The sequence below is a fragment of the Marinobacter sp. genome (genome assembly GCF_046484525.1).
Lineage (GTDB): Bacteria > Pseudomonadota > Gammaproteobacteria > Pseudomonadales > Oleiphilaceae > Marinobacter.
Genome location: NZ_JAWOIS010000086.1, coordinates 1 through 56,027, shown reverse-complemented (window position 1 = coordinate 56,027; position 56,027 = coordinate 1). Strand labels below are relative to the sequence as shown.

At 57.7% G+C, this 56,027-nt stretch carries 60 protein-coding genes and 1 pseudogene (1 of these 61 running past the window's edge); 8 read left to right on the top strand and 53 right to left on the bottom strand.

The window, feature by feature from the left end; genetic code table 11:
• On the top strand, positions 1-1,626 hold the 3' portion of the coding sequence (locus R6W86_RS17050; RefSeq protein ID WP_410330546.1) for a glycosyltransferase. The gene continues 393 nt to the left of window position 1, outside the view; only the last 1,626 of its 2,019 coding nucleotides appear in the window; its start codon lies off the left edge, out of view; it ends in the stop codon at positions 1,624-1,626.
• A gap of 23 nt (positions 1,627-1,649) precedes the next feature.
• Here R6W86_RS17050 and R6W86_RS17045 read toward each other — a convergent pair whose 3' ends face one another.
• Genes R6W86_RS17045 through R6W86_RS17030 form a run of 4 tightly spaced genes read right to left on the bottom strand, consistent with a single transcriptional unit; the run spans position 1,650 to position 5,544 of the window.
• Positions 1,650-2,639, bottom strand: coding sequence for a hypothetical protein (locus R6W86_RS17045; protein ID WP_410330545.1), 990 nt, complete (start codon positions 2,637-2,639; stop codon positions 1,650-1,652).
• Positions 2,636-3,709, bottom strand: a complete 1,074-nt coding sequence (locus R6W86_RS17040; protein WP_410330544.1) for a CDP-glycerol glycerophosphotransferase family protein — start codon at positions 3,707-3,709, stop codon at positions 2,636-2,638. Before R6W86_RS17040 ends, R6W86_RS17045 begins: the two co-directional genes overlap by 4 nt.
• A complete protein-coding gene (locus R6W86_RS17035; protein ID WP_410330543.1) occupies positions 3,710-4,831 on the bottom strand; it encodes a glycosyltransferase family 4 protein in 1,122 nt (373 codons plus the stop codon). It lies immediately after the preceding gene.
• Complete coding sequence (locus tag R6W86_RS17030; protein WP_410330542.1) at positions 4,828-5,544, bottom strand: 3-deoxy-D-manno-octulosonic acid kinase; 717 nt, start codon at positions 5,542-5,544, stop codon at positions 4,828-4,830. Before R6W86_RS17030 ends, R6W86_RS17035 begins: the two co-directional genes overlap by 4 nt.
• A 156-nt stretch (positions 5,545-5,700) precedes the next feature.
• Between R6W86_RS17030 and R6W86_RS17025 the strand changes: the two genes are divergently transcribed.
• Positions 5,701-6,780, top strand: a complete 1,080-nt coding sequence (locus tag R6W86_RS17025) for a glycosyltransferase family 9 protein (RefSeq protein WP_410330541.1) — start codon at positions 5,701-5,703, stop codon at positions 6,778-6,780.
• Positions 6,781-6,850: 70 nt separating this feature from the next.
• Here the strand turns inward: R6W86_RS17025 and R6W86_RS17020 are convergent, their stop codons facing one another.
• From R6W86_RS17020 to glnE, 3 genes are all read right to left on the bottom strand, one after another.
• The gene (locus R6W86_RS17020; protein WP_410330540.1) at positions 6,851-7,255 is read right to left on the bottom strand and encodes a DUF6165 family protein; all 405 of its coding nucleotides are present in this window, start codon (positions 7,253-7,255) and stop codon (positions 6,851-6,853) included.
• Positions 7,256-7,344: 89 nt separating this feature from the next.
• Positions 7,345-8,271, bottom strand: a complete 927-nt coding sequence (locus R6W86_RS17015) for a branched-chain amino acid transaminase (RefSeq protein ID WP_410330539.1) — start codon at positions 8,269-8,271, stop codon at positions 7,345-7,347.
• A gap of 79 nt (positions 8,272-8,350) precedes the next feature.
• The gene (glnE, locus tag R6W86_RS17010) at positions 8,351-11,254 is read right to left on the bottom strand and encodes a bifunctional [glutamate--ammonia ligase]-adenylyl-L-tyrosine phosphorylase/[glutamate--ammonia-ligase] adenylyltransferase (RefSeq protein WP_410330538.1); all 2,904 of its coding nucleotides are present in this window, start codon (positions 11,252-11,254) and stop codon (positions 8,351-8,353) included.
• A gap of 165 nt (positions 11,255-11,419) precedes the next feature.
• Between glnE and mgtE the strand changes: the two genes are divergently transcribed.
• A complete protein-coding gene (gene mgtE / locus R6W86_RS17005; protein WP_410330537.1) occupies positions 11,420-12,775 on the top strand; it encodes a magnesium transporter in 1,356 nt (451 codons plus the stop codon).
• On the opposite strand, the gene R6W86_RS17000 is transcribed toward mgtE, so the two are convergent.
• From R6W86_RS17000 to typA, 5 genes are all read right to left on the bottom strand, one after another.
• Entirely contained in the window at positions 12,768-13,628 is an 861-nt protein-coding gene (locus R6W86_RS17000; RefSeq protein WP_410330536.1) for a CYTH domain-containing protein, read from the bottom strand. The genes mgtE and R6W86_RS17000 overlap by 8 nt on opposite strands.
• 98 nt (positions 13,629-13,726) lie before the next feature.
• Positions 13,727-14,704 (bottom strand): porin, encoded by a 978-nt coding sequence (locus tag R6W86_RS16995; RefSeq protein ID WP_410330535.1) that lies wholly within the window; start codon positions 14,702-14,704, stop codon positions 13,727-13,729.
• 508 nt (positions 14,705-15,212) lie between these two features.
• A complete protein-coding gene (gene dtd / locus R6W86_RS16990; protein ID WP_410330534.1) occupies positions 15,213-15,668 on the bottom strand; it encodes a D-aminoacyl-tRNA deacylase in 456 nt (151 codons plus the stop codon).
• A gap of 83 nt (positions 15,669-15,751) precedes the next feature.
• Positions 15,752-16,714: a prolyl aminopeptidase gene (pip, locus tag R6W86_RS16985; protein ID WP_410330533.1), complete on the bottom strand. Its 963-nt coding sequence runs from the start codon at positions 16,712-16,714 to the stop codon at positions 15,752-15,754.
• 179 nt (positions 16,715-16,893) lie between these two features.
• The gene (typA, locus tag R6W86_RS16980) at positions 16,894-18,705 is read right to left on the bottom strand and encodes a translational GTPase TypA (RefSeq protein WP_410330532.1); all 1,812 of its coding nucleotides are present in this window, start codon (positions 18,703-18,705) and stop codon (positions 16,894-16,896) included.
• 416 nt (positions 18,706-19,121) lie between these two features.
• Between typA and glnA the strand changes: the two genes are divergently transcribed.
• The 4 genes from glnA to glnG all read left to right on the top strand — a co-directional run bounded on the left by glnA (position 19,122) and on the right by glnG (position 24,004).
• The gene (gene glnA, locus R6W86_RS16975) at positions 19,122-20,525 is read left to right on the top strand and encodes a glutamate--ammonia ligase (RefSeq protein ID WP_410330531.1); all 1,404 of its coding nucleotides are present in this window, start codon (positions 19,122-19,124) and stop codon (positions 20,523-20,525) included.
• Positions 20,526-20,702: 177 nt separating this feature from the next.
• Positions 20,703-21,227 carry a DUF4124 domain-containing protein gene (locus R6W86_RS16970; protein ID WP_410330530.1) on the top strand — a complete coding sequence of 175 codons (525 nt, stop codon included), beginning with the start codon at positions 20,703-20,705 and terminating at the stop codon, positions 21,225-21,227.
• A gap of 252 nt (positions 21,228-21,479) precedes the next feature.
• Positions 21,480-22,574 (top strand): nitrogen regulation protein NR(II), encoded by a 1,095-nt coding sequence (gene glnL, locus R6W86_RS16965; protein WP_410330529.1) that lies wholly within the window; start codon positions 21,480-21,482, stop codon positions 22,572-22,574.
• Positions 22,571-24,004, top strand: a complete 1,434-nt coding sequence (gene glnG / locus R6W86_RS16960) for a nitrogen regulation protein NR(I) (RefSeq protein ID WP_410330528.1) — start codon at positions 22,571-22,573, stop codon at positions 24,002-24,004. Before glnL ends, glnG begins: the two co-directional genes overlap by 4 nt.
• Before the next feature lie 150 nt (positions 24,005-24,154).
• On the opposite strand, the gene R6W86_RS16955 is transcribed toward glnG, so the two are convergent.
• From R6W86_RS16955 to R6W86_RS16865, 19 genes are all read right to left on the bottom strand, one after another.
• Complete coding sequence (locus R6W86_RS16955) at positions 24,155-27,136, bottom strand: DUF6701 domain-containing protein (RefSeq protein ID WP_410330527.1); 2,982 nt, start codon at positions 27,134-27,136, stop codon at positions 24,155-24,157.
• Positions 27,133-27,564, bottom strand: coding sequence for a hypothetical protein (locus tag R6W86_RS16950; RefSeq protein WP_410330526.1), 432 nt, complete (start codon positions 27,562-27,564; stop codon positions 27,133-27,135). Before R6W86_RS16950 ends, R6W86_RS16955 begins: the two co-directional genes overlap by 4 nt.
• The gene (locus R6W86_RS16945; RefSeq protein ID WP_410330525.1) at positions 27,554-28,336 is read right to left on the bottom strand and encodes a type II secretion system protein J; all 783 of its coding nucleotides are present in this window, start codon (positions 28,334-28,336) and stop codon (positions 27,554-27,556) included. Before R6W86_RS16945 ends, R6W86_RS16950 begins: the two co-directional genes overlap by 11 nt.
• The gene (locus R6W86_RS16940) at positions 28,336-28,833 is read right to left on the bottom strand and encodes a type II secretion system protein (RefSeq protein ID WP_410330524.1); all 498 of its coding nucleotides are present in this window, start codon (positions 28,831-28,833) and stop codon (positions 28,336-28,338) included. The genes R6W86_RS16945 and R6W86_RS16940 overlap by 1 nt, the downstream gene beginning before the upstream one ends.
• A complete protein-coding gene (locus R6W86_RS16935; protein WP_410330523.1) occupies positions 28,830-29,309 on the bottom strand; it encodes a type IV pilin protein in 480 nt (159 codons plus the stop codon). Before R6W86_RS16935 ends, R6W86_RS16940 begins: the two co-directional genes overlap by 4 nt.
• A gap of 95 nt (positions 29,310-29,404) precedes the next feature.
• Entirely contained in the window at positions 29,405-29,869 is a 465-nt protein-coding gene (locus R6W86_RS16930) for a type II secretion system protein (RefSeq protein WP_410330522.1), read from the bottom strand.
• Positions 29,870-29,913: 44 nt separating this feature from the next.
• Entirely contained in the window at positions 29,914-30,471 is a 558-nt protein-coding gene (locus R6W86_RS16925; RefSeq protein ID WP_410330521.1) for a prepilin-type N-terminal cleavage/methylation domain-containing protein, read from the bottom strand.
• Positions 30,472-30,491: 20 nt separating this feature from the next.
• Entirely contained in the window at positions 30,492-31,016 is a 525-nt protein-coding gene (locus R6W86_RS16920; RefSeq protein WP_410330520.1) for a hypothetical protein, read from the bottom strand.
• Position 31,017: 1 nt separating this feature from the next.
• Complete coding sequence (locus tag R6W86_RS16915; RefSeq protein ID WP_410330519.1) at positions 31,018-32,247, bottom strand: type II secretion system F family protein; 1,230 nt, start codon at positions 32,245-32,247, stop codon at positions 31,018-31,020.
• Positions 32,247-34,016, bottom strand: coding sequence for a GspE/PulE family protein (locus R6W86_RS16910; protein ID WP_410330518.1), 1,770 nt, complete (start codon positions 34,014-34,016; stop codon positions 32,247-32,249). The genes R6W86_RS16915 and R6W86_RS16910 overlap by 1 nt, the downstream gene beginning before the upstream one ends.
• On the bottom strand, positions 34,017-35,141 hold the full coding sequence (locus tag R6W86_RS16905; protein WP_410330517.1) for a tetratricopeptide repeat protein: 1,125 nt from the start codon (positions 35,139-35,141) through the stop codon (positions 34,017-34,019).
• Positions 35,138-35,977 (bottom strand): ExeA family protein, encoded by an 840-nt coding sequence (locus R6W86_RS16900; protein WP_410330516.1) that lies wholly within the window; start codon positions 35,975-35,977, stop codon positions 35,138-35,140. The genes R6W86_RS16905 and R6W86_RS16900 overlap by 4 nt, the downstream gene beginning before the upstream one ends.
• A 1-nt stretch (position 35,978) precedes the next feature.
• Positions 35,979-37,700, bottom strand: coding sequence for a pilus (MSHA type) biogenesis protein MshL (gene mshL / locus R6W86_RS16895; protein WP_410330515.1), 1,722 nt, complete (start codon positions 37,698-37,700; stop codon positions 35,979-35,981).
• Positions 37,697-38,020: a hypothetical protein gene (locus tag R6W86_RS16890; RefSeq protein ID WP_410330514.1), complete on the bottom strand. Its 324-nt coding sequence runs from the start codon at positions 38,018-38,020 to the stop codon at positions 37,697-37,699. The genes mshL and R6W86_RS16890 overlap by 4 nt, the downstream gene beginning before the upstream one ends.
• 1 nt (position 38,021) lies before the next feature.
• Positions 38,022-38,717 (bottom strand): MSHA biogenesis protein MshJ, encoded by a 696-nt coding sequence (locus R6W86_RS16885; protein ID WP_410330513.1) that lies wholly within the window; start codon positions 38,715-38,717, stop codon positions 38,022-38,024.
• A complete protein-coding gene (locus R6W86_RS16880) occupies positions 38,714-39,322 on the bottom strand; it encodes a PilN domain-containing protein (protein ID WP_410330512.1) in 609 nt (202 codons plus the stop codon). The genes R6W86_RS16885 and R6W86_RS16880 overlap by 4 nt, the downstream gene beginning before the upstream one ends.
• Entirely contained in the window at positions 39,319-40,191 is an 873-nt protein-coding gene (locus R6W86_RS16875; protein ID WP_410330511.1) for a biogenesis protein MshI, read from the bottom strand. The genes R6W86_RS16880 and R6W86_RS16875 overlap by 4 nt, the downstream gene beginning before the upstream one ends.
• 282 nt (positions 40,192-40,473) lie before the next feature.
• The gene (gene ssb, locus R6W86_RS16870) at positions 40,474-41,001 is read right to left on the bottom strand and encodes a single-stranded DNA-binding protein (protein ID WP_410330510.1); all 528 of its coding nucleotides are present in this window, start codon (positions 40,999-41,001) and stop codon (positions 40,474-40,476) included.
• Positions 41,002-41,061: 60 nt separating this feature from the next.
• Positions 41,062-42,429 carry an MFS transporter gene (locus R6W86_RS16865; protein ID WP_410330509.1) on the bottom strand — a complete coding sequence of 456 codons (1,368 nt, stop codon included), beginning with the start codon at positions 42,427-42,429 and terminating at the stop codon, positions 41,062-41,064.
• A gap of 185 nt (positions 42,430-42,614) precedes the next feature.
• Here R6W86_RS16865 and uvrA point away from each other — a divergent pair, with 185 nt between their 5' ends.
• Positions 42,615-45,440 (top strand): excinuclease ABC subunit UvrA, encoded by a 2,826-nt coding sequence (gene uvrA / locus R6W86_RS16860; RefSeq protein WP_410330508.1) that lies wholly within the window; start codon positions 42,615-42,617, stop codon positions 45,438-45,440.
• A 181-nt stretch (positions 45,441-45,621) separates the two neighbouring features.
• Here the strand turns inward: uvrA and rplQ are convergent, their stop codons facing one another.
• The 22 genes and pseudogenes from rplQ to R6W86_RS16750 all read right to left on the bottom strand — a co-directional run.
• Positions 45,622-46,020, bottom strand: coding sequence for a 50S ribosomal protein L17 (rplQ, locus tag R6W86_RS16855; RefSeq protein ID WP_092005465.1), 399 nt, complete (start codon positions 46,018-46,020; stop codon positions 45,622-45,624).
• Between the two features lie 33 nt (positions 46,021-46,053).
• Positions 46,054-47,058 carry a DNA-directed RNA polymerase subunit alpha gene (locus tag R6W86_RS16850; protein WP_410330507.1) on the bottom strand — a complete coding sequence of 335 codons (1,005 nt, stop codon included), beginning with the start codon at positions 47,056-47,058 and terminating at the stop codon, positions 46,054-46,056.
• A gap of 35 nt (positions 47,059-47,093) precedes the next feature.
• Positions 47,094-47,714, bottom strand: coding sequence for a 30S ribosomal protein S4 (gene rpsD, locus R6W86_RS16845; protein ID WP_092005459.1), 621 nt, complete (start codon positions 47,712-47,714; stop codon positions 47,094-47,096).
• A gap of 18 nt (positions 47,715-47,732) precedes the next feature.
• Positions 47,733-48,122 (bottom strand): 30S ribosomal protein S11, encoded by a 390-nt coding sequence (gene rpsK, locus R6W86_RS16840; protein WP_007153992.1) that lies wholly within the window; start codon positions 48,120-48,122, stop codon positions 47,733-47,735.
• Between the two features lie 13 nt (positions 48,123-48,135).
• Positions 48,136-48,492 (bottom strand): 30S ribosomal protein S13, encoded by a 357-nt coding sequence (gene rpsM / locus R6W86_RS16835; protein WP_410330506.1) that lies wholly within the window; start codon positions 48,490-48,492, stop codon positions 48,136-48,138.
• Between the two features lie 142 nt (positions 48,493-48,634).
• Positions 48,635-48,748, bottom strand: coding sequence for a 50S ribosomal protein L36 (gene rpmJ, locus R6W86_RS16830; protein ID WP_004580765.1), 114 nt, complete (start codon positions 48,746-48,748; stop codon positions 48,635-48,637).
• A gap of 30 nt (positions 48,749-48,778) precedes the next feature.
• Positions 48,779-50,101 (bottom strand): preprotein translocase subunit SecY, encoded by a 1,323-nt coding sequence (gene secY / locus R6W86_RS16825; RefSeq protein ID WP_410330505.1) that lies wholly within the window; start codon positions 50,099-50,101, stop codon positions 48,779-48,781.
• 17 nt (positions 50,102-50,118) lie between these two features.
• On the bottom strand, positions 50,119-50,553 hold the full coding sequence (gene rplO, locus R6W86_RS16820) for a 50S ribosomal protein L15 (RefSeq protein ID WP_410330504.1): 435 nt from the start codon (positions 50,551-50,553) through the stop codon (positions 50,119-50,121).
• Between the two features lies 1 nt (position 50,554).
• Entirely contained in the window at positions 50,555-50,743 is a 189-nt protein-coding gene (gene rpmD / locus R6W86_RS16815; RefSeq protein ID WP_410330503.1) for a 50S ribosomal protein L30, read from the bottom strand.
• 4 nt (positions 50,744-50,747) lie between these two features.
• On the bottom strand, positions 50,748-51,248 hold the full coding sequence (gene rpsE, locus R6W86_RS16810) for a 30S ribosomal protein S5 (RefSeq protein ID WP_023010932.1): 501 nt from the start codon (positions 51,246-51,248) through the stop codon (positions 50,748-50,750).
• A gap of 12 nt (positions 51,249-51,260) precedes the next feature.
• Positions 51,261-51,608, bottom strand: coding sequence for a 50S ribosomal protein L18 (rplR, locus tag R6W86_RS16805; protein WP_410330502.1), 348 nt, complete (start codon positions 51,606-51,608; stop codon positions 51,261-51,263).
• Positions 51,609-51,617: 9 nt separating this feature from the next.
• Entirely contained in the window at positions 51,618-52,151 is a 534-nt protein-coding gene (gene rplF / locus R6W86_RS16800; protein ID WP_410330501.1) for a 50S ribosomal protein L6, read from the bottom strand.
• Between the two features lie 9 nt (positions 52,152-52,160).
• Entirely contained in the window at positions 52,161-52,553 is a 393-nt protein-coding gene (rpsH, locus tag R6W86_RS16795) for a 30S ribosomal protein S8 (protein ID WP_410330500.1), read from the bottom strand.
• 88 nt (positions 52,554-52,641) lie between these two features.
• Positions 52,642-52,947 carry a 30S ribosomal protein S14 gene (rpsN, locus tag R6W86_RS16790; protein ID WP_410330499.1) on the bottom strand — a complete coding sequence of 102 codons (306 nt, stop codon included), beginning with the start codon at positions 52,945-52,947 and terminating at the stop codon, positions 52,642-52,644.
• Positions 52,948-52,959: 12 nt separating this feature from the next.
• Entirely contained in the window at positions 52,960-53,499 is a 540-nt protein-coding gene (gene rplE / locus R6W86_RS16785; protein ID WP_410330498.1) for a 50S ribosomal protein L5, read from the bottom strand.
• A 15-nt stretch (positions 53,500-53,514) separates the two neighbouring features.
• Positions 53,515-53,835: a 50S ribosomal protein L24 gene (rplX, locus tag R6W86_RS16780; protein WP_410330497.1), complete on the bottom strand. Its 321-nt coding sequence runs from the start codon at positions 53,833-53,835 to the stop codon at positions 53,515-53,517.
• A 17-nt stretch (positions 53,836-53,852) separates the two neighbouring features.
• Positions 53,853-54,221, bottom strand: a complete 369-nt coding sequence (gene rplN / locus R6W86_RS16775) for a 50S ribosomal protein L14 (RefSeq protein WP_008940679.1) — start codon at positions 54,219-54,221, stop codon at positions 53,853-53,855.
• A 58-nt stretch (positions 54,222-54,279) separates the two neighbouring features.
• On the bottom strand, positions 54,280-54,546 hold the full coding sequence (rpsQ, locus tag R6W86_RS16770) for a 30S ribosomal protein S17 (RefSeq protein ID WP_007154006.1): 267 nt from the start codon (positions 54,544-54,546) through the stop codon (positions 54,280-54,282).
• Position 54,547: 1 nt separating this feature from the next.
• Positions 54,548-54,739, bottom strand: a complete 192-nt coding sequence (rpmC, locus tag R6W86_RS16765; RefSeq protein WP_007154007.1) for a 50S ribosomal protein L29 — start codon at positions 54,737-54,739, stop codon at positions 54,548-54,550.
• A complete protein-coding gene (rplP, locus tag R6W86_RS16760) occupies positions 54,739-55,152 on the bottom strand; it encodes a 50S ribosomal protein L16 (protein ID WP_027830882.1) in 414 nt (137 codons plus the stop codon). The genes rpmC and rplP overlap by 1 nt, the downstream gene beginning before the upstream one ends.
• Positions 55,153-55,164: 12 nt before the next feature.
• On the bottom strand, positions 55,165-55,848 hold the full coding sequence (gene rpsC / locus R6W86_RS16755) for a 30S ribosomal protein S3 (RefSeq protein WP_410330496.1): 684 nt from the start codon (positions 55,846-55,848) through the stop codon (positions 55,165-55,167).
• A gap of 11 nt (positions 55,849-55,859) precedes the next feature.
• A pseudogene (locus tag R6W86_RS16750) lies at positions 55,860-55,949 on the bottom strand (uL22 family ribosomal protein); the annotation flags it as partial.
• Between the last annotated feature and the right edge of the window lie 78 nt (positions 55,950-56,027).

Here is a 56,027-nt window from a genome sequence, read left to right as displayed (position 1 = left end):
CTTGCCCTGGCGGACCGCAATGGCGCCATCGAAAAACTGTTGAGCATCCGTTTCGGCGCGGGCATCAATCCGATCAGCTTCGGCAATCTTGCATTGCTGGGCGGCATGCTTACCCTGACGGGCGGCTTCTTCTTCGCCCGCAGCAAGCGCCTTGTGCCGGCCACCCTGCTCTTTGTGCTGGGCCTGAGCGCCGTGGTCATCTCGATGCTCTCGGAAACCCGCAGCAACCTGGTCGCCCTGCCCTTCCTCTCGCTACTTCTGCTGCCGCTGGTCGGCAAAAAATGGCGCATTGGCGGCGCTGTGATTATTGCGGTGCTGGTAGTCGCTACGGCGGTCAGCAGCGACAGGCTGTCCCGCTCATTTGATCAACTCATGGGTGGAGGAAAACTGGACAACTCTATGGAGATCCGGTTTGAGGTCTGGGGACTGGCCTGGGACATGTTCCTGGAAGAGCCCTTCACCGGCGCCGGCATGGGAGGCTACACGCGGGGCGTGGAAGCTGCCGTGGAAGCGGGCGAGGCGAGTCGCAGAGTCGGCGCATGCTGCACCGGCCACGCGCACAATGACTTGCTGAACAATGCCGCCATGAGCGGTGTACCGGGGATACTGAGCTGGGCATTCCTGATTTTCATCCCGCTGGTACTCTTTGCCCGCAACCTGTTCAGCAAACACGCCCCTACAGCGCACATTGCCGTTGCAGGTACCATGGTGTCGACCGGGTACCTGATGTTCGGGCTCACGGAAGCCACGTTTGACCGGAGCCTGTTCCTGACTTTCTACCTGCTGGCAACAGCCGGCCTGGCTTCAGCTCTGTTCACTGAACTTCGCGCTTCCTATCACCGTAATCGTCGCGTCAAGGTTTCTGCCACCGTCATCACCATGAACGAGGAAGACCATATTGCCGACTGCCTGCAGTCTGCCCGCCTGGTGGCTGATGAAATCATTGTACTGGACAGCGGCAGCTCGGACCGGACTGTAGAGATCGCCCGGCAATACGCCGATGCTGTCGAAGTCACCGACTGGCCCGGTTTCGGAATCCAGAAGCAGCGGGCCCTGGACAAGGCAACCGGGGACTGGGTGCTATCCCTGGATGCTGACGAGCGGATTACGCCGGGACTTGCCCGGGAGATCAACCATCACCTGGCGGATCCCGACGCCGATGCCTACAAACTTCCCTGGGCAGTCACCATCTACGGCAAACGCCTGGACTTCGGCCGCAGTGGTCGCGCGCCACTCCGGCTGTTCCGTCGGGAGGGCGTCCGCTTTTCGGATGCCCTGGTGCATGAGCGAATTCTCATTCCCGGGGGCCGTAAAACCAAAACCCTCAGGGGACGATTGACCCATTACACCCACCGGGATTTCGGTCATTCTCTTGAGAAAAGCGCCAAATACGCGTGGCTCGGCTCACTGGAGAAATACCGCAGGGGCAAGAAGACCCGGACCATGATTTACCCGACCCTGCGGGGACTGATGACCTTTATCCAGGTCTACTTCATCCGCTTTGGTTTTCTTGACGGCGCGGTAGGTTATCTGACGGCGGTGACCTATGCCCAGGTGACCTTCAACAAATACGCGGGCTTGTGGACGTTGGGTCGCGCGACGCAAGACAACGCAACCAGAGAGTAGCTCCGGCCGTGATCAACCCGCCATCAGAGTCGGGTTGTCTCCACGCCTATGCTCCGAAACATACTTTGAATCTCGCCGTAAAACGGGAGTTTTGCCGCGAGAACCGCATCATCAATCTGATAAACGGAAAGCTCCGGGAATATTTTCTTAAGGGTAAACAGGGCCGTCGAAGTAAAACTATAGAACGCTATGTATGGTTCCCGGGAAAGCGAAACCTCAACTTCGATGGGCCAACGCGGAGAAGATCGCAGCTCAACCGGAAAACCCGCCAAAGCCTGTTCCAGCTCCCGGCGCCGTTCTTTGCGGTGCATGAAATAGACAATCCTCGCATTCGGGTGCCGCTCAACCACATGAGTCACCTGGGATCGCATTTGCTTTATACGATCTCCCCCCCCAAACGGCTGACCAATAAATCCCACCAGAGGAATTCCCTCCTTCCCTTCAATTCCGGGCGGGAAGATTTGGCGAAATATCGGGAAGTCGTGGGTCTCAACATCCACTTTGCTGGAGCTCTCCAGTGGAAAACAGGTAAAGAAACTGACCCTGTCAGGAACAACGCTCTGAAGACGAACTCCCAGCCTTGCCAATAGCCGCCGCTTGCCCTCGGTGATCCTCAAAGCGAGACCTTCACTGTGAATTGCATGGTAGTACTTTACCGTTGCAAGACCATCGTCAACAAAGACCAGCTCCTTCCAGGCCAGCCCCAGGTAAAAAGCTTCGTGAATCCAGCTGGACTTATTCCCGATGAAAAGTCGATCGATCCGATGGCCTGACACTCTCCGGAACGCAGATTTCAGCTGCAGATAGAAAGTATTTTTCTTCAAATAGATTGTCTGGATATCGTTAAGGCGCAGCCTTTCGAGCAGGAACGCCATCTGTTTTTCGGTGACCCTGTTGTCAGGCCTCGCGATAATCAACAGGCAGGATGGTGCCGCACACTCATATCGGGCACGGGCTTCAGCACAACTGATAAGCTGCAACGGCGTGCTGGCGACGAAAACGTTCAGATTCATGTACTCCTTCGCATTTTTTTCAGTTCTTTCCGCAAACGGCGCCTGACCTTGAGCTTTCGAACCAGATTCATTGGCTTTCGTCCCAACCCTGACTGCTGGTTAACGAGGAAATCCTCGACCGCATCCAATACACGAGAACTGGACCTGCCATCTCGGTAGCTGTGCAGTTCCGCACAGAGCGAGCGGGTCGCCGCCATCAGGTCTTCCGGATACGCCAGCGCCTTTTCCAGTGCTGGCTCTACGTCGTCTACCCGGTCCACGTCGATCAGGTACGGTCCCGGCATTTTGGTCCTGAAGGTCACTACGGGACGGTCGAGGAACATGAACTCGAACATGATGGAAGACGTATCACAAAGCATGACATCCGCCGCTGGCAATATCGGCAGCAAATCTTCATCACTTTCAACGAATCTCAGGTTTTCCCCTGCCAGCTGCCGATAGCCCTCCACAACTTCCGGATCCATTTTCGGGTGCAGGGTCACAATAAACCTCCAACGCCCACTGCGCGAAAGCTCACCGATCTTTTCAACCAGATCCGGCGCGGAAGTCACGGAGCGGCTGAATGTCGAGGCGTAAAAAACAACCGGGAGGTCATCAGGTTGCCGTTCCCGAGGGCCCTCAACCGACCGGGACAACAGCGGGTCCAGTTTGGGCCAACCGGTATGGGCTACCGCAAAGTGCCCATACTTATCCGCGAGCTCCCGAAATTTGGCGGTATCCCTCTCTGCGTGGGTACAGTAAAGGTCAAACCAGCCACGTATCCGGTAGTGATCGCTCTCGTCCTCACTGCTGTGTCCCCGTTTGTTCCTGGCCATCCCGTGGAAGACCTCAACCTTGATTCCGGGGAAAAAGTACGGCACCCAGTCACCGGGCACAAAAGTGGCATCCGCCTTGTATTCCATCACCTCCTGCACTGTTTTCAGGTGTCGCTCATCAGGCCTGAGAGGATCGGTAGTACACCCTGCTACAAACCAGGCCGTTTCATCGCCACGACGCCTTATCTCCTCCTGCAGTGGTCGGAGAATTGAGTAGGAATAGGGCTGATTTACGAAAAACAGAAAACGACGCATTCAGTCTCTGCCGGTCAAGGATTTATAAAGTTCACCGGTTTCGCGAACGGTTTGCGAGGTGTGGAAACGCGTCGTGATCCGCTCTTTTGCGGCCGCCCCCATCCGGTCCAGAAGATCACGGTCCCGATAAAGCTGCGCAATAGCCTCCGACAATGCAGAGGCGTCTTTTTTCGGCACAACCAGCCCACTCACACCGTTTTCGACCAGTTCGGGCATTCCGCCTACCCGGGTGACTACCGGAGCCACGCCATATGCCATGGCTTCTATGACTGCCCTGGGGAGCCCTTCGCGTTCGGTGGAAGGCAATACAAAGACATCACTTGCCGCTGCGACGCCAGGAGCATCCTGTCGATAACCGGTGAAATGGATCCGTTCGGGGTGTTTCGTGCCGGCGATCTGGGACTTGAGCTCTTCATTGTTGATCACGTCACCCACCAGAAGCAGGTGTACCTCAACATCCTCAGGCAGCGCATCAATGGCTCTGACAAGAACATCAAAACCTTTCCGGGGCCGATCCCGGCCGGTGCAGCAAACGACGAACGCACCCTCTGGTACTCCGAACTGGCCCAGGTCCGTGGGAGGGTCCTGATACCACTCCAGATCATGCCCCTTGTAGATTCGCTGAAGCTTATTTGGCGGAATACGCATCCAGAGAAAACGGACCTCCTCGGCCAAATGCTCCTTGATCGCATCTGCCACGCACACGATCTTGCGGACCCTTGGATGCAGGAAGGTTATCCAGGACTCGGGGTTGAGGAAACTGATATTCCCGATCACCCCACGATAGGCCACGACCCGGATATCAGTACCTTTCGAGGCCCGCAGCCCGCAGGCAAGCGACCTGGGGTTGAAGGCATGAATTAGGTCGTATTGCTTGCGGGCCAACTGCTCCCGGATTTCAGCGGTGCCTTCTTTGTCAAAGCGGTTTTTCAACGCCATGGGCTGGGCAACGAGGCCTTCATCCACCAGTCGCTGATAGTTTCGCCCCTTGGGGTTGCACATGACATCCACATCAAACCCGGCGTTTCTCAAACCGATGAATAGCTCGGTTTCAGGGCGGTCACAGGCATCCGTCAGACACAGAATGGCTGGCAGAGCACGCTTTTGTTGCTGATCGTTCAAGAGGTTTGGCTCCCGTTATATCCGTTCATAAATGAATCCCACACCCTGTCCAAGGCTGAATTACCCGCTACCTTCCGGATCGAACGGGCAAAACGTTCGAGGTTACTGGCCTTCCACTTTTCTGGCGCCTGGCCCGGCATGATACGCCCCTTGTCGAAATCAATCAGGAAGTAGGTACCCTCTCTCACCAGGACATTGAAACAGTTCAGGTCAGCGTGGCGCACGCCGGCATCATGAAAGCGGCGAACTGTTCCCCCAAGGATTTCCCAGTCAGCGACATCAAGCGTTGGGATCAGGTCAGCCAGGGGAGTTGTATCTTCCAGGCGCTCAATAATAATTGCGGCCTGGTACAGGAACGCCGAGCCCTTCCGGTACCACGCCGCAACCGGTGTCGGAACTGGCAGCCCCATGTCGACCAGGCGATCAAGCAGGCGAAACTCGGCAAAAGAACGGACATCCTGCTCGCGGGTGAATACATAACTCTGCTCGGAAATCCGTGCAACAAGACCACCACGGAGGTACTCGCGCAGTACCACTTGCCCCGTGCCGGTATCGATAAACCAGGCTCCACCGCGGCCTCCACTGCTTACCGGCTGCGCCTTTGCCCCCCAGAACTCGGGACGAAACCAATCGACGGTTACCCGCCCCTTATAGTCGGGATGGACCAACAGCACGGAGCCTTCTTCCCGCAAACAGATTTCGGATTCAGCCATGGTCACCGGGACACCAGAACAGACACGACAACACTCGGCCCGGGCGACCTTCGGGACCTTCGCCGGCGAGTACGATAGAATGGCTGCCAGTTTACCAATGATTGCCGGCAAAGCTCTACAAACCCGCAGCCCGAACGCTTAACGGATTGTTACCTGATGAAGTCTATTTGCATTCTCCGCCTGTCTGCTATTGGCGATGTCACCCATGTCATTCCGGTGGTACTAAGCCTCCAGGAACAGGTACCGGGCGTAAGAATCACCTGGGTGATCGGAAAGATCGAAGCCAAACTGATCGGCGACCTGCCAGGAGTCGAGTTCATCATCTTTGACAAGAAAGCGGGGCGGGCAGGCTACGCGGATCTGCGCAGACAAATGAAGGGGCGCAGGTTCGATGCTTTGCTGCACATGCAGGTGGCATTCCGCGCCAACCTGGCATCCGCCTGTATCCCTGCGAAAATCCGGGTCGGTTACGACAAGGCCCGTAGCAAGGATCTTCATAGTCTTTTCGTCAACCGTCGCATTGCACCGGCTGCACAACAGCATGTCAGGGACTGCCTCGCGAGCTTCCTCGAGCCCTTGGGACTCGAAGCAGCACCTCCCCGCTGGACTATTCCCCTGAGCAGTTCGGACCATGATTTTGCCAAAGAGCACCTGGCCAACGATCGGAGGAACCTGGTGATCAGTCCTTGTGCCAGCCATACATTGCGCAACTGGCCGGCAGAGCGTTACGCACAACTCGCGGATTATGCAATTCGACAGCACGGGTTGAATGTGATTCTGGTGGGAAGTCCGGCTCCTTTCGAGCTTGAGTACTGCGCCGCGATAGAGTCAGCAATGGAAGAAGATCCCCGCAATATCTGCGGCAAGGATACCCTCAAACAACTGACGGCGCTGATGGCCCGTGCCGATCTGGTCATCGCGCCGGACACTGGCCCGGCGCACATCGCGAGCGCCGTCGGCACCGATGTAATCGGGCTGTTCGCGGCCAGCAACCCCAACCGCTCCGGCCCCTACAATTCCCTGCAGTGGTGTGTGAACCGGTATCCGGAAGCACTGGAAAAGTTTACCGGCAAGACGGTAGAAGAAGCCCGTTGGGGGGCCAAGGCGGAATTCGAGGGCGCAATGGAGATGGTGACTGTCGGGGATGTGGCCGAAACGCTGGATCGGTGGGTCAGCGTGAACAGGGGATTAAACAAGGAGTCAGATGAAAGCGTTCATCTGACTCCGTCTTCCTGACCTTGGTTTTGAACAAGGGGTCAGATGAACGCTTTCCTCTGACCCCGATTGGGCGTGCCCCCGGGGTACCTTATTTCCGGGCGGTGTAGTCCTGGTAGGACTTCTCTTCCACGAAACGGGAGCCCAGTGCCAGGTTGACGTCTTTCTTGATGGCCGCGCGCTTGTCGTTTGTGACGTAGACGGCGCGTGCCAGCTCGATAAAGCGGGGGCCGAAATCCTGGGCGGCTTCCTGATCCCGGATGTCATCCTCAATCACCCAGAGCTCTTCGTTCACGGCTTTTAGCTGCTTGCGAAGATCTTCGATAGCACTTTGATCCTGCACGGCCTCGTTCCAGGTTTCGGTCAGCTCGTCGAGCTCGAGGCGTACATTTTTCAGCTTCGCCTCATCCTTGATTCGCTCGGACTTGATTTCGAGGATGGTGATTTTGTCGAGTACCTCACCAAAGGATACCGGTACCTTGATTACATCTGCCATTTGCTCGTCCTGAAAGAAAGTGTTTCTGAATATACAAGAAAGCCGCCGGCTGATTCACAGATCCGGCGGCTATCGATTTTTCTGATAAATCAGCCTTTGACCAGCGTCAGCCAGTCACCGTGCTCGGGCAGCTTGCCCTTCACGGCATCAAAGTAACGTGACTGCAGCTTCTCGGTCACCGGACCGCGCTTGCCTTCACCAATGATACGACCATCCAGTTCCCGGATGGGCAGCACCTCGGCTGCGGTGCCTGTGAAGAAGGCTTCCTCTGCCACATACACCTCGTCCCGGGTTATGCGGCGTTCTTTTACCTGCAGCCCCATGTCCCTGGCGAAGTCGATGATCGTGGCACGGGTGATGCCCTCGAGGCAGGAGGTCAGCTCAGGGGTGTGCAGCACGCCATCACGGACGATGAAGATGTTCTCCCCGGAGCCTTCCGCCACATACCCCTCGTTATCCAGCAACAGGGCTTCCTCGGCACCGCCGGAGATGGCCTCATTCAACGCCAGCATGGAGTTGATGTAGTTGCCGTTCGCCTTGGCCTTGCACATGGTGATGTTGACATGGTGACGGGTGTAGGAGGAGGTACGGACCTTGATACCGATCTCCTTGGCTTCCGGAGACATGTAGGACGGCCAGCTCCAGGCGGCAACCATGATGTGTACCTTCAGGTTATCGGCGCGCAGCCCCATACCTTCGGAGCCCAGGAACACCATCGGGCGAATGTAGGCTTCGTCGAGGTTGTTTTCACGTACCGCCGCGCGCTGGGCCTCGTTGACCTCATCCTTGGTGAACGGCATTTTCATGTTCAGGATGTGGGCGGAGCGGAACAGGCGGTCGGTGTGCTCTTTCAGGCGGAAAATCGCCGGGCCGTTCGCGGTACTGTACGCTCGCACACCTTCAAAACAGCCAAGGCCATAATGCAGGGTGTGAGTCAGGACGTGGGTTTTGGCTTCCCGCCAGGGAACCATTTCACCGTCGAGCCAGATAAGGCCATCGCGATCAGCCATCGACATTCTAATTTGCTCCTAAAAAAGCGGTTTTCGGGGAACCGGCATTCTAGCAGGAAAACTCGAGAGAAATAAATTTAGCTTACTAATCACGCATCACTTTTTTCCACATACTTTGGATGTAGTCACGCTCTTCCGGGAACGCATCCCCCTCCACCTGGCTGTTCAGGTTTTGCAGGGCCCGGCGATGGATGGTCGAACGCAGGGTTATGAAGGCCTCCCTCAGCTTTTCGGTGTCCTCCACCGGCAACACACCGGCTCGCCCCAGCTCCTCCATCTGGCGGATATTGTCGGACCACTGAGTCAGTTCAGGATGGTCGGAACACCACGCCAGCATCAGGTACTGCACCATGAATTCGATATCGACAATGCCACCGGGATCGTGCTTGATATGAAACACCTCGGAGCGCCTGCTCTCCGGTGTTCCCAGGCTTGCCCGCATTTTCTCCCGCATCTCCACCACTTCTCCCCGGAGTTTTGACCGGTCGCGCTGCTGGCAGAGAATGTCATGGCGGATGGCCTCGAATGCCTCCAGAGTCTCGATGCAGCCGGCCACACCACGGGCCCGGGCCAGGGCCTGGTGCTCCCAGGTCCAGGCATCGTTGCGCTGGTACTTCTCGAAGGCGCTCAAGGTCGTCACCAGGAGCCCGGAATTGCCGGAGGGCCGCAGCCTCATATCCACCTCGTACAGCTGCCCCGAGGGGGTCTGAGTGCTCAGGATATGCACGATTCTCTGGCCAAGGCGGGTGAAGAACACCGCGTTATCAATGGGCTTTTCACCATCGGTGGACTGTTCCGGATCGGCTTTGTGCACGAATACCAGATCCAGGTCCGATGTATACCCCAGCTCGATTCCACCCAGCTTGCCGTAGCCGATGATGGCGAAATCCGTCTCACAGGCGGAACCGTCCGAGCGTCGCGGATAGCCATGGCGGCTGACCAGGTTGGCAAAGGCGACATCCACCACGTGGTCCAGAACCACTTCGGCGATCCAGGTCAGGTAATCACTCACTTTCATCAGCGGCAGGGTACCCTTGAGCTCTGAAGCAGCCACCCGGAGGATATGCGCCTTCTTGAAATGGCGCAGGGACTCCATCTGTTCTTCCAGATCCTCAAACGGAATCCTCAGCATCTGCTGGCGAAGATCATCCTGGAGCTCTTCCTTGGCCGGAGGCGTGTACAGGCTCTCCGCGTTGAGCAGTTCATCCAGCAGCAATGGCGTCTCCGCCAGCTGTTGCGCCACCCAGGGACTTTCGCTGCACAGACGGACCAGCTGGGTGCGGGCGCCGGGATTTTCCAGCAGCAAAACCATGTAGGCGGTACGTCTCAGGATCGCGCTGACCAGCTGCAACACCCTGGACAGGGTCTGAGAGGGATTCTCCACTTCGGTCAGGGCATCCAATAGCACCGGCATGAACTGGTTGAGGCGTTTTCGACCCTGAGTCTGGAGGGTCTCGACGGTTCGGCTATCCCGAAGCTCTGTCAGCTCACGGCAACTCTCCTCGGGGTTTTCATAACCCTGCTCCTCGAGCCAGTCCCGGGCGCTCTCATCGTCCATTTCCGCCAGCCAGATTTCCTGCCATTCCTCGGCGAGCTCCGACTCCCCGGCCTCTTCCTCCTCTTCGGAGGCAATGATGTTGGCAAAATGGGTGGCAACTCGTTCACGGTGCTCGTCCAGCACCGTCTGGCAGTCCTCCCAGGAATCAAAGCCCATGATCAGGGCAATGCGGGCGCGGTTCAGGTCATCCTCCGGCAGGGTCTGGGTCTGCTTGTCCTCGATACCCTGCAAGGCGTGCTCGAGATTCCTGAGGAATACGTACGCCCCCCGTAATTCGCTGACGACCCCGGAGGGCAGAAGCTCGAGGGCTTCCAGCTCTTTCAGGATGGTCAGCAGCTCCCGCTGCTGCAGTTCCCGGTCCCGGCCACCCCGGATCAGCTGGAAGGCCTGGACCACGAACTCGATTTCCCGGATGCCACCGCTGCCCAGCTTGATGTTGTTTTCCAGACCCTTTCGGCGCACTTCCCGGCTGATCATGGCCTTCATGCTGCGCAGGGATTCAAAGGCGCTGAAATCGATGTATTTGCGGTAGACGAACGGACGCAGGCTATCCATCAACACCTGCCCCGCCCTCTGGTCGCCGGCAACCACCCGTGACTTGACCATGGCATAGCGTTCCCAGTCCCGCCCCTGGTCCTGGTAGTAGGTTTCCAGCGCGGCAAAGCTCAACGCCAGGGCACCGCTCTGACCGTAGGGGCGCAAGCGCATATCCACCCGGAAGACAAAGCCATCCGCGGTTATCTGGTCCAGAGCCTGGATCAGGCGCTGACCCAGGCGAATGAAAAACTGCTGGTTATCCAGCGAGCGCCGGCCACCTCGGGTCTCACCCTTCCCCGGAAAGGCGAAGATCAGGTCGATGTCCGAGGATACATTGAGCTCCCGGCCGCCGAGCTTGCCCATGCCGATCACAACCAGGGGCTGGGGCGCCTCCTCACCGGTGACGGGGTCCTGGCCATAAGGAGTGCCGAACTGCTCACAGGAGTCTTGATACAGCCAGTTCAGGGCACCGTCGATACAGGTGTCCGCGAATGCGCTGGCCGCTGCCATGGTTTCCTCCAGATCGGCCCAGCGCAGCAGATCACGCCAGATGATACGGAACTGGACTTCCCGCCGAAACCGGCGCAGGGCCGAATGGAGCGCCCGCTCGCCATCGACCTGCTCAAGGTACTCCTGCCAGCGCATCACCAGGTATTCCGGGGTTGTCGGCTCGGAGAGAAGACGGGATCCCACCGCCTGTCTGACCTGATCCACATGCCGTTCCAGGGTCTGGCGCAGGAACAAGCTGCGACCAACCGCATCGGCAAGCACAGACTCCGGGACTGCCTCATCCTCAATCAGCCAGGCAGGCACGCCCTCCGGAAAGACCGACTCCCAACATTCGGCGACCTCCTCGGCGATTGGTGACGGCAAGGCACTCCATGGCGCGGACATAATGCAAACCCCTGTCTCTCTGTTATATTTCCGGTACTGTATACCGAACTCACCCATGACTGAACAGGCGATCTATCGAATGCTGCCACTGAGCACCTCCGGTCTTCCGAAGCATGTCGGTCATAGTGGTGACCCCCAAATGTTGTTCCTTAGGCGGCGCAGCTGATGTCTTATCTGGAGCCCGAATTCTATCAGCCTCTGTTTGAAGGGATCGCTAGCGACGATGAAGCTCAGATTCGGGCCGCCGCCGCCACCTTCAACGCAGCCGACCTCGCTGAATTTGCTGAAGAGAATCCCGGCCTCGATGAAGGAGTTCGACTGCTCAGGGCCCTGCCCAAAGAGCAGGGCGCCAAGGTGTTCGGTTACATAGGCCCGACCATCCAGGCGGTGATTGCGGATCAGCTCCCTACCCCGGATCTGGCGGAGCTGGTCACGGCCATGTCTTCGGACGAACGGGCCGATTTCTTCAATATTCTGACCGAGGACCGCCAGCATACCCTGTTCCAGTCACTGGCCAGCAAGGAACGGGAAGATCTGCGGCGGCTGGCAAGTTTTGAAGAGGGTACAGCCGGCGCCCTGATGAGCTCCGAATATGCTGTCGTCCATACCGGCATGTCTGCCAGCGAAGCCATCAACCTGCTCAGGAATACCGCGCCGGACAAGGAGACCATCTACCACGCCTACGTCATCGACAGCGACCAGAAGCTGGTGGGAGCGGTTTCCCTGAGAAATCTGATTACCGCCATGCCCGGCACCCCGGTCGACAAACTGATCGCCACCGGCCTGGTAACTGCCAGGACAGACACCCCACAGGAAGAAGTCGCCAGGCTGATTGCCCGATACGACCTGCTGGCTCTCCCCATTCTGGATCACGACGAGCGGCTGGTGGGCATTGTCACTTACGACGACGCCATGGATGTCGCTGAAGCGGAGGCAACCGAAGATATCCACAAGGGGGCAACGGTCGGCAAGCTGGATACCAAGCTGAAAAATGCCACACCCTTTTCCCTGTATCGCTCCAGGGTTCACTGGCTGGTGATCCTGGTGTTCGCCAATATCTTTACCGGCGCCGGCATTGCCTATTTCGAGGAAACCATCTCCGAGCACATCGCCTTGCTCTTCTTCATGCCGCTTCTGGTGGCCAGTGCGGGTAATGCGGGAGCCCAATCGGCTACGCTGATGGTTCGGGGCATGGCCACGGGCGATGTGTCCGTTGCGGACTGGGGCCGCCTTCTTGGCAAGGAAACCCTGGTAGCCGGCGCCCTTGGCGTTACCATGGCCGCGGCCGTCATGGTGGTGGGGTTTCTGCGGGCAGGTCCTGAAATTGCCGCAGTGGTCGCCATTACCATGATCACAGTAGTCATGATCGGAAGCCTGATCGGCATGCTCCTGCCGTTCCTGCTGGACAAACTCAGGATTGATCCTGCCACGGCGAGCATGCCACTGATTACCACCATTGCAGACGTCAGCGGCGTGCTCATCTACTTCAGTGTCGCCACTGCCCTGCTGGGGCTCAGTTGACAGCGGCCAGAGCGAGCTGCAGTTCACCCAGCCGCGGGAGGCGCCGGACAAGCTCCGCTACCGATGTACCGGAAGCCATTTCCTGCTGCAGCTCTTGCCAGAGCCCCTCAACCTTCGCCTCTACCGCAGCCTGATGTACCTGTGATAAAGCCGACTCTGAAAACCCGACCGGAGTCCCCAGAAGCCAACCCAGACTCAACTGATGCAGGAATTCCGTAACCGAAAGCTCATGGTCACCCTTCACAAGCTCCGGCCGGTAGAGTCCCGCCAAAAAATACCCCTGCTCGGCCTTGCTGACCAGGTTGAGAAACACCGGCACCTGCCCCGCCAGCTCTCTGGCCAGCTGCATCAGGACGTCCGCATTGCCGCCCTTGAGCTCGAACTCCACTTCGTTCAGGGCCACCGATTGATCGCCGCTGATGACCGTTCCCGAGTCCAGCACCACTTCCACCTCGGCCCCATTTTGTCGGACCATCCAGATACGGCGCTGAAAATTGGTTTCAAACACGACCTCAAGTTCCGCCAGGTTGACCCGATCAGCCAACGGTGTGTCCGCCAGCAGCCCGAGGCTCAGGTCCTGTCCCGGCAGCGGCCACTCCCACTCCTGCCGGCGGTGGGCACCGTTGACGAATTCTCCCCGGGTCTTGAGGGTCTGGATGAACTTGTCGCCGGCCTGACGGACTCTCAAGGCGGCTTTCTGATGATTCAGGTGGGCGGCTGGCGTATCGAAATAGCGGTTGATGAGTGATTTTTCACCGACATAGTCAGCGGTCCCGTGATTGGACAGCCAGGCCTGAACCTTTTGCTGGTCGGCTTCTGCAACCGTCAACTTGATCTCGAGTTCTTCTGCCATTTCAAGTTTCCTGTCGGGTTTTGACGGAGCATACGTAAAAAAACCGGCGACCCGAAGGTCACCGGTTTTTTAGACTACTTGATTAGCTGGTTAGCTGATCAGAAGTAGTATACGGCGCCAACTGCGGCAATGGACCGCTCGTCACCGCCGGCAGTAACACCGTCGGGGTCGTCATAGTACGTAGCCCCGTCCGCTCCAGACAGGTAACCTTCGACGTAAACATACATGTTGTCAGACAGGTTGTGCAGCGCCTGCAGAATCACAGTGTCGTTCTTGTCGCCAGTTACATCGTCATCGTTAACCTGGTAAGACAGCGCGAACTGGTTTGCGCCCAAGGTGTACGCACCGATAACGCCATAGATGTCCGCGACGTCTTTACGAGTCTGGTATTCACCAGTGATGCTCAAGTCGCCAGCGTTGAAGGTAGCGGCAAGACCATAGCTGTTCTCGTTGTTCGCATCATCAGCACCGTCGTTGCTGTCCATTGCAACAGATACTGACAGAGCGTCTACAGCATAAGTAGCAGCAAGTTGGTACGGGTAGGACTTCTTGGCATTAGCTGCGTCGCCGTCGCCATTTATCTGAACAGCGGCACCCAGAGTCAGACCACCGAAGGACGGAGTTTCATACTGAACCAGGTCGCCCTCGCCAGTTTCATAAACACCGAAAATGTCGGAACCAACTTCGTGGAAGTTACCGATCTTGACCACTGCCCGCTCATAAGTGGAGTCATCGGAGCCAACCCAGATCTTACCGAAGCTATCACCCTCAACACCGATGTAAGCTTCGTCCAGCTTATCGATACCGCTGCTGGCAGCCTTGTCATCAGCATTAATACCTTCAAGCTCCAGCTTCAGGAAGCCGGTGATACCCGGAGCGATTTCATGATCGTGCTTCACGCCCAGGGTAGTACCGTTATCAAAATGATCAACGGTAGAGCCAGCACCATCAACGTTGGTGTGGGTCAGAGCGTACTGAATGTTACCGTAAACGGTCGGCAGGTTGCTTTCCTGGGCTGCAACAGCGCCAGAGAAAGTAGCTGCTGCAATAGCAGATGCGATGAGCGTTTTTTTCATGTTGCGTCTTCCTTTTTGAGTTAACTCAGGTTTTAGCGACGGGTATTAATCCCGATTTATTAAGTTGTTCAGGCATCACCAGTCAGGCTGGATGAGCCGGATTCTCCATTATCTCCATGTCATTTTTATGACATCCAGATAACTTTTCTTCTTCTTTTGAAAACCTGCAGAACTGCAGATCTTTGTAGCTCAGTTACTTACAGCACTTTCTTAAAGCACTGAGTAATGAGTCTGTTTTAATACAAAGAACCTACATTTGCAAATTCCAAACAGTGCATTTTTAGCTTGTTTGGCACCAGAAAGGCAACCCTTTATAGCCAAGAGCACTGTGCACTTTTGTGACCGGCGTGTTACAAATACAAAGCCAACCACCATTTTTTTCTTTAAATTCAGACAACTAAAGCACTCGAAATTCTGTCCCGGGCCAAATATCAAACTGTTCGGGCTATCGTGCGCACCATCCACAAACACGCAGGCGGCCGTTGCCCAGCCATGGTGCAACGTCCGTTTATGACAAACCCGCAACCTCCAACATGAACGTGACCGGCCCATCATTGATCAACTGCACCTTCATATCCGCCCCGAAACGCCCTTCCGAAACCCGTTCAGACCCCAAGCTGTCTTTTGCCTCGCAGGCAAACTGGCAATAGAGTTCATTGGCAACATCCGGCTTTGCTGCCAGCGAAAAGCCCGGACGGGTGCCCGATCGGGTGTCAGCTGCGAGGGTAAACTGGGGCACAACGAGCAAGTCGCCACCGATGTCTTTCAGACTGCGGTTCATACGGCCCTGGTCGTCAGGGAAGATACGATAGGAAAGAATTTTTTGGCAAAGCTCCTTTGCCTCTGCGGCCCCGTCACCCCGCTCGACACCGAGCAGGAGTAAAACACCACGGCCTATGGCGCCGACAGGCTGGCCATCAACCGTGACACTGGCTTCCGATACTCTCTGGATGAGCCCTTTCATTCGTTTCCTGACTGACGGGGAAATTACGAATCGGCAAGAGTGTATCCCCACTCCCGGAAGACCGCAACCCAACAAATGCCTTTTTATCCGACCGGTTTCTCGCTTTTCGCAACCACTTCTTCCACGCCCCTTATCAGAGCATCGACAATGGCCGGCTCGGACGCGGAATGGCCGGCATCCCGGATGATCCTGAGGTCGGCTTCCGGCCAGGCATTGCTCAGCGTCAGGGCGTTATCCAGTGGACAGACCATGTCATAGCGACCATGAACAATGATCCCCGGGATATCGGCCAGCTTGTAGGCGTCCCTGACGATCTGGTCGGGTCCAAGGAAGGCGTTGTTCATGAAGTAATGGCACTCGATACGTGCCAGGGCGATGGCCACGTGGGGATGGGCGAAGTGTTCAACCACCCGGGGGTTGGGATTCAGGGTAGCGCACCGCCCTTCCCAGACCGACCAGGCCTTGGCCGCCTGAATCTGCTCCAGCTCGTTGATGCTGGTCAGTCGCCGATAGTAGGCGGAGACCATGTCAGCACGCTCGGACTCGGGGATCTGAGCTTTGAAATCCTCCCAGTAATCCGGGAACACCCGGCTGGCGCCTTCCTGGTAGAACCAGTGAATGTCCCGGGGACGGCAAAGGAAGATGCCCCGCAACACCAGCCCCGAAACGCGTTCCGGATGGACCTGGGCATACACCAGGCTCAGGGTTGAGCCCCAACTGCCCCCGAACAGCAGCCAGCGGTTAATACCCAAAAACTGACGGACCGTCTCCATATCCTCAACGAGCTTGTTGGTGCTGTTCCCTTCCAGCTCCGCCAGAGGTGTGGACCGGCCTGCACCGCGCTGGTCCATCAGAATGATCCGGAAACGTTCGGCATCGAAAAAGCGTCGGTGGTAGTCCTCGCAGCCGCCGCCCGGGCCGCCGTGCACCACCAGAACGGGGATGCCGCCGGGGTTGCCGCTTTCTTCTATATAGAGTTCGTGAGGCGGGTCGACGGCGAGGCGGTGTTGGGCGTTGGGGTGGATGTCGGGGTAGAGGGTGAGCATGGGCAAAACTCCGGCGTAAAGGCTTTAATGGGAGTTTGGCTGAAGATGGGGGGTGAAGAAAGTTTTCCTGGAGTCTGGTTGAAGATGGGGTCAGAAGAACGAGTTCTTCGGACCCCTGGGGGATAAAAAAGGGGTCAGATGAAAGCTTTCATCTGACCCCGATTTCCTACCGAGGCAGCTTACTTTTTGCCGGCGCGCTTGCGCTCGTTCTCGGTGAGCAGCTTCTTGCGCAGGCGGATGGACTTGGGCGTCACTTCCACCAGCTCGTCATCGTCGATGAACTCGAGCGCCTGTTCCAGGGTGTGCTTGATGGGTGGTACCAGGCCGATCACTTCGTCCTTACCGGAAGCACGCATGTTATCCAGCTTCTTGGCCTTGGTGGGGTTGATCACGATGTCATTTTCACGGCTGTGAATACCACACAGCTGGCCCTCGTAAATCTCGTCACCCGGCGCCAGGAAAAGCTTGCCACGACTTTGCAGGGTCTCCAGCGAGTAAGTCATCGCCGTGCCTTTCGCCATGGAGATCAGCACGCCGTTCTGGCGACCGCTCATTGCACCTTCCTTGATCGGGCCGTAGTGGCTGAAGGTGGAAGTCAGGATACCGGTACCGGAGGTCATGGTCAGGAAGGCGTTACGGAACCCGATCAGGCCACGGGCCGGGATGATGTATTCCACACGCATGCGGCCTTTGCCATCCGGGATCATGTTGGTCATCTCGCCCTTGCGCAGGCCGAGCTGCTCCATCACCGCGCCCTGATGCTGCTCTTCGATATCCACGATCACGTTCTCGTACGGCTCCTGCTTCACACCGTCGATCTCGCGGATCACTACTTCCGGGCGGCCAACGGCCAGCTCAAAGTTCTCCCGACGCATGTTCTCGATGAGAACCGACAGGTGAAGCTCACCGCGGCCAGACACCTTGAACTTATCGGCGGAGTCGCCCTCTTCCACGCGCAGAGCCACGTTATGCAGCAGTTCTTTTTCCAGACGCTCCTTGATGTTGCGGCTGGTGACGTACTTGCCTTCTTTACCAGCGAACGGAGAATCGTTCACCTGGAAGGTCATGGAAACGGTGGGCTCGTCCACGGTCAATGCCGGCAGAGCCTCCACGTTGTTCAGGTCGCACAGGGTGTCGGAGATATACAGCGGGTCCAGACCACTGACGCACACAATGTCGCCAGCCTGAGCCTCGTCAACTTCCACACGCTGCAGACCGGAGTGGCCCATGATCTTGAGAATACGACCATTACGCTTCTTGCCGTCAGTACCAAGAGCTACTACCGGGGTATTGGTCTTGACCGAGCCACGCGTGATGCGGCCAATGCCGATGACGCCCAGGAAGCTGTTGTAGTCCAGTTGGGAGATCTGCATCTGGAACGGGCCGTCCTGATCGACGGCAGGCGCGGGTACGTGGTCGACAATCGCCTGGAACACGGCATCCATGTTGTCATCCAGGTTTTCGTGCTCCATACCGGCAATGCCGTTCAGGGCACTGGCGTAAACAATCGGGAAATCCAGCTGCTCGTCGGTCGCACCCAGGTTATCGAACAGGTCAAATACCTGATCCACAACCCAGTCCGGACGTGCGCCCGGCCGGTCAATCTTGTTCACCACCACAATCGGGCGCAGGCCCGCTGCGAAAGCTTTCTGGGTAACAAAACGGGTTTGCGGCATGGGGCCGTCGATGGAATCCACCACCAGTAACACACTGTCGACCATGCTCATGACCCGCTCAACTTCGCCGCCGAAGTCGGCGTGCCCCGGAGTGTCCACGATGTTGATATCGTAGTCGTTCCATTTCAGCGCGGTGTTCTTGGCCAGAATGGTGATGCCACGCTCTTTTTCCTGGTCGTTGGAATCCATAACGCGCTCGCTTTCGAGCTCCTTACGATCCAACGTGCCTGACTGGCGCAACAACTGGTCAACCAGGGTAGTCTTACCGTGGTCTACGTGGGCAATAATGGCGACATTTCTGAGCTTATCAATCACAACGGGTTTCCTGAGGAAAAAATGAGCGGCGCGCAGTATATCGAAAAGTCGATGTCGTTAATATGAAGATTAATGCCTATTCTTTAACCAACCACTTGCGCACCGATATGACGCATCCGCCTCGACACCGCACCATGCTGGTGCACTATATTGGTGCGGAGCAGTAAGGGGCCGCCCCGACCTGCGCGCTATAACGGGCCGAAAGCCCCGTGGCTGCGCCGTTCTGGCGCAATCACAAAAAACTGGCAAGCCCCTTGCTTATGCTTAGCCAGCCGAAAATTATCAGGTAAGGGGTGCACGCTTTTGGTAAGCTGCCCGAACCCGAAAAACAGATCGGAACTCAGTCCTTCTGAACGATCCGGCACCACGAATATGAAATGCGCCCGCACCGCGGGATAACTTACGGAGCATGCACAATGTCCAAGACGATTGATTTGATTAAAGAGCACGAAGTCAAATGGGTAGACCTGCGCTTCACCGACAGCCGCGGTAAAGAGCAGCACGTGACTCTGCCGGCAACCGAGGTCGACGAGGATTTCTTCACTGACGGCAAGATGTTCGACGGCTCCTCCATCGCGGGCTGGAAAGGCATCAACGAATCCGACATGATCCTGATGCCGGTAGACGAAACCTCCGTGCTGGATCCGTTCACCGAAGAGACCACCATCAACATCACCTGCGACATCGTGGAGCCGACCACCATGCAGGGTTATGAGCGTGATCCGCGCTCCGTGGCCCGTCGTGCCGAGGAATACCTGAGGTCCAGCGGCATTGCCGACGGCGCACTGTTCGGCCCGGAGCCAGAGTTCTTCGTATTTGACTCGGTAAAATGGAACGTAGACATGCAGGGCGCCATGTACTCCCTGCACTCCGAAGAAGCTGCCTGGGTCTCCGGCGAAGACTTCGATCGCAACAACATTGGCCACCGCCCGGGTGTTAAAGGTGGTTACTTCCCGGTTCCTCCAGTGGACAGTCTTCACGACCTCCGTGGCGCCATGTGTGCCGCCATGGAATCCATGGGCCTGGAAATCGAGGTACATCACCACGAAGTGGGCACCGCCGGCCAGTGCGAAATCGGTGTTGGCGCCAACACTCTGACCCGCAAGGCGGACGAAGTTCAGATCCTGAAGTACTGCGTACACAACGTGGCCCATGCGTACGGTAAAACCGCCACCTTCATGCCCAAGCCGGTGGTTGGCGATAACGGCTCCGGCATGCACGTGCACATGTCCTTGAACAAGGATGGCAAGAACCTGTTCGCCGGCGACGGCTACGCAGGCCTGAGCGAGATGGCGCTGTACTACATCGGCGGGATTATCAAGCACGCCAAGGCCATCAACGCCTTCACCAACCCGGCCACCAATAGCTACAAGCGCCTGGTTCCAGGCTTTGAAGCGCCGGTCATGCTGGCCTACTCCGCCCGCAACCGCTCCGCCTCCATCCGTATCCCGTATGTGAACAGCCCGAAGGCACGGCGCGTGGAAGTGCGGTTCCCGGATCCGGCTGCCAACCCGTACCTGGCCTTCGCGGCTCTGATGATGGCTGGTCTGGACGGCATCCAGAACAAGATCCACCCTGGCGATGCCATGGACAAGGATCTGTACGACCTGCCCAAGGAAGAGGCCCTGAACATTCCTCAGGTTGCCACTACCCTGCAGGAAGCACTCAAGTGCCTGGAAGAAGACCACGAGTTCCTGACCCGCGGCGGCGTCTTCACCGAAGACATGATCGCCGGCTACATCGACCTGAAGCAGGGAGAAGTAGAGCGTCTGAACATGACCACTCACCCGGTCGAGTTCGAATTGTACTACTCCTGCTGATTGATCCGGTCTGGTATCGGAACCGCAGCAAGCCCCGCCCCGTGCGGGGCTTTTTTGTGCGAGGCCTCACACTCTCGCGCCCTTAACGATATGTAACCAATAAGGACCGGCCAGAGCGTTGAAAAGGCCTTACAGGCCGTTGATAATCAAATCAAACCATCGTTGCAGGTTACGGTTATGAACGCGAAGTACGGATTGGTGGCAGGTTTTCTTGTTTTGCTTTCGGCACCGGCCCTTGGCGAGGTGTACCGCCACGTGGACGCCCAAGGCAATGTCACCTTCTCCGACGAGCCGATTGAGGGTGGGGAAACGGTTGAGGTAAAACCGGTCACTACCGTCACCCTGCCCAAACCCCAGACCGTCCGCGAGACCGAAAAGCTCCGGGAAGAGGTGAAACGCGAGGGCGCGGTTTACGAGAGCGTCTCCTTCGTGCAGCCGCAGAATGAGCAGGCCTTTCAGAGCGGCAGCGGCGATGTTCGCTTCGAAGTCACCAGCACACCAGGACTGCAAGCCGGCCACAAGTATGAGGTCACGCTCGACGGCCAGCCCGTTGCCCAGACCAGCTCGGGCTCAGTGGTGGTGAACAACATTTTCCGGGGTACCCATGAGGCCCTGGTTCACATCGTGGACGAAAACGGCGTGCAGGTGAAAACCGGCTCCCCCATCACCTTTACCGTCCATCGCCCGTCAGTGAGAAACTGACCCTCTCAATTTTTCCGCACCAGTTTGGTGCGATTGCACCAGATAAAGGCCATACTCTGATCAGCAACAGGGCGGAATTGCCCGGTTGACCACCCTCTGGCCGATGTCATGCACCAGTGTACGGCACGCGGGCCGTGCCATGGCGGGCACAGGCCCCGCCTTTGCCCAGCTTTAGTGGCAAATTGGCCAAAGTGGTTCGGTTTTTGCAATTCCTACCCCGTCATCTTCAAAACGACACGACAGGAATTGCCCATGGCGTTCGCCTTCGCCAAAAACGACGGATACAAGATCATTCTCGACAGTCTGACTACTGCAGTTCTGGTGCTCGAAGACGACCTTAAAATCCGTTATCTGAACCCTGCTGCCGAGAGCCTGTTCGAAACCAGCCTCACCCGCAGCCACGGCCATCGGTTCAGTGAAATTCTGGCAGCATCCGAGGATGCCCTCAAGACCCTTTATGCCGCGCTGAAGAACGGGCAATCCTACACCCGCCGGGAGGCAGAGTTTGTGCTCACCAGTGGCGCAAGGCTCACTGTGGATTACTCGGTCACCCCCATTTCCCTGGCCCCAACAGAACTGCTCATCGAAATCCAGCCCCGGGACCGGTTGCTGCGCATCAGCCGGGAAGAGGACCTGATCTCCCAACAGGAAACCTCGAGAATTCTGGTCCGTGGCATGGCCCACGAGATCAAGAACCCGCTGGGAGGTATCCGGGGTGCGGCCCAGTTGCTGGACCGGGAGTTGAACGACGAGGACCAGCGGGAATATACCCGGGTAATCATCGACGAAGCCGACCGCTTGCGCAGTCTCGTGGACCGCATGCTGGGGCCGAACAAGGCGCTCAAATTCGCGCCCACCAATATCCATGAGGTACTGGAGCGGGTGCGGACATTGCTCGAGGCGGAAAGTAAAGGCCGGGTGACCTTCCTTAGGGATTACGATCCAAGCCTACCGGAGTTGTGGGCGGACAAGGAACAGCTGATCCAGGCCTTCCTCAACATCGCGCGCAACGCCATGGAGGCCGCTTTTGAGAACCAGACCGGGGCCAGCGATAAGGAACCACCCACCATCATGTTCCGGACTCGCGCCCTGCGCCAGTTCACCATCGGCCATAAACGCTACCGGCTGGCCTGCCGTGTGGACGTGATCGACAACGGCCCCGGCATCCCACCGGACCTGTTGCAGAACATTTTCTATCCGATGATCAGTGGCCGTGCCAGTGGTACCGGCCTGGGCCTCTCGATTACCCAGAGCATTATCGGACAACATCACGGGCTCGTGGAGTGTGAGAGCGAGCCCGGGAAAACGGACTTCATCATCTTCCTGCCTCTGGAGGAAAACCCATGAGCCAACCGGCGAACGTCTGGATCATAGACGACGACCGCAGCATTCGCTGGGTGCTGGAACGCGCCCTGAACCAGGCTGGCATGCATCCCCGGGTCTTTGACAGCGGCGAAAGCATCATGACCCGCCTGGAGCACGAACACCCCGACGCCATCATCAGTGATATCCGGATGCCGGGCGTGGACGGCATCACCCTGCTCTCACAGATCGTGGAAGCACATCGGGATGTACCCGTGATCATCATGACCGCACACTCGGACCTCGAAAGTGCGGTCACCAGTTACCAGACCGGCGCCTTCGAATACCTGCCCAAGCCCTTCGATGTGGACGACGCCGTGGCCCTGGTCAAGCGTGCGGTCGCCCATAGCCACGAACAGCGGGCCAAGTCCGAACCGCAGACCGAGAGCGTCCAGCGTAATACGGAGATCATCGGTGAGGCGCCGGCGATGCAGGAAGTCTTCCGCGCCATAGGCCGGCTTTCGCATTCCAATATCACGGTACTGATAAACGGCGAGAGCGGTACCGGCAAGGAACTGGTGGCCCAGGCCCTGCACAATCACAGTCCCAGAGCCAAGCACCCGTTCATTGCTTTGAACATGGCCGCCATCCCCAAGGACCTGATTGAATCCGAGTTGTTCGGTCATGAGAAGGGCGCCTTTACCGGTGCCAGCGCAGCCCGTCAGGGACGCTTCGAGCAAGCCAACGGCGGCACCCTGTTCCTGGACGAGATCGGGGACATGCCGGCGGACACCCAGACCCGACTGCTGCGGGTCCTGGCGGACGGCGAGTTCTATCGTGTTGGTGGCACCACCCCCATCCAGGTGGACGTGCGCATCATCGCCGCCACGCACCAGGACCTGGAAAAACTGGTCCAGGCCGGCAGCTTCCGGGAAGACCTGTTCCACCGTCTGAACGTGATCCGGGTACACCTGCCCAAACTGGCGGAGCGACGGGAAGATATCCCCCGACTCATGCAACACTTCCTCAAGCGAGCCGCCAAGGAACTGGCCGTGGAGCCCAAGATCCTGCGCCCGGATGCCGAGGAATACCTCACCACCCTGCCCTGGCCCGGCAACGTCCGCCAACTGGAAAACACCTGCCGCTGGCTGACCGTCATGGCCAGCGGCCGGGAAATCCACATCGATGACCTGCCGCCGGAACTGCTGCACCAGGCCGAAACCGAAACCACCGCCACCGGCCAGACCTGGCAGGAAGGCCTGCGCAACTGGGCCGAGCAGGAACTCAAACGGGGCAAGAAAGGCATTCTTGATACTGCCATCCCCGAATTCGAAAAAATCATGATCGAAACCGGCCTCAAACACACCGGCGGCCGGCGCAGGGATGCCTCCATTCTTCTGGGTTGGGGAAGGAATACGCTGACCCGGAAGATCAATGAACTGGGACTGGATCACCCGGAGAACGAAGAGGACTGAACCGAAGGGATAGTAACTGCCAGGAAGCCCCAAGGTCAGACGTAAACTCCGGGGTCAGATGAAAGCCTTCATCTGACCCCATTTTCATCCGAGACCTAGGCGACACAACCTAACCCGGGGTCAGAAGAAAGCCTTCTTCTGACCCCACCTTCACCGCTCCCGCCAATAAACAATCCGGTCATTTCCCCGAAACACCCCGAACGTCGCCGTCGCGGAGGGATCCTCCAACGCACCATCCTGATTCCAGTCACCCTCGAGCCAGATAGGCATCTCCCAGATAAGTGTATCGGTGCCACGATCACCGTTGGGCTCCAGAACCAGCGATCCACCAACGCCACCGGACAACGTCGCGGAGTCGGCCACCAGAGCATGATAAGCCTCCGGATCAGCAATGTTCGATGTACTCCAGGGCGTACAGCTATCATCAATGTTTGTCACGAATCCCGAACCGTTCCAGTACTCTGCGGAAAAAGGCATGAATAACTCATCCAGGGTTTCAGGACCGTAGACGTTTTGCATTTGCAGGCTGCCGTAGCGGATTTCAAATGACGCCACGGGGTTAATCGAAGCTGCCCCGCTGGCAGCAACACCATCGGAATCTTCAACATTCACGATCCGAACGGTAAGGTCGGGCGTAAAGGGGGCCTGGATCGAGTCTATAGACTTCTGATACAGCCAACGATCCCCCCCTGAGAACTCGAAGGACATTACTCCTGGAGCAACCGCAGAAAGGCTGCCCGGCTCCAGAGTGACCGAAACGGGGTAATTCAATCCTGACACTGTGGTGGCAGTATTATCGGTCACCGGTTCGGTTCTTTGTACATCCGTGGCATTCAACTTTTGAAAACCGGGCACTGTATAGTTTGTTGTGACGTAGTTGCCTGGGCCATAGGCCGTGATGGTCAACTGGGGCGCAATTGACCAGCTTCCGGGCTGCCCTGAATATGTGAATGCCGCGGTGGCGTCGCAAAACGGCGCCATTTCGCCCGGATCCACGACTATCTCAAAACGGTCCGGTATGAAACGCCCGACTGGTCCGGATCGCCCTTCAATTGCCGGAGAAATCCCCAGATAACTGGTATTGGTGGCGGCCAGATCAATGATGCCGACCTCATTCCAACTGAGGTCGGCAACAGAAGCCTTACCACCAGAGAAATTACTGCCCTGAAGGGTCGTTGTTCCCGCCAAAGTCCCGCCTGATTCTCCAGCGGGCTGAAGAAGGTCCTGAGTAATTTCCGCACCCTGGGGGTTACCTTCAGCACCATAGGATTGCAGCGGACTGCCCTGCCACCCCAGTGCCGTAACGATAAGCTCAAAAGCCTGGCCAGCCTTACGAAAAACCACTCCTACCGCAGTGGCAGCAGCAGGGTTATCGGTTATCTCGACCCCAAATCGATCAGGCCTTACCGTCCAAATCGAACTTTCGCCCACAACAGGCAAGGGGGTGCCCTGCTCATCAACGACAAATCCCGAAGTCGTATCGACCAAGCTCAGGTGGTACTGCCCCACATCGGTGGTCTGAAGCGTCAAGGGCGCCTCGCCGGCGTCAAATTCAAGCAGTAAATTTGCAGACCCTGGCCGAGCATCGGGAGGCGACACGGAAGCCAGGCCGGTATCCAGGGCCGGGGCTGCACCGCCCGCATCGTCTCCGGTCCTCCCCAGCCATGCCGTTACACTGACCTGACCATCGTACTCCGTGATCAGACCGCACTCGGAGCTGTTGACAGGGTCACGCCGGACTGCCTTGACCACAAAGGCATGATCCCGTTCAGCAACGATATCCAGAGCGTTTGCATCGATACTCTCAATTACAAAACCATTTTCCTGAAATCGAACAACTGAAGACGCACTTTGCACGCCCAACAAAGGATCATTCACTCGGATTCGGAGTGCGTCTGCGGTGGGATTGGCAAGGTAAAGACTGATCGACCCGTTATCAGCTGAAACGAACTCGTACCCCGCCTGACCATCATTGTTCAGGTCGGGGTTAGGAGAGAGAACACCTTCAAGCTGGCCTGATGGCCCCTCGGACCAATTCCCGCTGCCAGAGGTCGTCGTGAGAGCAATGGTCCCTATGTAATCATCAAGGATTATATTGCTGTCATCGCGGGCACTGACTACCACCTCCACCGGTGCGCAAACACTCCCTGCGGCGGCCACATCAATCTGAAAATGGTCCAGACGATTCACAACCGGTTCAATGGTTGCAACCCCTGCCTGTGAAGAGAGTTGCCCATATTGAATACCCGAAGAATCTCTCGCATTGCCAATAATAACGAAAAACTGCTTATCAACCTGGTCACCGGTTCGAAGGGTCGGGACGCTCAGCGTGATCTGAGTCTGGCCAGTGGGAACGGTGAGAGTTCCCTCTGAAAACTCATAGTCCTGACCTTGCAGCGCAGAAAGATCCTGGGTCTGATAATCAATCAGAACATCACGGTCAGCCGGGGTTTCGAGGCTAACGGTAAAGGTCGCGAGCTCACCCTGGGATACTGTGACGTTATTGATTCCTATAACAGGTCCGTCCACTACACCTGTGTCGTTAGTTTCCTGTTCCGTTTCCTTCCCGTCCGAGGCCCCTGATCCAAGCCCCCAATCACCGGTCCCGTCCGGCGAACGCCGAGCATACTTGCCGCTCTCACCACCGGTCAGCTCCAGCTCGTTGTCGAAGGGCAGGTCCGCAGACTCTGCCGGGCACTCCGGATCCTCTGCGGACACGGCATTGCCGACTCTGACGTAATCGACAGTCCGCCCTTCCTTGTCGATCAGGCGGACATCCATTCCCTGTAGGTCAAGGGTTGGAATATCATTCTTATTGACGTACCTCAGCAACCACAGACTTCCGCCCTCGGTTGCCTCCGGCAGGGCTAACGTTCCACTGCAACTGCCGTTGGCGAGACAGAACTCTATTTCCCACGGATCGCTGGCGCTCCAAACCAAAGAACTGGAAAGGCGTTTCACTTCGATAAATTTGAAATTGTTCTCATCAACGATTTCATTGATTGACGCAAGCCCCGCGAACGGTGAACATTCCGCCCAAACCTTACCGACAGGCACTGAGGCGATAAAACTGGCAAGACACCACCGCAAAAAAAGCTGACACCAATTTCCACGACTCCGAACCATTCTCATCGGACTCTCACCTCCACAGTACGCCGGGCCAACTCATTTCCACTACCGCACTCTCCGGTACTCCCCAGCGTGTAAAGACGATTTCCTCCGCTTCCCGGTATTGGAAGTGGTGCTGTCGCACTGCACTGGATTTCCGCGCTGCACTCCTTCAGGCCGCCAACAGAGAAATCCACCGAAGCCGGAACAGCCGCACAGCCTCCACCGCCCAGCACCTCAGCCACCCCCAACTGGGCACCGCTTTCAGCGGCGTGAAAGGCCCGCTGAGACAGGACCTGCAGGCTGATGGACTGACCGGTACCCTGCTGAAGCTGGGCCATACCAGCCACCAGAAGCGCCAGCACTGTGATGACAAATAGGGCAATCGGCAGGCCAATTCCTTTCTGATGGCAAATTGCCAGATGTGAGTGTGAACGGAGATCAGGGTACATTGCGAATCTGTACCTCCTGGCTCACGGGTGTCGATTCTCCGCTGTGGGGATCTTCGAGAGTGAAGGAGAAACTCACCAAGGCCCCTCGTTGGAGCGTTGGCGGATTGAAGGAGAAATCCATTGCTCCTGTCAGGTTTGCGGCCAGCACCTCACGGGTTCCTGTGACCGGCGGAGCCGGCTGGACCGGGTTGGAACCGTAATCGCTGTAACGGTATAGGAAACGTCCACTCTGGCATAAGCTGACGGGGGTGCCGATCACAAACAAGCGCCGCTCGGGAGATCGCTGGCTGAACCGATGGGCAGCGGACAAATTAATAACGGCAGGGGAAACGCTGTTGTCGATGCTACTGATCAACGGACTGACAACGCCCGGATTGCTGGTGCTGTAAAGGTCATTAACCGTGGTTGAGCCATAGCCATAGATCAGCGCACGGGCATCACCCAGCGACGGAACACTGGCAAAAGGTGCGACATCGATCTCATCAAAGCCAGGCCCCCGGGTTAGCCCAATATAGGAGGTTGCCGACAAGACCGGCAGCCACTCAATACAGGATCCGGAGGTACGGAGTGAAAGCGGAAACGCGTGCCGCAACTCCCGGGATACCTGTTCACTGACCACCACACCCTGCAGAGCACGCTTCTGCCGCGATCCGACATCCAGGGCGCCCTGAGTCGACAGAGTGACAAACTGGACCGATATCGTGGCGATGATCGCCAACAACACGATCACCATCACCAGTTCAACGAGGGTAAAACCGGCTGACCGTCGCATCAGAAATTCGCCCGGTAGGCGGTGAACAGCCAGTCCTGGCCGGAGGGATCGGTGATGGTGATGTCAATGCGCTTGGCTTCCTGCTCGGCAACACCGACTTCGGATCCGGCACAGGCAACTGCAACCGTTACCGCAAAGCCGCCGTAACCAGAGAGATCATTGCCTTCCCCATCTTTCGGCGGAGAGTCCGACAGACCATCGTAATCGTCGGCGTCATCATAGGTGGGTCGAGTCTCGCCATCCGGGCCAGCCGTGGTGCAGTCTACATCGCCCGATGGTACCTTGCCGCCACCCACTGGCGTGGACTCGTCATAATAGCGGGTGAGAATCTCATCCATGTACAACTGGGAGAGAGTTATGGCGCGGGTCTGGTTCAGCGGGTCCGCACTCCGGCCACTGATCACGGAAAAAGCCCCGACCACGCCGGCGATGGCGACGCCGAGCACAATAATCGTAATGATCAGCTCAACCAGTGTAACGCCCAACTGCCACTTCACTGGCAGGCTCCCTGATAGACCGCACCCAGGGAACTCAGGCACAAATTGAACTGACTGGACCCGGTAATACGGAAATCGATATTTTCGCGGGCCACCGGGGCTGCGATCCGACCCAGTACGTCGAACGACACGGTTAATCCGGCTGCGGGAATCGTCAAAAAGATGCCGCCACTGAGCCGGTAACTCATCGAAGTGCCCTCGCGGGAGAGGGTGAAGGTATCACCCCCGGCATCAAACTCAAGTTTGTCCGATAACTGCCGAATGACCACACTTTTGGAGGAATTCCCCGCCAGCGCTGCCTGTTGGGCAAGCAGCGTGGCGGAGGAGAGTTGCTGGGTGGCCAGCAGAGGGGAAAAGGCGGAGCGGTTCGCGAATAGTCCAATGCCAACAGCTGCCAGCACTGCCGTCAGGATAACGACTATAACCAACTCAACGAGGGTGAAGCCACGAGCCCGTGCAGCAACAACCTTTCCCACCTTACCCTTCAGAATCACTGTGCTGAAACCCGGACTATTCAATGAGGTAAGTCTGGAGCAGACCGCCCGAATAACCGCAAGCTACGCAAATAACATCACACACAATCATCGGTGAGAGTATTGGAGACTTTCCCCGTAGTCGCGGAGTAATCAAACGAACACTCTCCTGCGGTTCCATCTCCATCTGCATCAGACGTCGAGTCAAATCCATTTGGCGTAATTGAACCAGCAGTGATGGAGAAATCATCGGATAATTGTGCCGCCTCCATGATTCCCGCAGCGTCCGCAGTCGGATAGCCCTCTGCACTCATGGTCACATTGGTACCATCCATGTCCACGGGAGATGTCCGATCATTGGCTAGCCAACCTGAATGAGCAATGCTCGAAGCTGATTTAACTGCTCCAATCGCACCTTGCAGACTAGCGGTACGAGCCTGACTTCCCAGGTCAACAAACCGTGGCAAAGCAAACGCCGCCAGAATCCCCAGGATCACAATCACCATCACCAGTTCAATGAGGGTAAAGCCATTCTCTTTCCTGCTTTGAATCATGTTTTTCATGTCTCTACTCCGCTCTCAAATTGCTCTTATCGTTACTGAATGAATCAGTTCACATTAGTGCTTACTTCACCGGTATCGGCGTTATAAACAATCTCTTTAGCGTTTGCTGTACCATCCTGCCCATCGAGCGTATAGGTAAAAGTACACTCGGGTGCTGTTGCGCTGGTCAGGTAATCCACATCACCGGAAGTCGCTACGCTTGGTGCATTGGACTGCAGCAACGCTTCCCACAAGTCAACACATCTGTCAGCGGTAATGGCGGTCGGATCGTTTGCCCCATCGACGGATACCGGCCAGCCATCAGCATTCACGTCTATATCATTATTACCGAACCCCTGTACGTCGTCTGCAATACCGGTGAGGCCGTTGGTGACCCACTGAGCCTTGACCAGTGCCACACTTGCTGACAGAGCGCCAGAAATTGCCTTCACACTGGACCGATGCGCCTCCTCGGAAAGCTGCGCAAACCGCGGCAGTGCAAACGCCGCCAGAATCGCCAGGATGGCAATGACCACCACCAGCTCGATCAGGGTAAAACCCCGGCTGGTTCGCTGAACATTCATAACAGTCCCTTTAGCTGATTTATCAGTGAATTTTCTCATATCTGCCACTAACCCCATAGTTAATAGAGTTTTCTCTGATCAAAATTCACACGATTTAACACAAGCCCACCCGCTCTGCGTTCGGGAATTCTTGCCGGTCGGGTAAACTCCGGTTCCACACGCCAAAAAAGCCACTCCGCCTGTTCCGGGCCACCATCGATTCCCGGGAACTCCGCCCACCTAGACCGGTACACCAATACCCGATCGTCCCGACTGAAACACCAGATACCTTTCCGGTGTTCCGCCCCGCTGCAATCGCCACCCCAGTTCATCGGGGCTGACTGCAGCAAGTTCACTGGATTGAGGCCTTGCCAATCCTCTAACCTTCCGCCGGTCAACATGACCTCGGCACCTTTTACCACCAGTGCGCTGCGGAGCTGGTTAAGCATCAGCTGCACACTTTGCCGCTCCGCCTGTGCGGCGGTGCGTTCAAGGGACACGAGCAGTGCGCTGACTGCCATTCCCAGCAGGCAAAATGCCACCAACCAAAGGAACCGGCGGTGGTTGTCCTCCCCCACATAGCCCACGGCGTTGACCGTAGCCAACTCAGCCTCCCCCCATGGCTGCCGAGCCGAGATCCCAGATCGGCAGGAATACGCCCAGCGCCAGGATCAGCACAAGAATGCCTATGGCAACGATCAGGATCGGCTCGATGGACTCCGCCAGCCGCTTGAGGCCGTAATCGATGTCCTCATCGTAGAAATCCGCCACGCTGGTGAGCATGTCGTCCACTGCCCCGGTTTCTTCCCCGACCGCAATCATCTGCAGTATCAGGGGTGTGAACATGTCGCTTTGCCGCGCGGTTCGCAGCAGACTTTCACCCCGCTCGATCCCTGCGCGCATATCCCGGATGTGCATGGCGATCCAGGCGTTATCGGTGGCCTCCCCGGTAACCGTCAAAGCGTGGTTGACCGGCATGCCGGCCGCCAGCATGGAAGCCAGGTTCCGGGAAAACCGGCTCAGGGTGATCAATTCCAGCAGGTTACCGATTACCGGGAGCCTCAACTTGTAGCGATCCCAGGTGAGTTTGCCCTGCTCTGTCTGTTTCCATTGCCTCACCAGGAGCCCACCCGCAGCGATCGAGAACAGCACCACATACCAGTAACCGAGCAGGAAATTGGAAGTGCCCACCAGCACTTGGGTCAGGAACGGCAGATCCGCCCCCAGCTTGTTGAAAACCGCGGCGAACTTGGGAATTACCAGGAAGTTCACAACCATCAGGGCCGCCAGCAATGCCACCACCACGAACGTCGGATAACGCATGGCCTGTTTAAGCCGGCGCTTGGTATCGCGTTCCAGTTCCAGGATGTCCGCAAGACGTTTGAAGGCGTCGTCCAGCCGGCCGGTATTCTCACCTACGTGGATCATGGCCACGAACATGTCGGAGAAAACCTGCGGGTGGGCCTGCATGGCCGTGGCCATGGCAGTTCCACCTTCAAGCCGTGCCGTAACGTCGTCCAGCACTTCCGCCAGCACCGGCGACCGGGAAGTCTCCGCCAGCCCTCGCATGGTCCGGATCAGCGGGATGCCGGCCCGGGTCAGCGAGTGCATCTGGCGGCTGAAAACAATCAGCTCATCGAGACTCACGCTGCCACGGAAAATAGCCAGACGGTTGACCCGGTCGGACAACGACCGGGCCTCGGCCTGTTCACGGATCGTCAATGGGGTGATCCCCCGGCGCATCAATTCGGCGGCGGCCGCATCGGCATTGCCTGCAACCAGTATGCCTTGTTTGAGGCTGCCATTGTCATCCTTACCCCGGTAGGAGAATTGCATCAGGCACCGCCTCCCAGAGGTTCATCCGGCCCCGGAAACTCGTCCTCGTGCGGGAAGTCGCCTTCCGAGGTGACCGCCACACGGGCCACCTCTTCCAGGGTGGTTACGCCCCGCAAGGCATAGTCCATGGCGCACCACCCCAGAGGCCGATAGAGACGGTTTTTTCTGGCCGCCCGGCTGAAGGCGGAAACGTCTTTCTGACGCAGTGCATTGAGCATTGTCTCGTTCATCTCGAGCATCTCGTAAACCCCGATCCGTCCCTTGTAGCCCGTATTGCTGCACTGGTAGCAACCGCGGCCGTGGACAAACCCGGCTTCCCGGTCGAGGGGATCGAGATCGAAGGTTTCCAGCCACACACGTTCCTGCTCGCTGGGCTCATAGGGTGCGGAGCAGTTCTCGCAGACCCGGCGCACCAGGCGCTGGGCCACCACCCCGAGCAGGGAACTGGACACCAGGAATGGTTCGGCACCCATGTCGATCAGGCGCATGGCGCTGCTGATGGAGTCGTTGGTGTGGAGTGTTGAAAGCACCAGGTGACCAGTCATGGCCGCGCGCAATCCGATCTCCACGGTCTCCCGGTCTCGCATCTCCCCCACCAGCATGATGTCGGGATCCTGGCGCAGGCCGGCGCGAAGCACATTGGCAAACTCCAGGCCGATCCGGGGATGGACCTGCACCTGGGTAATGCGGGGCAGACGGTATTCCACCGGGTCTTCGGCGGTAATGATCTTCACTTCCGGACGATTCAGCTCACTCAGAGCACCATACAGAGTAGTGGTCTTGCCGCTACCGGTTGGCCCGGTCACCAGGATCATGCCATGGGGCTTGCGGATCATCCGCCGGAAACGCTGGAGGAGCTCTTCGGGCATACCGATGCTGTCCAGGTCGAGCAGGCCCTGGCTCTGATCCAGCAGACGCATCACTACGGACTCACCGTACTGGACCGGCATGGTAGAGATCCGCACGTCAATGCTGCGGCCCTTGACCCGCACATTGAACCTCCCGTCCTGAGGCAGGCGCTTTTCAGAGATATTCAGGCCGGCCATCAGTTTCAGGCGCAGGACCAGCGCGGCGTTGACCCGCTTTTCCTTCATCACATGCTCTTGCAGCACACCGTCCACCCGCTGCCGGATCCGGACCACGGTCTCATCTGGTTCGATGTGGATGTCAGAACTGCGGGCCTGCACCGCATCCTCGAACAGGGTCTTGAGCAGGCGCACCACTGGCGCGTCTTCGCTTTCCGGTTCCGCCGACATGCTGGCCAGATCAAAAGCATCGTCGGAAAGCTCGTCTTCCAGCTCTTCGGCCAGGGATGCGATTTCTTCCGTGCGACGATAGACGAGATCAAGTGTGGAGAGCAGTTCGCTTTCCCGCACCACCGCCTGACGGATCGGCTGCCTCAGCACGCGCACCAGTTCATCGTAGGCAAAGATATCCAGCGGGTCAGCCATACCCACCAACAGCTCACCGTTTTGCTCGTTCAACACCAGGGCACGGAAACGGCGGGCCATGGCTTCCGGCAACCGGCGCACCAATTGCTCATCAAAGCGGAAGTGGCGCAGCTGGACGAACGGCAGGTCCAGCTGCCGCGACAGCATATTGAGGATGGTGTCTTCATCCACATAGCGGAGATCCACCAAGGTCTTGCCCAGCTTGCGGCCACTGTTTTTCTGCTCCCGCAGAGCGGTCTGCAGCTGCTCCTCGGTAATGACGTCATTCTGCACCAGCAGGTCGCCAAGACGGAGCTTTTTCTTTGGTTCCGTTGCCATTCAGCCTGCCTGTAGTTGCTTCAAACGTTCACGAACATAATCCGCCAGGGACGGTGACAGCCCCGGCAGTACGGCGGCCTGGGTATAGGCCCGCTCGGCGCTGGCAGCTTTGCCTTGGGATTCCAGGGCTATGCCAAGGCCTACCCACCATGCGGCACGACTGTCATCTGTCGTCAGCAGTGCGGTCCATTGTTCAGCAGCCGCCCCACTCTCGCCGGCCTGTTGCAGTAAGGTTGCCAGGGTTACCCGGTATTCGATATTTCCCTCCAGGGGCGGTACCTGGCTGCGCAGCACCGCGACCGCACCAGCCAGTTCACCGGTAGTCAGCAAGGCTCTGGCACGGAGCAAGCGCAATTCGGGCACAGCCATCACCTTCGGCGCCGACAGCCAGGCCAGGGCAATTTCCGGCTGACCTTCCACCAGCAGGGCTCTTGCCAGGGTCGCTCGGCTCACGGGAGCCTGCTGTTCCGCCAGCAGTGACCGCAATCTTTCACCGGCTTCCCGGAAACGGCCTTGCCTGAGCAGAGAGGTCAGCTCGCGGCTCACTCGGCGGTCAATACTCTCCGGGGTCTCACGCACTTTTTTGACTTGTGTCGGTTCGGTTTCGGGCTCAACCGGTTGCGACTGGCCGACCTGTGGATTCTCCGATTCCGGCCGGGTGTTTTGGGCTACTTGTTTTTCAGGGGCCGGCACCGGCTCGGGAGCGGGCTCTGGCGCATTTCCGGGCGCGGTTCCCGGTGCCTCTTCAGCCACCTTCGTGGCGACCGGCTCGGGGTCTTTGATCTTTATCGGTTCGGTGACTGGCTTTTCAGCCGCAATCTCCGCACCCCGATCCTCTGGTGCCTGATTAACAGCGGACTCCGTGGATTTGTTCTCAGATTGCGCCGCAACCGGCGGCAGCGAATCCGGCGCCGTTGCATGTAAGGTTTCCGGAACGCCCTGGTTGCCGGCAAGCAGGGCGTAACCGGCCACCGACGCCAGCACAACCACCAGTGAACTGAGCACCAGCACCCACCGGTTTTTTCTGGCCGGCACCACGTAACCCTGGCCGGTGTATGCAGCGGGCGCGTCCGGTTTCTGCTGGCGTTGCTCCGCGGCGCGGAGTGCGTCGTTCAGCAGGCTCATAACCACCTCGCCAACAGGCCAGGCTGCTTGGCACTTTCGGTATCCCGGATGGCACTGAGCACGTGGGGCCGATTTACCTGCCGGCTGCCCTGTCCCCACGCCGCCAGCATGGCTTTGTGAGCCAGGATATTCACCAGCCTGGGAACCCCGCCGGAAGCCCGTGTAATCAGTTTCAATGCCCCAGGGACAAACAGTTCCCCCCCGTTGTAACCTGCCTGAGTCAACCGGTGGCGCAGGTAGTGGCTGACAGACTCCCGGTCGAGGGCATTCAGTTGGTACTGAAAGGTGATGCGCTGGCGCAACTGGCGTAGGCTTTGCTTGCCAAGTACCGCGTCCAGTTCCGGCTGTCCGAATAGTACCACCTGCATCAACTTGGTTCTTTCGGTTTCCAGATTGGTGAGCAATCTCAGTGCCTCAATGGTGGCCTCTGGCATCGCCTGGGCCTCATCAATCACCAGCACCACCGGCTGCCCGGCCATGGCCAGCTCGATCAACCTCTGGTTCAGGGCCTTGAGTACCTGATGAGTATTGGCACAGCGGGTCGCATCCACACCCAGTTCCTCGGCCACCGCCTCGTACAGGGTTTCCGCCGACAGGTGGGGGTTGGGGATGTAAGCCGTGCTGGCCTTTCCATCCAGGTTGTTCAGCAGCAAGCGACACAGCAGGGTCTTGCCGGTGCCCACTTCACCGGTGATCTTGATAAAACCTTCCCGCTCCTGCAGCGCCACCAGCAACAACTCAAGCGCATCGGCATGACTGGGCGCCCGCAAGAAATAGCGGGTGTTGGGCGTCAGTGCGAACGGCGCTTCCTGCAGTCCGAAATGGGTTTCGTACATATCAGCGTGGCAATTTCTCCGGCTCCGGAGTGACTGACCGCGAGGACCGCAGAACCTCCCGCAGCACTTCCATACGCTCCCGGCTGGCAGAAACATCCGCGTTCATGGTCGACGACTGCTCCACCACCGGCCGCAGAAGAATCACTAGCTCGCTCTTGCTGGACTCGAATCGGCGCTGCTTGAACAACTCGCCGAGCAAGGGAATTTCACTGAAGAAAGGCACCGAGGAATTGGCGTCCTCACTGGTGTTCTGAATCAGGCCACCGATCACCACGATCTGGCCGCTCTCGGCCCGGACTACGCTGTCAGTCTCCCGGACCTTGCTGATGGCCAGAGGTAAAGTCACGTCCCGTCCACCGATGGTGATTAATTTTTCCTGATCATTCACTTCACTCACCGACGGATGCACGTGCAGGGTAATATCTCCGTCTTCGCCAATCTGCGGTGTTACATCCAGGGAGATGCCGGAGAAGAACGGCGTCAGTTCCACCGAGGTAGAGGTGCTATCCGAACCAGTGATGGTGGAGTCCTCGTCTTCAAAGTCGATATCGGTGACAAAGAACTCGTCGGAGCCCACTTTGATCACCGCCTTCTGGTTATTCACGGTGGCAATCCGCGGGCTGGAGAGGATCTGTACGTTACCCTGGGTACCCAGCAATTCAATTACCGCGGTAAAACTGCCTTCCTGGAAAGTGGCGGAAAACAGGCCACCGATGTCGGATGTTTGAATGGCCTGCCCGGCCAGGCTCTGGGCTGTGAAGTCGACCGGCAGCCCATCGGAAGCGGTCACGGAGGAGGCACTTTGCAGATCCGACCAGTTGATGCCCTGTTGGTAGCCTTCGTTTAGCGCCACTTCCAGAATCTTGGCCTCCAGTACCACCTGGCGCTGCATGATCAGCTCGGTCCGGCGCAGGTAATCCTCCACTAGCCGCAGCTGCTCGGAACCACCCCGCACCATGATAAGACCGGGGCCCGGGTTCACAACCACCTGGCCGCCCTCACGGGTGCTGATAATCATCTCGACAGCGATACGCAGGTCCTGCCAGAAATCCGATTCGGTCTCGGTGGAGATGGTGGTGCCGATCAGGCTCCGGGTTTCCCCGTTGCCGGTATCGCCATTACTTGCGTTGCTGCGGGAGCTCGTCACCTGGCCGGAGCTCACACGGGTTTCGGAACCACCCTTGCGCTTGAAATGCAGATAGTCGATGGGAAATATCCGGGTCTGGATACGGTCGGCGTTGACCTGATACAAACGACCCTTGCGTTGGATATCCAGGCCATACAGGTCTGCAACAATGTCCATGACCTCGGGAACGGTGACATCCCTCAGGCGAAGGTCAATGGCGGTAGTGACTTCCGGATGCACCACCACATTGAAGCGCGTACCAGTCACCAGGGACTGGAAGAAGCTGTCCGATGCCACTCCCCGGGCATTGACGTCAAAGCGCTCTTCCAGATCATTGTCCGCGGAAAGGGGAGGCAACAGCTGTGCGCTGATATCGGCGGGCATGGCAGACGTGGCCGGCTCACGGGAATCATTCCCACCCGGCCGTTCGGCTTCGGCCTGTTCAAGTGTGCGCACGATATCGTCCGCCGCTTCCGTGGAGGTCGCCGCCCCCGTGCGCATCAGCGGGTTGTTGCTACAGGCGGTCAGGGCCATTCCGGCAGCAACGGACAACGTCAGCTTCTTGAAGGAATTCATGGTTGCCTGAATATCTGTCATTGGGTTCCCCGCACTTGCGGAAGCTTGTCCAGGTAAAGAACCCGGGGATTCCCCCGGTCCATCACCTCGACCCGGTCCTGATGAATTTTTCTGACGCGGATACCATTGGCACCCTGGCCTTCCCGGAGTGCTTCGCCTTCAATCACCGCCACCTTGCGATCCTGACCATAGACGATCGACTCCAGGGACAGGGACCGCACGGGCTGGCTCCGGACCGCCGGAGCTTCGGTACCGGGCGGTTTGGTGGGGTCCTGCAGGGCCGCCACCGGCATGCTGGCGAGCAAGGCGAAAATGGCAATTAATGATCCGGCCAGTCTCATGTCATACCCCCAACCATGCCTTTTCCAGGCTCAGCGTCCGCACCTCGAACACGGCCTCGCCGGCTGGCCACGAGGTGGCGTCATAGCTCAGCCGCACCCAACCCAGGCGTTCATCCATCGCTTCAAGGCGTTCAAGATAGGCGAGCACGTCCAGGTAACCGCCCTGAAGGCGCAGCTCCACGGAGTGCGCGAACAACAACGGCTCGGATTGTCCGCCAGACGCCCCTTCGTTTCCGGAGGCCGAAGTACCGGACTCCGCGAAGACCGGCTCCGGCGTTTTCAATTCCAGTGCCTGCAGGGCCAGGCTGCCCTGGGCCGCCAGCATTTCCCGCAACAGCGCCACCATCGCCCTCGGCGCGATTAGTTGGCCGGCGGTCTCGGCAACCTGCTGGTCGAGCTGGCCCAGACGACGCTGCCACTGTTCCAGGCGTTGACGCAGTTCCGCAGAAGGATCCTGGGACAGGATCTGTTCCAGCTCCTGTTGTCGGGTGAGCAGATCCGTCTGGCGGGTTTCCGCCAATACCCGGCGGTTCTCCAGGTTCCGGATCTCCTGGCTGACAGGGGCCAGCGCGAGCTCCCATCCGGCAAAGAGTACGACCGCCAGCGCGGTGACCAGCAACAGCACTCGCTCCCTGGCGGGGCGATCATGGAACCAGCTCCCGAGCCTGGCCAGGCCACTCTGTCGGGCGTCGCTCATGACTCCTCCCCGGCACCCGGTTCACTGGCGACAAAGAATTCCACCCAATCACCTTCGTCCGGGCGGTCAAGCCGGAATACGCCGAAGGTTCTGCCGGTAAAAGCAGGCGCCTGACCCAACTGCTCCAGATAGAGTGGCACTTGCGCCGAGTTACGGGTTCGACCTTCGATCTGAATCCTCTGGGGCTGGGCCTCCAGGACAATACTGGTGAGCCAGACACTGTCCGGAATCTGCCTCGCCAGGGCCGCCATCTGCGGGGAAAAACCTCTTCCCGGGCGGGCTACCAGTCCCTCCACGCGCTTCAGCAGGCGTTGACGCCGGGCCAAGGTCTCACTGATACGCTGCAACGCCGCCTCCAGCTCGGGATCCGGCTGGCGACGCTCGACCGCCTCGGACAGACTGGCCACCGCCTCATCTAACCGGGAAATTTGTTGCTCCAGCCCGGTGACCTCTTGCGCCAACTGTCGCTGCTCGTAACTGAGCCAGACCCCATAGCCGGCAATCATCAGCATCAATACAACAGTAATACCGAGAGCCCGGGCCGCAGACAACCGCTGTTGCCGTGGGCGCAACTCACTGGTGTAGAGGTTGACCTGCTGAATCATCTCCCCGCCTCCCCGGCCAACGGCAAACCTGCACTCCAGGCCGGCAGGCAGCGACTGTCGATGGCACGTTCAAGCCCCAGGGTAGCCCAGTCCAGATTGCTGACGCCTGCGGCCAGATAGGAAGACAGCATCGATGCCAGGGGCAGCACGCTGTCCTTCGCCACCAGGTGGATATGCGCCGGCGGCACCTGTCCCATCTGGCTTTCGTAGTAATCCAGGGAACGCTGCATTTCGAGAGCCAGCGCCTGCACCACGCTTTCCTGCCGGGCAGCATCGCGCAGGCCGGAGGCAGACACGTCTAGACGCCGGGAAAGATAAAGGGTCTCCCCCCGGCAGATGATCATCTGACCGTAATTCCCCCGAAGGTGAACGAGGGCAGCGCCTTTGTTTTTCGGATCCAGCCTGGCCACCAGGTTACGCAGGGCCAACTCGGCGATAACAATGCGACCCGGCTTGAGGCCAGATTGCTGCGCCAGTGCAACCAGTTCCTTGAGCAGGGATTTTCGGGCCGCCACCACATTCACCAACTGTCCCCGGCCACGAGCCGCATCGTGCGGAAATGGAAATACATCGGAAATAGCGTCAGAGGGGCTGAACTCCAGGAGATCCCGGAGCTTCCACTTGAGGGCATCGGCAAGCTCTGCGTCATCGACACCGTCCGGACGTTCCATCTGGAATACCTGGTATTGCTCCATGGGGAGAACCAGGTCTGTCAGCGCACCGGCCCAGCCCTGCTCACTCACCAGGGAACCGAGCACCTCGGCCCGCCGCGCCGGCAGACATTCCGCAAACCCGACCTGCGGTGCCGGTGAGGCAGGCGCCACCGCCCAGGCAATACCATCCGGACGCACCTCCATGGATACGTGCACAGATGACCCGCCAGGTCGCAAGAATCCGGTGATCTTTTTAAAAAAGGTATTTTCAGTCATGAACCGGGGCTGGAAGCGGGGGCCACTCGCAAGGCCCGTATTATCATTATGTGCCTGAACAACAGACCTAACTCTGATTAAGCCGCAATGATAGGTTAAAAAGTGAGCGCACTTCTATGTTTTTTTGAACCATTTCACGTTCTTTTGCACCCCGGTAACAAAAACCCCGGATGCGCTTGCAACCCGGGGCTTCTACTCATAACGGCCGATCCTGTCCAGAAGCTAGAAGGGAATATCGTCGTCAAAATCGTCAACCGGCTCGGGCATGCTGCCCTGGGATGGCTGGCTGTAACCGCCTGATTGCTGGCCCTGTGCCGGTGCACTCTGCTGACCAGCCGGCGTATTGTCGTTTGACTGCTGCGGGCGACCTACCGGAGCCCCCTGATTCATACTGCCTTCACCGCCGCGGCTGTCGAGCATCTGCATCTGGCCGTTGATGTCCACCACTACTTCGGTGGTGTAACGGTCCTGGCCATCCTGCCCCTGCCATTTGCGGGTCTGCAGCTTGCCCTCAATGTAGACCTTGGAGCCCTTGCGCAGATACTGCCCGGCAACCTCGGCCACCTTGCCGAACAGCACGACGCGGTGCCACTCGGTTTTTGGCACCAACTGGCCGGTCTGGCGATCCTTGTAGCTCTCATCTGTTGCAAGATTCAGGTTCACCACCGCATTGCCATTCGGGGTGTAGCGTGTGTCCGGGTCCTGGCCCAGATTGCCAATAAGAATGACCTTGTTTATGCCTCGTGCCATCATTAACTCCTGACTGTATTTTCAAGGGAAGCCGCACTCCCTGCGACCTTCCGGATTTCATTAACCGTTACCCTGCCGGACAAATGCCAGGTCCGCAAGTAACCCTTCATCAAATTTCTGCCTGTCTACCTTGAGGTAGGCGGTTGCAGCATCTTCAACGATAACCACGTCCTGAACGCCGGGCAGGCGGCGCAGGCGCTCATCGATATCGTCATAGGTCTGGCTGACTGCCTGCCGTAACTGTACCACGAAACTGGTAGTGTAACCCGGCGCCGGCATGGTCAACGCTATCAGCAACCAGGCCGCCAGCACCGCCACCATCAGCCAGACCACGCCTTCCAGTCCGGCCGCTTCCAACAGGACGCCACCCAGGGCACCACCGAGAAACGCACCGAGAAACTGGGACGTGGAGTACACACCCATGGCCGTTCCTCTACTCGCCGCCGGCGCCTCCTTGCTGATCAGGGACGGCAGGCTGGCCTCGAGCAGGTTGAAGGCCATGAAGAAGAAGAACAACACTGCCCACCCCCTGACCAGACTCCCCCCCAGCCCGGCCAGACCCGCGGTTGCCAGCGTCAGCAGAGCAATGGCGCCACAGAGTACCGGCTTCATCTTGCGCTTCTTCTCGCCAATGATGATGAACGGCACCATGGCGAAGAAAGAGGTCACCATGACCGTCAGATAGAACCACCAGTGCGAACTGGCCGCCAACCCCAGGCGTCCCTCAAGCACCGGCGGGAACACCAGGAACAGCGCGGTCAGTACCAGATGCAGCGCAAAGATGCCGAAGTCAAGCCGTACCAGACGACCATCCATGAGCACGCGGCCGAGCATTGCTTTTGCCGGGTGGGTATCAGCACTGATCTTGTGCTGGTGCGGGGTCGGCACCACCCGGTTTACGATCACCAGGGCGATCACCGCCATAACCGCCGTGGCGTAGAAAATTCCGTGGAGCCCCCAGACGGCGCCCAACAAAGGCCCCAGCACCAAGGACACCGAAAACGACAAACCGATGGAAATACCCACGGTGGCCATTGCCTTGGTGCGTTCTTCTTCCCGGGTCAGGTCGCTGAGCAACGCCATCAGCACACTGGCGATGGCGCCGGCGCCCTGGAGAATCCGACCGGCAATTACAACGTATATGGAGTCGGTTGCTGCGGCGAGCAGACTGCCGGCGGCAAACAGGATCAGCCCCAGGTAGATCATCTTCTTCCGGCCGACTCGGTCGGACAGAAGCCCGAAAGGAATCTGTAACAAGGCCTGGCTAAGGCCATAAGCACCTATGGCAAAACCGAGCAACGCAGGTGTGGCACCCTGAAGGTCGTCACCGAGCAGCATGAACACCGGCATGACCATGAACAGCCCCAGCATTCGCATGGCATAGACCGATGCCAGGGCTGCTACGGAGCGTTTTTCCAGCGCGTTCATCGCGGTGTTCACCTCAGCCGGAGTTAAAAGCAGATAACCGGGAGGCCACATACCTCCCGCAAGCGGCGCATTGTATCAGAACGGACCGGACCGAGGGACTCCCCGAACCGTCTCGGTCAATACCGGTTTCACCGACCTTCCGGTAACGCGGTATAATCCTCGTTTTTCCCAGATTGAGAGGTGGTATGGACCATATCCAGATCAAGGGTGCACGCACCCACAACCTGAAGAACATCGACCTGGATATGCCAAGGGACAAGCTGATCGTGATCACAGGCCTGTCCGGCTCCGGTAAATCGTCGCTCGCTTTCGACACCCTCTACGCCGAAGGGCAGCGCCGATACGTGGAATCTCTCTCCACCTATGCCCGGCAATTCCTGTCCATGATGGAAAAGCCCGATGTGGACCACATCGAAGGCCTGTCGCCGGCGATTTCCATCGAGCAGAAATCCACCTCTCACAATCCCCGGTCGACGGTGGGCACCATCACCGAGATCTACGATTATCTGCGACTGCTGTTTGCCCGTGCCGGCGAGCCCCGCTGCCCGGATCACGGTCAGCCACTGGAAGCCCAGACCGTGAGCCAGATGGTGGACCAGGTACTGGCCATGCCCGAGGGCAGCAAGCTGATGATCCTGGCCCCGGTCATCCGGGATCGAAAAGGCGAACACCTACATGTGACCGACAATATGCGCAGCCAGGGCTTTATCCGGATGCGGGTCGACGGCACCGTCTACGACATCGACGATGTGCCCGCCCTGGACAAGAAGCGCAAGCACCAGATTGACGTGGTGGTTGACCGCTTCAAGGTCAAGGAAGGTCTCGAGCAGCGCTTGGCCGAGAGCTTCGAAACCGCGCTGGAACTGGCTGATGGCATCGCCCTGGTTGCGCCCATGACCGGCGAGGGTGAGGAGCACACCTTTTCCGCCCGCTACGCCTGCACCCAGTGCGGCTACTCCCTCAGCGAACTGGAACCCCGGTTGTTTTCCTTTAACAATCCAGCCGGTGCCTGCCCGACCTGTGACGGCTTGGGCGTGAAGCAGTTCTTCGATCCGGAGAAGGTCATCCAGCACCCGGAAGCGACCCTGGCCGAAGGTGCGATCAAGGGCTGGGACCGACGCGCCGTGTATTACTTCCAGATGCTATCGAGCGTGGCCGAGCACTATGGCATGGACCTGGAAACGCCGTGGGTCGACCTGCCCGAATCCTTTCAGCAGGTGCTGCTGCACGGCTCCGGTTCCGAGGCGATTCCATTCCGTTACGTTAACTCCCGCGGCCATATCATGGAAAAGGCCCACCCGTTCGAGGGCATCCTGCCGAATCTGGAACGCCGGTACCGGGAAACCGACTCCCAAAGCATGCGCGAGGAGCTCGCCCGGAATCTGAGCACCCAGCCCTGTAAGGATTGTGGTGGGTCGCGACTGCGTCGCAGTGCCCGACACGTATTCATTGAGGAGCGGAACCTGCCCGAGGTAACTCACCTGCCTGTAGGCGAGGCACACGGCTATTTTGAACAGCTGGCCCTGCCGGGTCGAAAGGGTGAGATCGCCGAGAAAATTCTCAAGGAAGTGCGGGAACGCCTGCAATTTCTGGTGAATGTGGGGCTGGAATACCTGACCCTTGAGCGCAGTGCCGATACGCTCTCCGGCGGCGAAGCCCAGCGCATCCGCCTGGCCAGCCAGATCGGCGCCGGTCTGGTGGGAGTGATGTACATCCTGGATGAGCCGTCCATCGGGCTGCACCAGCGGGATAACGATCGCCTGCTGGCGACCCTGACCCATCTGCGAGACCTGGGCAATACGGTAATCGTGGTAGAACACGATGAAGACGCCATCCGCGCCGCTGATTATGTCGTCGATATCGGTCCCGGCGCCGGCGTGCACGGCGGTCATGTCGTTGCCCAGGGCCGGCCCGAAGACATCATTGCCAATGAGCACTCACTGACCGGTCAGTACCTCAGTGGCCAGAAGGAAATTGCCGTACCGCCGACACGGAACCAGGGCTCCGGTAAGCAGCTGACCCTCACCGGGGCGACCGGCAACAACCTTCGGGATGTAACCCTGAACCTTCCCCTGGGCGTGATGACCTGCATTACCGGGGTGTCCGGCTCCGGCAAATCCACCCTGATCAACAGCACTTTGTATCCGGTGGCAGCGGCCAAGCTGAACAAGGCCACGAGCCTCAACCATTCGCCCTACAGGAAGCTCAAGGGTCTGGACCAACTGGACAAGGTAATCGACATTGACCAGAGCCCGATCGGCCGCACACCTCGCTCCAACCCTGCCACCTATACCGGGCTATTCACACCGATCCGTGAGTTGTTTGCGGGCACCCAGGAAGCCCGCTCCAGGGGCTATAAGCCCGGCCGGTTCTCCTTCAACGTCAAGGGAGGGCGCTGCGAGGCTTGCCAGGGCGATGGCGTCATCAAGGTGGAGATGCACTTCCTTCCTGACATTTATGTGCCCTGCGATGTGTGCAAGGCCAAGCGCTACAACCGGGAAACCCTGGAGGTTCGCTACAAGGGCAAGAACATTCACGAGGTGCTGGAGATGACCGTGGAGGAAGGCCGCAAGTTCTTCGATGCGGTTCCGTTCCTGGCCCGTAAGTTACAGACCCTGATGGATGTCGGCCTGTCCTACATCCGGCTTGGTCAGAGCGCCGTCACCCTGTCCGGGGGCGAAGCACAGCGGGTGAAGCTGGCCAAGGAGCTGTCCAAGCGCGACACGGGCAAGACCCTGTACATCCTGGATGAACCGACCACCGGCCTGCATTTCTATGACATCCAGCAGCTTCTCAATGTGTTGCAGCGCCTGCGCGACCACGGCAACACCATCGTGGTGATCGAGCATAATCTGGACGTGATCAAGACCGCAGACTGGATTGTGGATCTGGGGCCGGAGGGTGGCTCCGGCGGCGGACAGATTATTGCCGAGGGTACGCCGGAAGAAGTGGCGAAGAATCCGGTGTCGCATACCGGGCGGTATCTGAAACCGATGCTGGCGAAGAGCTGAGGTGAAGATGGGGTCAGAGGAAACCCTTCATCTGACCCCGTTTTCAGACCTGAACCTCTCGAGAGATCCGACATGAACTCGGGGTCAGAAGAAAGCTTTGTTCCGACCCCACTTTTATTCCAGACACAAAAAAGCCGGGGATGTTTCCACCCACGGCTTTTTCTCAACCACTCCGAAGATCTTACTCTTCGTCGTCGTCCACTTCTTCTGCTTCGATATCCAGCGGGCGGCCTACCAGCTCGACGAATGCCATCGGGGCATTGTCACCGGCACGGAAGCCGCACTTCAGGATACGAAGGTATCCACCCGGACGGTCGCTGTAGCGCGGACCCAGCTCGTCAAACAGCTTGGCTACCGCTGCATCGTTGCGCAGGCGGGAAAACGCCAGGCGACGGTTTGCAACCGAATCATTCTTGGAAAGCGTGATCAAAGGCTCGGCTACCCGACGAAGCTCTTTGGCTTTCGGCAGCGTTGTTTTGATCAGCTCGTGTTCAACCAGTGACGCAGTCATGTTACGGAACATGGCCTTGCGATGCGCACTGGTCCTGCTGAACTTACGACCACTCTTACGATGACGCATTGCTCTTATTCCTTACCTTAAACTAATCGGCGATTAACCGCCCAGAACCCGGTCATCGCCACGAAGGCTTGCCGGCGGCCAGTTATCAAGACGCATGCCCAGAGACAAACCACGGGACGCCAGGACGTCCTTGATCTCGGTCAGCGACTTCTTGCCAAGGTTAGGCGTCTTCAACAGCTCAACTTCGGTGCGCTGAATCAGATCGCCGATATAGTAAATGTTTTCAGCCTTCAAGCAGTTAGCTGAACGCACCGTCAATTCCAGATCATCTACCGGACGCAGCAGAATCGGATCGATTTCTTCCTCTTCTTCCACGCGCTCCGGCTCTTTCTCGTGATCGAAATCAACGAACACAGCCAGTTGCTGCTGGAGGATGGTCGCCGCCCGGCGAATTGCTTCTTCCGGGTCGATGGTGCCATTGGTCTCCAGATCAATCACCAGCTTGTCCAGATCGGTCCGCTGCTCAACCCGTGCACTTTCAACGGCATAGGCCACGCGACGAACCGGGCTGAAGGTTGCATCCAGCTGCAGGCGTCCGATGGCGCGAGTTTCGTCCTCGTCAAGACCGCGCTGGTCGGCCGGCTCGTAGCCACGACCCCGGGCAATGCGCAGACGCATGTTCAATTCACCGTTTTCACTCAGGTGACAGATCACATGGTCCGGATTGGCGATCTCGACATCGTGATCCAGCTTGATATCACCGGCTGTCACAACGCCCGGGCCTTTTTTGCTGAGGGTCAGCTCAGTTTCATCCCGACCGTTCATTTTCACGGCGACGCCCTTGAGATTCAGCAGAATCTCGATGACGTCCTCCTGGACACCCTCAATGGCGCTGTACTCGTGCAGGACACCGTCGATCTGCGCTTCAGTAATGGCGCAGCCCGGCATCGAAGACAAGAGAATACGGCGCAGTGCGCTACCCAAGGTATGACCGAAGCCCCTTTCCAGAGGCTCCAGGGTCACCTTGGCACGCGCGGCGCTGGATTCTTTCACGTCAATGGTACGAGGTGTCAATAACTCATGTACTGAACGCTGCATAGACGCCCCTATCTGCTATCGTTGCTAACTGGGCTTTACTTGGAGTAAAGCTCGACGATGAGGTTCTCGTTGATGTCGGCCGGCAGTTCAGTACGCTCAGGTACTGACTTGTAAACGCCGGACATCTTGTTGGCGTCAACCTCTACCCAGCTTACCGGTGCACGGCTGGCAGCCAGATCCAGTGCGCCTTTGACACGCAACTGGTTCTTGGCCTTCTCGCGCACGCTCACAACGTCACCCGGCTTGACCTGATAGGACGGGATGTTTACCGCCTTGTCGTTGACCAGGATCGCCTTGTGAGAGACGAGCTGACGGGCTTCTGCACGGGTAGAACCAAAGCCCATGCGGTATACAACGTTATCCAGGCGCCCTTCCAGAAGCTGCAGCAGGTTTTCACCCGTTGCACCTTTGATACGGGCAGCCTCTTTGTAGTAGTTGCGGAACTGCTTCTCCAGTACGCCGTAGATACGACGGACTTTCTGTTTTTCACGAAGCTGTACGCCGTACTCGGACAGACGACCGCGACGCGCGCCGTGCATACCCGGCGGAGTCTCGATGTTGCACTTGGAATCGAGCGCGCGAACGCCGCTCTTCAGAAAAAGATCTGTCCCTTCACGACGAGACAGCTTGCACTTCGGGCCTATATAACGAGCCATATTTCACTGTCTCCTGTGTTAGACGCGGCGCTTCTTGGGCGGACGGCAGCCGTTATGGGGAATCGGCGTCACATCAGTGATGTTGGTAATCTTGTAGCCACACGCGTTCAGCGCGCGAACTGCAGATTCTCGCCCAGGCCCAGGACCCTTAACCTCTACGTCCAGGTTTTTAAGGCCGTATTCAGCAGCCGCATTACCGGCTCTTTCAGCTGCTACCTGCGCAGCAAAAGGTGTACTCTTGCGTGAGCCGCGGAAACCGGAACCACCAGAGGTGGCCCAGGACAGGACGTTGCCCTGACGGTCCGAAATGGTCACGATAGTGTTGTTGAAGGACGCGTGAATGTGCGCGACGCCATCAACAACCGTCTTTTTCACCTTTTTACGGGTACGTGTACCTGGCTTTGCCATGTTTGCCTACCTGTTACTTGCGAATAGGTTTGCGAGGACCTTTACGGGTGCGGGCGTTGGTCTTGGTGCGCTGGCCGCGGACCGGAAGGCCATGACGGTGACGCAGACCACGGAAGCAACCGAGATCCTTCAAACGCTTGATGTTCATCTGTACTTCACGACGCAGATCGCCTTCGACGACAAACTTGCCCACTTCTGAACGAAGGGATTCAAGCTGCTCGTCGCTAAGGTCCTTGACCTTTACGTCCGGCTTGACGCCGGTTGCGTCGCAAAGCTTCTGGGCTGTTGTCTTGCCAACACCGAAGATGTAGGTCAGCGAGATAACAGCATGTTTGTTATCGGGTATATTGACACCGGCTATACGTGCCATCCAAATTACTCCGCGTTCAAAGCTTTGCTGTGTGAATTTTCCGCCACAAAAAGGGCGCGAAATAATAGCGCCTGACCCGCCTCCGAGTCAAGCGCCATCATTCCGAACCCCTTTCGCAATGTCAGGAATGTTCCCGGAGGAATCAGCCCTGGCGCTGCTTGTGACGAGGCTCCGTGCAGATGACTCGAACTGAGCCATTGCGACGAATTACTTTGCAGTTACGGCAAATTTTCTTTACCGAAGCGCGTACTTTCATTGTCGACTCCAGTTTTCAAGGGGAACGGTATTACCCGTTCCGTCCATAGCCCTTGAGATTGGACTTCTTCATCAGCGATTCATACTGATGGGACATCAGGTGCGACTGTACCTGCGCCATGAAATCCATCACCACGACTACCACAATCAGCAGTGACGTACCGCCCAGATAGAAGGGTACATTCCCTGCAACCATCAGGAACTGAGGGAACAGGGACACTGCCGCAATGTACATTGCGCCGAACAACGTCAGGCGGGTCAGCACACCGTCAATGTATTTGGCGGTCTGCTCGCCCGGACGGATGCCCGGAATAAACGCTCCTGAGCGCTTGAGGTTATCCGCGACTTCTTTCGGGTTGTACATCAGTGCTGTGTAGAAGAAGCAGAAGAATACCACTGCTGCCGCGAACAGAATAATGTACAGAGGCTGACTCGGTGCCAGAGCCTGGGAAACGTCGCTCAACCACTCCATGCCTTCGCCCTGACCAAACCACTGCCCGATAGAAGCCGGGAACAGCAGGATGGAAGAGGCAAAAATCGGCGGAATAACGCCCGCCATGTTCACCTTCAGCGGCAAATGACTGGACTGCTGGGCAAACACCCGACGTCCCTGCTGCCGCTTGGCGTAGTTGATGGTCAAACGACGCTGGCCACGCTCCATGAACACCACAAAACCGATAACGGCTATAGCCAGGATACCGATCCCGAGAACCACCAGCAGGCTCATCTCGCCGTTGCGGGCCTGTTCTAGTGTCTGACCGATCGCGCCGGGCAACCCGGCAACGATACCGGCGAAGATCAGCAACGAAATACCGTTACCAACGCCGCGCTCGGTGATCTGCTCACCCAGCCACATCATGAACACCGCACCACTGACGAACGAAACCACCGCAACGAAGTGGAAGCTGAAGCTATCGTTAAAGGTGACACCCTGAGAGGCCAGCCCAACCGAAATACCAGCACCCTGAACCAGGGCCAGGATGACCGTACCGTACCGCGTGTACTGGCTGATCTTGCGACGACCAGCCTCACCTTCCTTCTTCAGCTGCTCAAGCTGCGGACTGACCGCAGTCATGAGCTGCATGATAATGGAAGCCGAGATGTACGGCATGATGCCGAGTGCGAAGATACTCATGCGCTCAAGCGCACCACCGGAAAACATGTTGAACATGCTCAGGATCGTGCCCTGATTCTGCTCAAACAGTGCCGCCAGACGGTCGGGGTTAATACCCGGCACCGGAATATGGGCACCGACCCGGTACACCAGCAATGCCAGGAAGACAAACCAGAGCCGCGAACGCAGCTCTGCCAGTCCTTTACCCGCGCCCGCAGGCAATGATGCTGTCTTGGCCATTTAGTCCTCGACTCGCCTTAGTCCTCGACTTTACCGCCCGCTGCGGCAATTGCCTCGCGTGCGCCTTTGGTGACCCGCAGGCCCTTCACGGTTACCGGACGGCTCAGTTCACCGGACAGGATAACCTTGGCTTCACGGATCTCTTCACGGATCACGTCAGCCTTCTTCAGGGCTTCCAGATCAACCACATCGCCTTCGACCTTCGCCAGCTCATTCAGACGAATCTCGGCAACATAACGCTGCTGACGGGAAGTGAAACCAAACTTCGGCAGACGACGGGCCAGCGGCTGCTGACCGCCCTCGAAACCGGGAGCTACGGTACCACCGGAACGGGACTTCAGACCCTTGTGACCGCGGCCACCGGTTTTACCGAGGCCGCTACCGATACCACGACCAACGCGCCTGGCGTCCGGACGTGAACCGGGTTCTGGAGCAAGTTCGTTCAGACGCATCTTAGTTCTCCTCAACCCGTACCAGGTAATTTACCCGGTTGATCATACCGCGGATGGAAGGAGTATCTTCCAGTTCCACGGTCTGACCGATTTTACGAAGACCCAAGCCCTTCACACACAGCTTGTGCTTAGGCTGGCAGCTGATAGGACTGCGGGTCAGTGTAACCTTGATTCTTTTCGCGTTCGCCATGACTTCAACCCAGAATATCTTCGACGGATTTACCGCGCTTGGCTGCAACGTCCTCAGGCGCCTTCATGGCCTGGAGACCCTTGATAGTGGAACGTACCACGTTCACCGGGTTGGTAGACCCGTAACACTTGGACAGGACGTTCTGCACACCCGCGACTTCCAGGACCGCACGCATCGCACCACCGGCAATGATACCGGTACCTTCGGATGCTGGCTGCATGTAAACCTTGGAACCACCATGCTGAGCCCGGACCGGGTACTGCAGAGTGGTGCCGTCCAGCGCCACGTCTACCATGTTCTTACGCGCAGCTTCCATGGCCTTCTGAATGGCAACGGGAACTTCCCGGGCCTTACCACGGCCGAAGCCAACGCGACCTTTACCATCACCCACTACGGTCAGTGCGGTGAAGGCGAAAATACGGCCACCTTTTACAACCTTGGCGACCCGGTTGACCTGAACCAGCTTCTCCTGGAGCTCAGGCGCCTTCTGTTCGTTAACGCTCATCTTCTCCACCTCTTAGAATTGCAAGCCAGCTTCACGGGCAGCGTCGGCCAGAGCCTGGACACGACCATGATAACGGTAACCGGAACGGTCAAACGCAACCTTCTCAACGCCAGCTGCCTTGGCACGTTCAGCGATCAGCTGACCGACCTTCTTGGCAGCGTCCACGTTACCGGTTGCGCCCTGGCGCAGTTCCTTATCCAACGTGGAGGCAGAGGCCAGCACCTTGCTGCCGTCTGCGGAAGTGACCTGGGCGTACATATGACGCGGCGTGCGGTGAACGCACAGACGATCAGTACCCAGTTCACGGATCTTCATGCGCACCTTGCGTGCGCGACGCAATCTTTCGTTATTCGCGCTCATAGTCCCGCCTTATTTCTTCTTGGCTTCTTTGCGTCTGACCTGCTCATCCGCATAACGAACACCTTTGCCCTTATAAGGCTCGGGTGGACGGAACGCGCGAACTTCAGCAGCGACCTGGCCAACCTGTTGCTTGTCGATACCGCGAATCACGACTTCCGTGTTGGACGGAGTCTCGGCGGTAACACCCTCGGGCAGCTCGTACTCGACCGGATGAGAAAAACCCAGTGTCAGGTTGAGCTTCTTACCCTGCGCCTGGGCACGGTAACCTACACCCGTCAGCGTGAGCCTGCGCTCCCAACCTGTAGAAACGCCGGTGACCATGTTGTTAACCAGAGCACGGGTCGTACCAGCAAGAGCACGGGACTGTTTCGCACCATTGCGGGCTTCAAAGCGCAGAACGTTCTCTTCCTGCTTTACTTCAACCGCCTGGTGAATGGTGAATTGAAGCGCTCCCTTGGAGCCCTTCACGTTAATTTCCTGTCCGTTCAGCTTAACCTCAACACCGGAAGGCAGCACGACAGGATTATTGGCAACCCTGGACATGTGTATCTCCTAGAATACGGTGCAGATGACTTCGCCACCCACGCCGGCAGCGCGCGCAGCGCGGTCTGTCATAACGCCCTTGGACGTTGAGACAATCGCGACTCCCAAACCGCCGGATACTTTCGGCAGTTCCCCAGCGCCCTTGTACTGGCGCAGACTCGGACGACTGACCCGCTTGATCTCTTCGATAACCGGCTTGCCACCGAAGTACTTCAGAGTAATGGTCAGCTCGGGCTTCGCGTCAGCTGAAACAGAGAAATCTCCGACGTAGCCTTCGTCCTTCAGGACCTGGGCTACGGAGATCTTCATTTTTGAAGACGGCATCGTAACGTCTGCTTTGGATGCCATCTGGGCATTACGGATACGGGTAAACATATCCGCAAGCGTGTCTTGCATACTCATTGGTATGAGGCTCCTGATCTTTTTAGTTGTGCAGCGGCTTGCCGCACCGCTTACCAACAGGCACCCGACCGAAGTCAGGTGGCCTATCTTACCAGCTTGCTTTGGTCAGGCCCGGAACGTCACCGCGCATGCCGTATTCACGGAGTTTGATCCGTGACAGCTCGAACTTGCGCAAAACGCCGTGGGGGCGACCAGTCACCTGGCAACGATTACGAAGACGCGAAGGAGAAGCATCGCGAGGAAGCTGTTGCAGCTTCATCTGTGCGTCCCAACGGTCATCGTCGCTGGTATTCGGGTTCTTGATAATCGCCTTGAGCTCAGCACGCTTGGCTGCGTATTTGGCAACCGCCTTCTCGCGCTTGAGCTCACGCTGTTTCATGGAAACCTTAGCCATGTCTCTCGTTCCTTATTTCTTGAACGGAAAGCCGAAGGCTTTCAACAGTTCACGACCTTCGTCGTCGGTACCGGCATTGGTGGTAATCGTGATGTCCAGACCACGGATCTTGTCGACCTTGTCGTACTCGATCTCGGGGAAAATGATCTGCTCACGGACCCCCATGCTGTAGTTACCACGCCCGTCGAAGGACTTGGGATTCAGACCACGGAAGTCACGAATGCGGGGAACCGCAATGTGAACCAGGCGATCAAAGAACTCCCACATACGCTCGCCGCGCAGGGTAACTTTACAACCGATAGGCCAGCCCTCACGGATCTTGAAACCCGCTACGGACTTACGCGCCTTGGTGACAACCGGCTTCTGACCTGCCAGGCGCTCAAGATCCGCCACGGCATTCTCAATCAGCTTCTTGTCACCAACCGCTTCGCCGACACCCATGTTCAGGGTGATCTTTTCGATACGCGGCACCTGCATTACGTTCTTGTAGCCGAACTCTTTCTGCAGGGCGGGTACCACTTCCTGACTGTATTGCTCTTTACTGTTTAGCATCGTAACCACCACCGCTTACTGGTTATCGACAGCTTCGTTCGTGGACTTGAAGATCCGCACTTTGCTGCCGTCTTCCTTCACCTGAAAGCCGACACGATCGGCTTTGCCGGTCTGCGGATTAAAGATAGCCACGTTGGAAACCTGGATAGGTGCTTCTTTCTCGACGATGCCACCCGGGCTGCCCAGCATCGGGTTCGGCTTCGTGTGCTTCTTGATCATGTTGATGCCAGAAACAAGCACTCGGCCATCGTCCTGAACCTTCAGGACTTTACCACGTTTGCCTTTGTCTTTGCCCGTAGTGACGATTACTTCGTCATCTCGTTTGATCTTTTTCATAACCGGCCTCTGGTCCTTTAAAGTACTTCGGGTGCCAGTGAGATAATTTTCATGAACTTCTCATTACGCAGTTCACGGGTAACCGGTCCGAAGATACGGGTACCAATTGGTGCGTCCTGATTGTTCAGAAGTACCGCCGCATTACCGTCAAAACGGATCAGGGATCCGTCCGGACGACGAACACCCTTGCGGGTGCGCACGACCACAGCTTTCAGGACCTGGCCTTTCTTCACCTTACCGCGGGGGATGGCTTCCTTGACGGTCACCTTGATGATATCCCCTACGCTGGCATAACGCCGGTGTGAACCGCCCAGGACCTTGATGCACTGAACCTGGCGTGCACCACTGTTGTCCGCGACTTCAAGCATTGTTTGAGTCTGAATCATGGTTGTTCTCCAGCAGAAACCACTTTGCCGTTACGACAAGACTCACCGTCCGGGCGAGTTACACCTTCGATGCGCGTTCGGTGACTTCCACCAGAGCCCAGCTTTTGGTCTTAGAGACCGGGCGGGTTTCCTGGATTGTAACGGTGTCACCGATGTTGCACTGATTGCTCTCGTCGTGAGCGTGAATTTTGGATGAGCGCTTCATGTACTTACCGTACAGAGGATGCTTAACCTGGCGCTCAACCAGAACCACAATGGATTTCTCCATTTTGTTGCTCACGACCTTGCCGCTCAGGGTTCTGGCAGTTTGGGTAGCTTCAGTCATGTTACTGTCCTGCCTTTTCATTCATAACCGTTTTCACGCGAGCAATGTCACGCTTCACCTTCGGAAGAAGATGAGACTGATTCAGCTGACCTGTCGCCTTACGCATGCGCAGGTTGAACTGCTCCTTCAGGAGGTCGATCAGCTCTTTGTTCAGCTCCTCGACTGACTTGTCACGCAGCTCTGTTGCTTTCATCACATCACCGTCCTCGTAACAAAGGTGGTCTGTACGGGCAGCTTGGCAGCAGCAAGAGTGAATGCATCGCGAGCAATTTCCTCGGAGACGCCTTCCATCTCATAAAGCATCCGGCCAGGCTGAATCTCAGCCACCCAATACTCGACAGAACCCTTACCTTTACCCATTCGTACTTCCAGCGGCTTGCTGGAGATCGGCTTGTCCGGGAAAATCCGGATCCAGATCTTACCGCCCCGCTTGATGCGACGAGTCATGGTACGACGCGCTGCCTCGATCTGGCGCGCAGTTATACGCCCACGGGTTGTCGCCTTCAATCCGTATTCACCGAAGCTCACCTTGTTAGCACGGTGAGCAAGACCGGTGTTACGGCCTTTCATTACCTTGCGAAATTTGGTGCGTTTTGGTTGCAGCATTTGAGTGCCCCTTTACTTAGAACCTTTCTTCCCAGAGGCTTTCTTGTCAGCACGGACCTGTTCCATACCACCAAGAATCTCACCTTTGAAGATCCATACCTTGACGCCGATAATGCCGTAGGTGGTCTTCGCTTCGTAGGTCGAGTAATCGATATCTGCACGCAGTGTGTGCAGCGGTACACGACCTTCGCGATACCACTCGGAACGGGCAATTTCAGCACCCCCGAGACGACCGCCAACCTGGATCTTGATGCCTTTCGCACCCTGGCGCATGGCGTTCTGAACCGCACGCTTCATAGCGCGACGGAACATCACACGACGCTCCAGCTGACCGGCAACGTTCTGCGCGACCAGGCGGGCATCCAGGTCCGGCTTGCGGACTTCTTCGATGTTGATGTGCACAGGCACACCCATCATCTCGCTGACTTCGCGACGAAGACGGTCAACATCTTCACCCTTCTTACCGATAACAATACCGGGACGGGCTGTATGGATCGTGATACGGGCGTTCTGAGCAGGGCGCTCGATCACAATCTTGCTGACAGACGCCTTAACCAGACGCTTGTCGAGGAATTCGCGAACCTGGAGATCGTTCAACAGGTTGTTCGCGTATTCCGCTTTTTCGGCGTACCACACTGAGTTGTGCTCTTTGATCACACCCAGGCGCATGCCGGTTGGATTTACTTTATGACCCATCTGAGCATCTCCTACTTGTCGGCGACCTTGACGGTGATATGACAGGTGCGCTTGAAAATCCGGTCAGCGCGCCCCTTGGCTCGAGCTTTGAGGTGGTTGACGGCTGTTTGTTGCCACCAGTAGCCGTCTTTCTCTGCATATCTGCCCTCATCGTTCCCTGATAACATGGCAGGTGTAAC

Excerpts from the sequence above, each read along its gene's own strand:
- R6W86_RS17015 (WP_410330539.1), bottom strand. The coding sequence starts at position 8,271 with ATGTCGATGGCTGATCGCGATGGCCTTATCTGGCTCGACGGTGAAATG.
- rplE (WP_410330498.1), bottom strand. The coding sequence starts at position 53,499 with ATGCTAAACAGTAAAGAGCAATACAGTCAGGAAGTGGTACCCGCCCTG.
- glnA (WP_410330531.1), top strand. The coding sequence starts at position 19,122 with ATGTCCAAGACGATTGATTTGATTAAAGAGCACGAAGTCAAATGGGTA.
- R6W86_RS17000 (WP_410330536.1), bottom strand. The coding sequence starts at position 13,628 with ATGGCAGAAGAACTCGAGATCAAGTTGACGGTTGCAGAAGCCGACCAG.
- dtd (WP_410330534.1), bottom strand. The coding sequence starts at position 15,668 with ATGAAAGGGCTCATCCAGAGAGTATCGGAAGCCAGTGTCACGGTTGAT.
- pip (WP_410330533.1), bottom strand. The coding sequence starts at position 16,714 with ATGCTCACCCTCTACCCCGACATCCACCCCAACGCCCAACACCGCCTC.
- R6W86_RS16900 (WP_410330516.1), bottom strand. The coding sequence starts at position 35,977 with ATGTACGAAACCCATTTCGGACTGCAGGAAGCGCCGTTCGCACTGACG.
- R6W86_RS16945 (WP_410330525.1), bottom strand. The coding sequence starts at position 28,336 with ATGCGACGGTCAGCCGGTTTTACCCTCGTTGAACTGGTGATGGTGATC.
- R6W86_RS16950 (WP_410330526.1), bottom strand. The coding sequence starts at position 27,564 with ATGTACCCTGATCTCCGTTCACACTCACATCTGGCAATTTGCCATCAG.
- R6W86_RS17020 (WP_410330540.1), bottom strand. The coding sequence starts at position 7,255 with ATGGCAGATGTAATCAAGGTACCGGTATCCTTTGGTGAGGTACTCGAC.
- rpsH (WP_410330500.1), bottom strand. The coding sequence starts at position 52,553 with ATGAGTATGCAAGACACGCTTGCGGATATGTTTACCCGTATCCGTAAT.
- R6W86_RS16850 (WP_410330507.1), bottom strand. The coding sequence starts at position 47,058 with ATGCAGCGTTCAGTACATGAGTTATTGACACCTCGTACCATTGACGTG.
- glnE (WP_410330538.1), bottom strand. The coding sequence starts at position 11,254 with ATGTCCGCGCCATGGAGTGCCTTGCCGTCACCAATCGCCGAGGAGGTC.
- rplX (WP_410330497.1), bottom strand. The coding sequence starts at position 53,835 with ATGAAAAAGATCAAACGAGATGACGAAGTAATCGTCACTACGGGCAAA.
- rpsM (WP_410330506.1), bottom strand. The coding sequence starts at position 48,492 with ATGGCACGTATAGCCGGTGTCAATATACCCGATAACAAACATGCTGTT.
- rpmC (WP_007154007.1), bottom strand. The coding sequence starts at position 54,739 with ATGAAAGCAACAGAGCTGCGTGACAAGTCAGTCGAGGAGCTGAACAAA.
- R6W86_RS17040 (WP_410330544.1), bottom strand. The coding sequence starts at position 3,709 with ATGCGTCGTTTTCTGTTTTTCGTAAATCAGCCCTATTCCTACTCAATT.
- R6W86_RS17025 (WP_410330541.1), top strand. The coding sequence starts at position 5,701 with ATGAAGTCTATTTGCATTCTCCGCCTGTCTGCTATTGGCGATGTCACC.
- rpsC (WP_410330496.1), bottom strand. The coding sequence starts at position 55,848 with ATGGGTCATAAAGTAAATCCAACCGGCATGCGCCTGGGTGTGATCAAA.
- glnL (WP_410330529.1), top strand. The coding sequence starts at position 21,480 with ATGGCGTTCGCCTTCGCCAAAAACGACGGATACAAGATCATTCTCGAC.
- R6W86_RS16915 (WP_410330519.1), bottom strand. The coding sequence starts at position 32,247 with ATGCAATTCTCCTACCGGGGTAAGGATGACAATGGCAGCCTCAAACAA.
- R6W86_RS16995 (WP_410330535.1), bottom strand. The coding sequence starts at position 14,704 with ATGAAAAAAACGCTCATCGCATCTGCTATTGCAGCAGCTACTTTCTCT.
- R6W86_RS16955 (WP_410330527.1), bottom strand. The coding sequence starts at position 27,136 with ATGAGAATGGTTCGGAGTCGTGGAAATTGGTGTCAGCTTTTTTTGCGG.
- rpsQ (WP_007154006.1), bottom strand. The coding sequence starts at position 54,546 with ATGACTGAAGCTACCCAAACTGCCAGAACCCTGAGCGGCAAGGTCGTG.
- mshL (WP_410330515.1), bottom strand. The coding sequence starts at position 37,700 with ATGACAGATATTCAGGCAACCATGAATTCCTTCAAGAAGCTGACGTTG.
- rpsK (WP_007153992.1), bottom strand. The coding sequence starts at position 48,122 with ATGGCAAAGCCAGGTACACGTACCCGTAAAAAGGTGAAAAAGACGGTT.
- R6W86_RS16970 (WP_410330530.1), top strand. The coding sequence starts at position 20,703 with ATGAACGCGAAGTACGGATTGGTGGCAGGTTTTCTTGTTTTGCTTTCG.
- rplO (WP_410330504.1), bottom strand. The coding sequence starts at position 50,553 with ATGCGTCTGAACGAACTTGCTCCAGAACCCGGTTCACGTCCGGACGCC.
- R6W86_RS16925 (WP_410330521.1), bottom strand. The coding sequence starts at position 30,471 with ATGAGAAAATTCACTGATAAATCAGCTAAAGGGACTGTTATGAATGTT.
- rplQ (WP_092005465.1), bottom strand. The coding sequence starts at position 46,020 with ATGCGTCATCGTAAGAGTGGTCGTAAGTTCAGCAGGACCAGTGCGCAT.
- R6W86_RS16905 (WP_410330517.1), bottom strand. The coding sequence starts at position 35,141 with ATGAGCCTGCTGAACGACGCACTCCGCGCCGCGGAGCAACGCCAGCAG.
- rpsD (WP_092005459.1), bottom strand. The coding sequence starts at position 47,714 with ATGGCTCGTTATATAGGCCCGAAGTGCAAGCTGTCTCGTCGTGAAGGG.
- R6W86_RS16890 (WP_410330514.1), bottom strand. The coding sequence starts at position 38,020 with ATGAGACTGGCCGGATCATTAATTGCCATTTTCGCCTTGCTCGCCAGC.
- R6W86_RS17045 (WP_410330545.1), bottom strand. The coding sequence starts at position 2,639 with ATGAATCTGAACGTTTTCGTCGCCAGCACGCCGTTGCAGCTTATCAGT.
- rplP (WP_027830882.1), bottom strand. The coding sequence starts at position 55,152 with ATGCTGCAACCAAAACGCACCAAATTTCGCAAGGTAATGAAAGGCCGT.
- rpsE (WP_023010932.1), bottom strand. The coding sequence starts at position 51,248 with ATGAGCGTTAACGAACAGAAGGCGCCTGAGCTCCAGGAGAAGCTGGTT.
- R6W86_RS16885 (WP_410330513.1), bottom strand. The coding sequence starts at position 38,717 with ATGAGCGACGCCCGACAGAGTGGCCTGGCCAGGCTCGGGAGCTGGTTC.
- uvrA (WP_410330508.1), top strand. The coding sequence starts at position 42,615 with ATGGACCATATCCAGATCAAGGGTGCACGCACCCACAACCTGAAGAAC.
- ssb (WP_410330510.1), bottom strand. The coding sequence starts at position 41,001 with ATGGCACGAGGCATAAACAAGGTCATTCTTATTGGCAATCTGGGCCAG.
- glnG (WP_410330528.1), top strand. The coding sequence starts at position 22,571 with ATGAGCCAACCGGCGAACGTCTGGATCATAGACGACGACCGCAGCATT.
- mgtE (WP_410330537.1), top strand. The coding sequence starts at position 11,420 with ATGTCTTATCTGGAGCCCGAATTCTATCAGCCTCTGTTTGAAGGGATC.
- R6W86_RS16910 (WP_410330518.1), bottom strand. The coding sequence starts at position 34,016 with ATGGCAACGGAACCAAAGAAAAAGCTCCGTCTTGGCGACCTGCTGGTG.
- rpmJ (WP_004580765.1), bottom strand. The coding sequence starts at position 48,748 with ATGAAAGTACGCGCTTCGGTAAAGAAAATTTGCCGTAACTGCAAAGTA.
- R6W86_RS16880 (WP_410330512.1), bottom strand. The coding sequence starts at position 39,322 with ATGATTCAGCAGGTCAACCTCTACACCAGTGAGTTGCGCCCACGGCAA.
- secY (WP_410330505.1), bottom strand. The coding sequence starts at position 50,101 with ATGGCCAAGACAGCATCATTGCCTGCGGGCGCGGGTAAAGGACTGGCA.
- rplR (WP_410330502.1), bottom strand. The coding sequence starts at position 51,608 with ATGAGCGCGAATAACGAAAGATTGCGTCGCGCACGCAAGGTGCGCATG.
- rpmD (WP_410330503.1), bottom strand. The coding sequence starts at position 50,743 with ATGGCGAACGCGAAAAGAATCAAGGTTACACTGACCCGCAGTCCTATC.
- R6W86_RS17030 (WP_410330542.1), bottom strand. The coding sequence starts at position 5,544 with ATGGCTGAATCCGAAATCTGTTTGCGGGAAGAAGGCTCCGTGCTGTTG.
- rplN (WP_008940679.1), bottom strand. The coding sequence starts at position 54,221 with ATGATTCAGACTCAAACAATGCTTGAAGTCGCGGACAACAGTGGTGCA.
- rplF (WP_410330501.1), bottom strand. The coding sequence starts at position 52,151 with ATGTCCAGGGTTGCCAATAATCCTGTCGTGCTGCCTTCCGGTGTTGAG.
- R6W86_RS16865 (WP_410330509.1), bottom strand. The coding sequence starts at position 42,429 with ATGAACGCGCTGGAAAAACGCTCCGTAGCAGCCCTGGCATCGGTCTAT.
- R6W86_RS16930 (WP_410330522.1), bottom strand. The coding sequence starts at position 29,869 with ATGAAAAACATGATTCAAAGCAGGAAAGAGAATGGCTTTACCCTCATT.
- rpsN (WP_410330499.1), bottom strand. The coding sequence starts at position 52,947 with ATGGCTAAGGTTTCCATGAAACAGCGTGAGCTCAAGCGCGAGAAGGCG.